The sequence below is a fragment of the Streptomyces aurantiogriseus genome, from assembly GCF_014649375.1.
GTDB lineage: Bacteria > Actinomycetota > Actinomycetes > Streptomycetales > Streptomycetaceae > Streptomyces > Streptomyces aurantiogriseus.
In genome coordinates this window covers 1-43,896 of record NZ_BMSX01000045.1, presented here as the reverse complement: position 1 = coordinate 43,896, position 43,896 = coordinate 1, and the positions used below count along the sequence as shown (strand labels likewise).

Here is a 43,896-nt window from a genome sequence, read left to right as displayed (position 1 = left end):
CGGGCTCGCCGTTTGCTTGATCACCCATCGCCACGTCCAACGCCTTTGTTAGGGCCTCTAAGAGGGGAAAGCAGCGGTTGACAGCGGCGCAAACCGGCCCGCACAACCACTCAAGGAGATGACGTATGCCCAGGTCGGAGGTATAGCCCCCGCCCAAGCGCCGTCGCTTCCCAAGCTGAGAGTGCGAGTTCGATTCTCGTCACCCGCTCTTTTTGGAGCCCCAGGTCAGTGGCCTGGGGCTGGTGCTTTGTGGGGGCGGTGCTGCCGCTCAGGCCAGTAGCGGCGCCAGCCGTTCCGCGTGCTCCCGGACCACGGCGATCAGGTCGTCGTTCGGCTGGGCCACGCGGGCGGGTGGGCCGGAGAGGGCGAGGCCGGCCACGAGGGCGCCGGTGGTGGGGTGTCGTACCGCCACGGCGAGGCAGCCGCGGTCGGTGCGGAGTTGGCCGCTCTGGCGGGCGAGGCCGGTCTCCGCGATCTGTTTGAGTTCGGCGGTCAGCTGCGCGCCGTCGGTGATCGTGTGCTGGGTGAAGCGGCGCAGGTCGGGAGCGACCGCGTGCCAGTCGGGCTGGGCGGCCAGGAGGAGTTTGCCGAGGGCGGAGGCGTGCGGGTAGCGGGCCAGGAGGGCTTCCTCGGACGGGGGGTGATCGGGGTCCGGGTCGGTCATCACCAGGCGGTCGGTGGTGAAGGAGGCCAGGTGGACGCCCCAGCGGGTCCGGGTGCGCAGGTGGTCGAGGACGGTGCGGGCGGCCAGCGGGAGGTGCGGGGGCGCGGGGACGCAGAGGCGGGCGGCGCGACGGCCGAGCGCGAAGCCGCCCAGGCCGGGCAGGCGGACCAGGTACTCCTCGGCGACCAGCAGGTTGAGCAGGCGGTACGTGGTCGCCGGGGGAAGCCCGAGTGCCGTCGAGATCTCCTTGGCGGTCACCCCGGGGCCCGCGGCGATCACCTCCTCCAGGGCGGCCAGCGCGTTGCGGATCGCCCTCGGCTGGCGGCCGGACAGCGCGGTCGGATCCATCGAGGGACTCATGCGGCATCCCGGGATGCCGCATCGGGGGCGCCCAGGAGGTCGGCGGTGCTCGTCTCGTCGTAGATCCCCACGGCCGCGAGCTGGCCTGGGCGGCGGGTCCGCAGCCAGGCGAACCACAGCGTGCCGGCCGCCAGGGCCGCACCGATCGCCCACAGGGCGCGCCCGGACTGGGCCGCGAGGAAGGCGCCGAGGACGGTCAGCAGGGCCGGCGCGCAGATCGCCGTGACCACGACGGGGCCGATGGTGAGTTCGCCGATGCGGTGCAGGAATACAGGGGCCGCGACGCAGACCAGCAGGTACGCCACCAGGTAGCCGAAGGTGGCCGTGTTGAGCAGGATCATCAGCGAGCGGCCCGTGTCCACGCCCGCCAGTCGCATCGCCACGGGGACGGCCGCGGTGAGGGGCAGGGCGGCCGCGATCGCCACGTGGGGAGTGCGGTGCCGCGGGTGGGCGGCGCCCAGCGGGCGGGGTGCGATGCGCTCGCGGCCCATCGAGAACAGCACCCGGACCAGGGCGGTGGCACTGGCGAGCGCGGCGGCGAAGAAGGACAGCGCGATCCCGGCCTCCAGGAGGACCGACAGCCAGGGAAGGCGCTGGGTGGTGGCCAGGGTGTCCACCGGCTCCCGCTGTCCGGCCAGTCCGCCTCGTACGTCGGCGAGGCCGATCTGCTGGGCGTAGGCGGCCAGCAGACAGAGAAGTCCAGCGACCGCGGCCGTCGAGCGTACGGCCCACGGGACCGTGCGGAAGGGGCGGCGGGCCTCGACTCCCACGGCCGCCGCCGCCTCGAACCCGACGAACGCGCCGAGTGCGGGCAGTACCCCTGCCGCCGTCCTGGCCAGGTCCGGCGGCGGGAGTCCGAGACGGTGCAGGTCGTGCGGTACGCCGTGCCGGACCAGCAGCGCCCCGAAGATGACCAGCATCAGCACGATCGACGTGGCCTCGATCAGCAGCATCAGGCGGGCCGCGGGCCGGATGCCGCGGATCATGAGGACGGCCGCCAGGGCGGCGAGTGCCAGTACGACGGTGACGAACACGCCGGTCGTCGACCCCGCCCCGGCCCGTGCGAGCAGCGCGCTCAGGTAGCCCGCCGCACCCGTGAAGCCCGCCATGGTCAGCACGCCGTACCCGATGAGCAGGCCGCAGCCGCTGACGAACGCGCCGACGGGCCCGAGTCCCTGGGCGGTGAGGCTGTAGAGCGAACCCGCGGCGGCCATCCGGTGGGTGAACTGGCCGATGCACATACCGATCAGCAGCGCGAGCCCGGTCGCCACGGCGAACGACCAGACGGTGGAGCCGCCGGCCGTGGCGGCTACGATCGCCGGGGTCGCCGCCATGGCCGCGGCGGGCGCGGCACCGGCCACCGACTGGGCGAGGACCTGGAGTGGGTCGAGCCCGCGCCGGTCGAGGCCGTGTACGGGAGAGCGGGTGGGCAGCCTGTTCGACTCGGACATGGCCGCGGCGGCCAGGCCCGCGTAGCCGGCGACGGGCGAGGCCGGTCGTTCCTGCATGGGCGGTTCACTCTCCTCGCGGAACCCCCGTGAGACGGGGGACGGGGGCGCGTTCCGCCGCAGCAAAGTAACCCGCCCGCGGTTTCCGCGGAATCGCAAGCGTGTTAACCGCCGATGTCCCGAAGTGAGAATTCCGGTCCGCGGGTTTCCGGGTTCCGAGATTCCGTACGGCCGTCGTTCCCTCGCCCCGCGACAGCGCTGACCAGTCTTTCCGTACCGGGAGAGCGGGCGTTGCCCCCAGGTGACGGCACGGCGAACGTCGGTCCTCGTCGGCATGCGCCTCGCCCAGATCCCGGGAGGATCCATGGACGCGCCACCTGAGAGAAACGCCCTCACCGGCTCGCTGGGAGTCGGATCGATCGTCTTCATGGTCGTCGCCGCGGCGGCCCCGCTCACCGTCGTCGCCGGCGCCGTCCCGGTGGGCATCGCCCTCGGCGACGGCGCCGGCTTCCCCGCCACCTTCGTCATCTGCTGCGCGGTCCTGCTGCTGTTCGCGGTCGGCTTCTGCGCCATGACCCGGCACGTGCCGAACGCGGGCGCCTTCTACACGTACGTCCAGCAGGGGCTGGGCCGGGTCACCGGCCTCGGGTCCGCCTTCCTGGCGCTGGCCACCTACACCGCCGTGCAGCTCGCGGTGTACGGATACATCGGCGCCACCCTGCAGGGGCTGGTCGTGCACTACGGCGGTCCGGAGCTGCCATGGCCGGTGTACGCCGTCGCCGCACTGGCCCTGGTGGGCGTGCTCGGCTACCGGAACATCGAGCTGTCCAGCAAGGTGCTCGGCGTGCTGCTGCTGTGCGAGGTCGGCATCGTGCTGGTCTTCGACCTGGTGGTGACCGTCCAGGGCGGCGACGCCGGGTTGTCCACGGCGTTCCTGAAGCCGTCCGAGGTCACCTCGGGCTCGCCCGGCATCGGGATCATGTTCGCAATCGCGAGCTTCCTGGGCTTCGAGGCCACCGCCGTCTTCCGCGACGAGGCCCGCGATCCGCAGCGGACGGTGCCGCGCGCCACGTATCTCGCGCTGCTGCTGATCGGCGGCTTCTACACGCTGTCCTCGTGGGCGCTGGTGTCGGCGTGGGGCGACGGCGAGGTGGTCGAGCAGGCGGGAGCCGACCCCGGCGGCATCCTGATCACGACGATGACCCGCTACCTCGGGACGGTCGGCGGAGACCTGACCCAGGTCCTGCTGGTGACCAGCCTGTTCGCCGCGCTGCTCGCCTTCCACAACGTGGTGGCCCGGTACGCCTTCTCGCTCGGCAACTCCGCCGCCCTGCCCGCCTCCTGGGGCCGCACCCACGCCAGGCACGGCTCCCCGCACCTGGCGTCCCTGGCCCAGAGCGCTTCCGCACTCGTGCTGCTGGGCGTCTTCGTGGCCGCGGGCCTGGACCCGGTGACCCAGGTCTTCGCCTGGATGGCCGGGACCGCGACGCTGGGTGTCCTGGTGCTGATGGCGCTCACCTGCCTCGCGGTCGTCGTCTTCTTCCGCCGTACGAAGGCCGACACCCGCCTCTGGCACACCCTTCTCGCCCCCGTCCTGGGCCTGGCCGGGCTGGGTGCCTGCCTGGTGCTGACCGTCTCGAACTTCCCCCTCCTCATCGGCGGCTCCACCAGCCTCGCCCTGACGATCGAAGGGGTCCTGGCCGCCTTCTTCGCCGTGGGCGTCGCCCTCGCCCTGGCACGGCGCGACGCGGCCCGTGCCACCGGCCGCCGCTCCCACCCGACCCACTCCCCCCTGGAGGAGACGGTATGACCGCTCATCCCCTCGACCTGGTCACGGAAGACGAACTCCGCGCGGTGAAAGCCGCGTTGACCACCGCCGGCCTGCTCACCGAGACCGCGCGTATCGCCTTCTGCGGCCTGGAGGAGCCCGACAAGGCCGCCGTCCTCGCCCACGTCCCGGGCGCCGAGGTCGACCGCCGCTTCCGTGTCCTCCTGCTCGACCTGCCGACCGGCGCCTCGCACGACGTGATCGTCTCCGCGTCCCGCTCCGAGATCGACCGGGCCGTCCTGCTCGATCCCGCCACCACCGGCCAACTCCCCATCACCGACACCGAGTTCGAACTGGTGGAGGAGATAGCCCTGGCCAGCGAGGAGTGGTGCGACGCGCTGAAGCGGCGCGGTCTGGACCCCGCCACCGTCCGCACCGTCCCCCTGTCGGCGGGCGCCTACGACGACTGCCCACCCGGGGACGGCCGCCGCATCGTGCGCGCTCTGGGCTTCCAGCAGCTCCACGACAAGGACCACCCCTGGGCCCACCCGGTCGACGGCGTGGTGGCCTACGTCGACCTCACCGCCCGTACGGTCGTCGAGGTCGTCGACCACCGCGACCTGCCCGTCCCGGCCGAGTCCGGCAACTTCGACGACCCCGAGGTCGCGGGCGAGCCGCGCAGCACGCTGAAGCCGATCGAGATCACCCAGCCGGAGGGCCCGAGCTTCGCACTCGACGGCAACCTCCTGACCTGGCAGAACTGGAGTCTGCGCATCGGCTTCAATGAGCGCGAGGGCCTGACGCTTCATCAACTGGCCTTCGACGACCGGCCGATCGTCTACCGGGCGTCGATCGCCGAGATGGTCGTCCCCTACGCCGACCCCTCCCCCGTGCGCTACTGGCAGAACTACTTCGACGCCGGCGAGTACATGTTCGCCCGGTACACCAACTCCCTGGAACTGGGCTGCGACTGCCTCGGCGAGATCACCTACGTGGACGCGGTGATCGCCGACGACTTCGGCGACCCGCGCACGATCCGCAACGCGATCTGCATCCACGAAGAGGACTACGGCGTCCTGTGGAAGCACAGCGACATGTTCGCGGGCTCGAACGAGACTCGCCGCCAGCGCCGCCTGGTCGTCTCCTTCTTCACCACCATCGGCAACTACGACTACGGCTTCTACTGGTACCTCTACCTCGACGGCACGATCCAGTGCGAGGCGAAGGCCACCGGCGTCGTGTTCACGTCGGCGTATCCGGAGGAGGGGCACCCGTACGCGACCCAGATCGCGCCGGGCCTCGGTGCGCCCTTCCACCAGCACCTGTTCTCCGCCCGGCTGGACATGACGGTCGACGGCACGCGCAACGCCGTGGAGGAGGTGGACGCGGTCCGGGTGCCGATGGGTCCCGGGAACCCGTACGGCAACGCGTTCGCCGAGCGGCGCACCCGTCTCGGGCACGAGTCGGATGCGCGGCGCCTCGCGGATCAGGGGCGGGCGCGCACCTGGCACGTGGTGAACCCGGAGAAGGTCAACCGCCTCGGTCGGCCGGTCGGTTACGCCCTGTATCCCGAGGGCCAGCCGGTACTCCTCGCCGACGACGCCTCCGCCATCCACGACCGCGCCGCCTTCGCCACCAAGCACCTGTGGGTGACGGCGTACGACCCGGACGAGCGCTACCCGGCGGGCGACTTCGTCAACCAGCACCCGGGCGGCGCGGGCCTGCCCGCCTGGACGGCGGCCGACCGGACGGTGGACGGCGAGGACATCGTGCTGTGGCACACCTTCGGCCTGACCCACTTCCCGCGCCCCGAGGACTGGCCCGTCATGCCCGTCGACTACGCGGGCTTCACCCTCAAACCGGTCGGCTTCTTCGACCGCAACCCCACCCTGGACGTGCCGCGCTCCGCGAGCCGCCACTGCCACGGGGGCTGATCCGCGGTGATGCTGCTCGCGGCGGTGCTCGGGCTGGTGAGCTGTGCCTGCGGTGTGGCGGAGCGGCCGGTTCGGGTGCGCCGCTGGGTGCCGCATCTGGTCATGGCCGCCGCGATGGCGGCCATGGCCCTGCCCGAGGTGACCCCGGGCCCGCTCGGATGGTGTCTGCTGCTGGCCGCCACCGTGATCTGGGTCGCCCGGGACGACGACCTGCTCGCGGCGGGGTTGCCGGTGGCGTACGACCTGCTGGGCATGGCCGGGCTGCTGTTCGTGCACTGGCGGGCGGCGCTCGGCGGACATGCCTCGATGCACGAGGAGACCCTGCCCGACCGGTCGTACACCTGGGCCGCCGTCGCCGTCGTCGCGCTGTGGGCCGTGGCCCGGTTCGGGGCGGTACCCCGGACCTCGCATCCGCACCCATGGGCCCGGATCGGCGGGCCGGCGATGGCCGCCGCGATGGCGCTGATGCTCCTGACCTGACCTGTTCCACCGGCGGACAAGGAGCGCCGCACATCATGAGCGCCGACGAACTCACCCAGCCTATAAGGCACTTCATCTCCAGCGGCCCCAAGAAGCTGCTGATCGACGGGGAGTGGGTGGAGGCGGCAGCGGGCGCCGTCTTCGCCACCCACGACCCGGCCACCGGTGAGAAGGTCACCGATGTGGCCCATGGCACGGCCGAGGACGTGAACCGGGCCGTCGCCGCCGCCCGCCGCGCCATCACCGAGGGCCCGTGGAGCAGGATGACCCCCTCCGAGCGGAGCGGGCTCGCCTGGCGGATCGGTGACCGGATCCTCGAACGGGCCGCGGACTTCGCCCAGTTGGAGGCGCTGGACAACGGCAAGTCCGCGGGCGTGGCACAGGCGGTGGACGTCACCTGGGCGGCGGACATCTTCCACTACTACGCGGGCTGGGCCACCAAGGTCGAAGGGCGGACCATCCCGGTGTCGGTGCCGTGGGTGCCGGGCGCCGAGTGGCACGCGTACACCCTGCGCGAGCCGGTCGGGGTCTGCGCCCAGATCATCCCGTGGAACTTCCCGCTGCTGATGGCGGCGTTCAAGGTGGCGCCCGCCCTGGCCACCGGCAGCACCGTGATCCTCAAACCGGCGGAGCAGACCCCCCTGACCGCCCTCCTGCTGGGCGAGATCATCCAGGAACTCGACGTCCCGCCGGGTGTGTTCAACATCGTCACCGGCTTCGGCGAGGCGGGCGCCGCCCTCGCCTCGCACGACGACGTGGACAAGGTGGCGTTCACCGGTTCCACGGAAGTCGGCAAGAAGATCGTCGACGCGGCGCGGGGCAACCTGAAGAAGGTCTCCCTGGAGCTGGGGCGGCAAGAGCCCGAACATCGTCTTCGCGGACGCCGACCTGGAAGCGGCGGTGGCCGGTTCGGCGGTACAAGCAGTCCGGTTGGGGGCGGGAACTCGGCGAGGGCGCCATCGATCTCTACACCCAGGTCAAGGCCGTGAACATCCAGTTGTGAGGGGGGTGCGCCCGTCGGCGGGGCTTGGCGGCACGGCCTCGCCGACGGGCGCGAGCGGGCCGTGGTGTCGGCCGTGTGAGCCGACGGCGTGCCCATAGCGTGCCCGTAAGACCGGTCAATCACGGTCACCAGCGGTGCGATGCTGCGCTCCCGAGCGCCACGCCAAAGCACATAGGCCCAGCTCAGAAGGCATCCGGATCTCCACGCGCCGTCGCTTCCCAAGCTGAAAGTGCGAGTTCGATTCTCGTCACCCGCTCCATGATGAAACCCCAGGCCAACAGCCTGGGGTTTGTTTGTTGTCCGATCCCATTCAGGGGCTCGTTCGGGACCGCCGTCGAAGCCGGATGGGAACAGTCGATCAGTACCTTGCCGTCCGGAACCGTCCGGGTCACCGAGTACGCCGGCTTCGCGGCCCCGCACCACCGCTGGACGTGCTGCCGCAGTTCGGCCGGCGGCGTGGCCGTCCCGGCGTGGTGCCTACGCTTCTTGGCGGGCCGGAACCACCGGCAGGACGATGCGGGAGGGCCGGGTGGGGTCGTGGAAGACCTGCTGGCGGGCCACTCGGGCCGTGGTCGCGTTCTCCTCGGGTTCGCCTGTGTTGAGGTTGCGGTCCCAGCGGGGGAAGTTGCTGGAGGTGACCTGGACCCGTATGCGGTGGCCCGCCTTGAAGACGATGCTGGTCGACCACAGGTCCACGACGTGTTCGGCCGCCTCGCCCGGTGTCGTCGCGCGCACCCGCACGATGCCGTCCGTCACATTGCGGGAGACACCGTGCTCGTCTACGTCGCACAGGCGTGCCACCCAGTCGGTCGAGGGTCCGTCCGTGGCGGCGAAGAGCACAGCCCGGACGCGGCCGGTCACCTCGACGTCCTCGGTGAGCGGTTCGCTGGTGAAGACCAGGACGTCCTCGCGTCCCTCCACGTCCCTCTGGTCGAGAGGCCCGGGACGGAACTCCTCGGACATCAGCAACGCGCCGCCGGTCGTGGGCACCGGGTCCATGGGGTCGTAGGTGAACTCCTCGGCCCGCTCGGCCGTGGACGGCGGCTCCTGCGTCAGGCGTCCGTCGGCGCGCAGGTGGAAGTCCGTGTCCACGGCCCGCGACAGGGGCCATTCCGTCTCCTCGCGCCACTGGTTGATCCCCATGACGAACAGCAGCACCGCGCCCGTGTCCGGCTCCAGCGCCTCGCCGTCGCCGAGCGTGCGCTGGAACCAGTCGAGCTGGAGGCCGTGCAGGGGTCCGCGCATGCCCATGAAGGCGGAGTTCGCGCCGAACCCGAAGTTGACGTCGCCGATGACGTGCTGCTGGTTGGCGTGACTCCACGGACCCATGACCAGCGTGGCGGGCCGGCCGGCGCGGCGCATGGCGGTGAAGTTGTCCAGCGTGCCCTGGGTGAAGATGTCGTACCAGCCGCCGACCTGGAAGGTGGGCAGGTCGACCTCGTCGTGCCGGCCCGCGACACGGCAGGAACGCGCCCAGTCGGGCTCGCGCCGGGAACGCTCGTAGCCCAGCTCGGGCAGGTCGTGCCGGACGAACGCGGGAAACCGCCCGGCGGGCAGTTCGCCGTAGCCGCCGTCGGCCAGGCCGTCGAGATCCTGCACGAGCCCGCCGAGGCTGCCGCCGAGCGTGGCCGGGTCGGTGCTGTGACGGCGCATCAGCGCGTCTGCGCCCATCATGAGGGACCAGGGCGCGGTGATGCCGAGTTCGATCGCGCCGCCGCGCGTCCACAGTCCGTCGTCCGGGTCGGACCACGTGACCATCGGCGCGATCGCCTTCAGCTCCGGCGGCTTGGACAGCGCCGCCGTCCACTGGGTGTTGCCGAAGTAACTGGCGCCGATCATGCCGACGGAGCCGTTCGCTCCGGGAAGGGCAGCGGCCCACCGTACGGTGTCGTACCCGTCGCTCTCCTCGTACGTGAACGGCTCCCAGTCCCCATCGGAGGCGAACCGGCCGCGGGTGTCCTGAAGGACCACCATGAAGCCACGCCGAGCCGCCGCCAGGGGATCGAGGAGGGAGATCGCCAGGGCCATCTGCTTGCCGTACGGCAGTCGGCTCAGCAGCACCGGCCACGGCCCCGTACCCCCGGGCCGGTAGACATCGGCGCGCAGCACGGTGCCGTCACGCATCTGAGCCGGAACATCGAACTCGATCTGAATCTCTGCCACGCGCTGCTCCTTTGCATGCCGCGACGCTGTCAGGCACATGATCGAACCCGGTCCCCGTCCCGCACTACCCCCTAACGGGGGTGGCTACGGCGCTCTCGGGGCGGTCACGCCACCGCGTTCAGCAGGTCGGCCAGCAGGTCGGGCCGTTCCAAGGCGATGAAGTGGCCTGCTCCCGGCACCTGCGTGAAATCGGCGGCCGGCAGCAGCTCCTTGTCGGCCTGCCGGTCCGAGGGCCGCGACCAGTCCTTCTCCCCGTAGACGAGGTGGACGGGTGCCTTGACCTCGGAGTAGCGCGAGCGGGCGGCGATGAGGCTGGGCAGGCTCTGGTACACGGCCCGGGCGACGGTCGAGTAGCCGGGGCGGCTGCCCACCTGGAGGAGTTCGTCGAGGTAGTCCTCCCGCAGCGCGGCCTTGTCGACCAGCCCGCCCTGCAGGATCCTGCGGACGACGGGCTTGGGCTCCACCCCGGCGACCACCGGGCCCACCCCCGGAGTGAGGACACCGCTGACCACCACACGGGCGAGAAGACTGGACCGGGCGATCCCGCCGCGGAAGTCGTACGTGTTCACCGCGACGACGCGCCGGACCCGCTCGGGCAGGTCGGCCGCGGTGGTCAGGGCGAGCACCGCCCCCATGGACTCCCCGACCAGGGTAACGTCGTGGAGGTCGAGTTCGGTCAGGAGCCGCTTGACGCCCGCGCGCATGGCCGGCTCGTCGTACGACGCCCCGGGCACGATCTCGGAGTAGCCCATCCCCGGCAGGTCGAGCGCATACACGGTGTACTGGTCCGCGATCAGGGGGATGAGGACGCGGAAGTGCTCGGCCTGCGTGCGCACGGTGTGCAGCAGGACCACGGGAGCGCCGGTACCCGCCTTGAGGTAACGCAGGGTCCCCTCGTCGCTGCGGTGTCCTGCGCGCGGGGCGATGGTGTGGCTGGTGGTTCCCGGAATGTGAATCGCGGGACGTGACTCGTGGCTGGGCATCTCGCCGACTCCTCGGGTGAACGGGGTTACTTCGCCAGCTGCTCGTACAGGCCGGCCAGGTCGCCGGCCAGGCCGGCCTTGACCTGCCGCGAGATGTCGTCGGCGAGCACCTCGTACGCGCCCGTCTCGACGCCGTCGAGGGCGAGTGCGGCGACGTCACGCGGGTCGGACTTGGGCGCCTCGACGTCCGCCGCCAGGTCCGTGTCGACGTAGCCGACGTGCAGTCCGGTGACCGTGATGCCGCGCGGCTGCAGCTCCAGGCGCAGGGAGTTGGTCTGCGACCACAGGGCGGCCTTGGACGCGCTGTAGGAGCCGCCGAGGGCCAGCCAGGAGAGCACGGAGTGCACGTTGAGGAGGTGGCCGCCGCCGTTGCGCTCGATAACCGGCGCGAAGGCCCGGGTGAGAAGGAGCGGGCCGTAGAAGTTGGTCTCGAACTCCCGGCGTACGTCGTCGACCGGGGAGTCGAGGAACGACGCGCCGACCACGGCACCGGCGTTGTTGATCAGCACGGTCACGTCTTGCGCCTGCGCGGCGGCGGCCGCCACGGAGGCCGGGTCGGTGACCTCCAGCGCCACCGGGACCGCGTCGGGGTGCGTCACGGTGCGCGGGTCGCGGGCCGTGGCGTAGACCTTGCCGGCACCGCGCGCGTACAGCTCTTCCACCAGGGCCTTGCCGATGCCTCGGCTGCCGCCGGTGACGAAGACGTTGGCGCCCTTGAGTGCGGTCATGACTGCCTCCACAGAATGAGAAACCGATCGGTTTCCATCACGGTAAACCGATCGGTTCCAAGATGCAAGCCCAACCGGATCCCCGGACTCACCGGGGCGTTCCGTACCCGTGGATCCCCGGGATGACGAGCCCACCACCTGTCTGACCGGCCTGGTCGATGTCGGCGTCGTCCAAGCCGAGTCGGAGCTTGAGACCGAGGTTTCCGACCGTGTCGTAGAGCCACTCCGGGACGGTGTCGGGCGTGAGATGGAGGCGGAGGACTGGCGGCAGGGGGATGCCTTCGACGCCGGAGAGGGTGCCCGTCAGGCTCTCGACGTACAGGGTGATGCGGCCGCCTCGCAGTGTGGACGTCGAGCCGGGCACTCCGTCGATGTGCTGGATCTGCGGGCCGTCGGGTACGGCCATCTTCAGGTCGCGGATCGTCACGGCGGCCGCGGAGAACTTGAGCACCCGCTTGGGCCCGGCGGCCGTGTCCACGGTCACCACGCCGCCGAAGACGAGGTCGCGCAGTTCGAGGCGGCTGCCCTTCATGTTCCAGGACTCGGCGGCGAATCGACCGGCGCTCGTGTCCTCGGGAGCCTTGAGATCGCTGATGTCACAGGTACGGGAGGCCCCTGTGGCGGGCGCCGGTCGGGACGACGGCTCAGTCGTCCGATGGCCGGGGGTGGGTGACGCGTGAGGTGCGGCCGGTGGCGCGTCGGATGGTTCCGCGGTCGTCGGCGTCGGCGTCGGAGCGCCCAGGCTCGGTGAGGGACTCGTGCCGGGTGCCGGACTCTGCTGCTCGGTGTCGCTCTGGAGGAGGGAACCGAGGATGTCCGCGAGGCCGGTAGTGGCGGCGGTCGGGCTCGGTGAGGCCGTCGGAGCCGGGACCAGGCCCGTTTCCTCGTCGGCCATGTGCTCCGACGGCTCGACGGGCTCGCCGCTCGTGGGGGCACTGGGCGTGCCGGGAGCAGCGGAGGGAGTGGGGGGGCGTGGCAGGAGGTGCCGTGGCTGGGACTGCCGAGTCGTCGGGGCGGGCACAGTCGACGCCGCCGGCGGGCGCCTCTTCGGGAGCGGAATGAGCCGCGGTGGCAGTCGCGTCGGCTGCGGGCGGACGCTGACTCGCCAGGACGAGGACGGTCGGCAGCGCAGTCAGTGCGAGAGCCTTCCCGAGCGGCAGGCGCAGGCGGGTCAGCGCGGACGTACGGGGAACGGCGTGACGACCTCTCGTCGGCCGCGCGTAGTGGGGTCCCACGGCCTCGCCGCGGAGGTCCGGCGACTGGTCGGTCATTCCCCGGCCCTCCCCGACGGCCCCTCGGTGTCATCGGGCGTGTTCACCGGGCCCCACGCCAGGGCCAGGAGTCCACCCGTGGCCGCGCACAGCGTGCCGACGAAGAATCCGCCGAAGTTCGAGATGGGGAGCGACAGCACACCGAGGAAGACGGCCACGCATCCGGCGAAGAACCTGATGATCGGCTGGAACCACAGAAGCCCACCGAGGACGATCAGCGTCAGGCCGATGACCAGGGACCCCGCCCCCGCGGTGGTGGACATCGCCACGGACAGAGCGCCCAGGGAGAGGTTGAAGTACGGGAAGTAGATGATCGGCGCGGCGGCCAGGAGTACCAACAGGCCAGCCCAGAAGGGGCGGGTGTGCCGCCAGGCCCTGAAAGCCCGGCGGGCGCGGGCGAAGCCGCTGCCACTGTGGGGGTGCGCGGGTGCGCTGACACTCGTCATGTGGGGGTTCCCAAATCGTCAGCGGGAAGGGGAGGTCGGTGTGCGGTCAGAGGTGGCGTCCCGCATCGTGGTGCAGCCGATCAAGTACGCGGAATGCGCGGGTCATCGCCACAACGACGCGGCTCGGGGCCGCCAGTGGCGCTGACGGCAGGTCAGTCCGCGGTGGAACGGGCGCCGTGTCCCCCGCGGGTCGGCCGACGCGCGGCTCACCAGAACGCGTCGAGCAAGGTCGCTCACACCATGAGGCGGGACACGACCCGGTCAGAAGCAATCGTGGCGGCCGGCCGCGATGTTCATGTGCAGGCCCGCGAGTTCGAACGTCCCGGCTGACGTGGCCCAGACCTTCTGGCGGGCGTCGATGATCTCCACCTTGTCCGCCTGCTGGGCGTAGCCGTCGGGATCGACGTGGTCCTTCGGGTTGACCTGACCCTTGGTCATGGAACCGGTGGCCACGCCGATGTCGACGTTGGTGAAGGTGCCCTTCTTCGCCTGGAGATCGGTCATGTCGATGTACAGGTCCTTGGCCTTGACCGGCGTACCCGATCCGCCGGCCTTGAGCGTCATCGTGTAGGTCCCGAGGACGGGTATGTCCACCGGGACGGACTGGCACATGTCAGTGACCGCTCGCGGTCTTCGGTACGCCCGGCATGCTGGTGGCCACGCTGGTCTTCATCGGGATGGCGGTACCCACGGCCGGCGCCACCACCCCCATCGAGGCGCTGCCCGGCTTCTACCGCTTCCTCGCGGAGTTCGAGCCGCTGCGGCAGATCACCGGCGGCATCCGCTCGATCCTCTACTACGACGCCCAGGGCGACGCGGGTCTGACCCGGGGCTGGGTCATGATGGCGGCCGCACTCGTGGCGGCCGCACTGTTCGGCTTCGGCGTACTGGGGTGGTACGACCGCGAGGGACTGCACCGCATCCCGGCGGAGACGAAGCCCGAGAAGACCGCCGTCCCGGCGTGACGGCAGGTCACCCAAGACGGGCCATTACTCGGAGTGGCCCCGGTGTGTGTCGCCCTGCCGTGGACGACAGGCGCGCACACCATCATGGCTCGGCGACGGCCCTTCCCCCAGGCCGTCGCCGAGCCTCTCTCCCGGGGGCTCCGGAAACCGATCGGTTTCTATTTCGTCCGCTTCGGGTTAACCTCGCGGTATGACCACCGAAGTGAAACTGAGCCCCAGGGAGCGGCTGCTGGAGGCGGCGGCCACGCTCACCTACCGAGACGGCGTCAGCATCGGCGTCGAGGCGCTGTGCAAGGCGGCGGGGGTGTCGAAGCGCTCCATGTACCAGCTGTTCGAGAGCAAGGACGAACTCCTGGCAGCAAGCCTGAAGGAGCGTTCCTCCGCCTACGTGGCGACCCTCCTGCCTGCGGCGGACGACAACCGTTCACCCCGCGAGCGGATCCTGCACGTCTTCGCGCAGGTGGAAGCACAGTCCGGCGCCCCCGAGTTCCACGGCTGCCGGTACCTGGCCGTGCAGGTCGAACTCAAGGACCAGAGCCACCCGGCGAGCCGGGTCGCCCATCAGGTCAAGGCGAACCTGACCGCCTTCTTCCGCACCGAGGCCGAACAGGGCGGGGCGGGCGATCCCGATCTGCTGGCCCGGCAGCTCAGCCTGGTCTTCGACGGCGCGAGCGCCCGCGCGGGGATTCAGGCCGACAACCTGACCGGGCTCGTCGCGCCCACCGTGACGACCCTGCTCGACGCGGCAGGCGTGCGCTGACGCATCGCCGCCCAGAGGACTCCCTCACCTCCCGGCACCCACGGGAAGCCCGATGGCCGTAAGTGTGTTGCCGAGCATGCCGCAGGCGAAGAAGCTTGCGGTCTCGTCGGCATCAGCGCCCAGCGACAGGTGCACGGTGTCCCAGATCCTCATCCAGCCGGCCCGGACTACCTCACCGATCAGGTCATCGCCCTGCGCCACGGCGGCATATCCCTGCATCTGCATCAGGAGCGTTTCGGGGCGCGTCGAGATCAGCCGCGCGTAAGCGGTCGTCATGGCCTGAAGAGCCCGCTCGCCGCCCTCCACCCCGTCGGCCGCCCTCTCGAAAGCCAGGCGGGTGTCCTCCATGGTCCGCACCAGAGCGGCGACGAAGATCGCCTTCTTGTCCGGGAAGAGCCGGAAGAGATACGGCTGCGCCGCCTCGCACCCGCCGGGGTCTTCGACAAGCAGATCCGCAAGATGAACCAGCTGGCCGACTGACGCGCAGGCGCCGCCTGCGCACCAGGCTGCTCCCGATGGGGACCAGAGTCAGCATCACCGCCGAGGCTTTTTGTGATCTTCAGGACTCGGGCGCGGAAGGGGCCAGCCATCCATGTGCACACGCAACGGCTCCGCGCAGTCGGCCCTGGCACGGACCGACCCCGTGCAGAAAGTGGCCACTTCAGCGCGGCACCCGCCCGTCCTGGAGCGCCGTGCCCATAGCGTGCCCTTCAGAGCGGACAACCACGGTCAACAGCGGGGCCATCAAGCCCCCACACCAGCGGCGGCCGAACGGATCTGTGCAGGTCAGACGGCGTAAGGCTCCCCAAGCACCGTCGCTTCCCAAGCTGAGAGCGCGAGTTCGATTCTCGTCACCCGCTCCAATATGAACCCCCAGGTCATTGACCCGGGGGTTGTTCTGGCGGGCGGGGAGCGCACCACATGCGCACCATAAGCGCGCTGCTAGGTGCCGGTGGGCTTCCGCTTGTGGTGCGCGCGACTGTCGCTGTGGTGCTTCGCACGCTCCGCGCGGACCATGCCGTCGAGCCCGGCCGCCACATCGCGCTGCCACTCCTCGTCGGAGTGCTGATAGATCAGCGGCTTTCTCGGAAGACCGGCCGGCCCGGATCATCGTTCGCGACGACGAGGACGCTCAGCACCGGAACGCCGTCCGGGGCGTCGAGAAGTGGAGCGAGGCGGACGTACTTCGGTGCCTCCACTTCATACGCCATGAACGCCGCCGCCTGGCAAGATTGGCCAAGTCAACGGGTCAACCAGACCAGTGACGAATCAGCCGGCGCAGTACCGGGGGCGCCCGTACACGGTGCCTCACCGTCACTCGTGACGGCGCCGTCAGACCGTCGCCTCCGGCGCCGCCGGTGCGCTGATCTGCCGCTTGAGGATCTTGCCGCTCGGCCCCATCGGCAACGTGTCCATGAGCCACACGGTCCGGGGGTACTTGTACGCCGCTATCCGGTCCTTGACGTACTGCCGCAGTTCCTCGGCCGTGGCCCGGGCACCCGGACGCAGGACCACCGCGGCCGCGATCTCCTCGCCGAGCTCCTGATGCGGTACACCCACCACCGCGGCGAGGGCGACGGCCGGGTGCTCGTGCAGGATCTCCTCGACCTCGCGCGGGTAGACGTTGTAGCCGCCGCGGATGATCATGTCCTTCTTCCGGTCGACTATGTAGAGGTAGCCGTCCTCGTCCCGCCGGGCCAGGTCTCCGGTGCGCAGCCAGCCGTCCGGGACGGCGATCGCCGTCTCCTCGGGGCGGTTCCAGTAGCCCTTCATCAGGTTGGGTCCGCGTACGGCCAGCTCGCCGATCGCTCCGGGGGCGATGTCCTGGCCCTTGTCGTCCAGCAGCCGGACCTCCACGTCCTGGATCGGGGTGCCGATCGAGCCGGCCTTGCGGGGCCGGTCGAGGTGGTTGAACGTCACCACGGGACTCGTCTCGGACATGCCGAAGCCCTCCAGCACCGCGCAGCCGAAGCGCTCCTCGAAGCCACGCAGCACCTCCACCGGCAGGGAGGCGCCGCCGGAGACGCACATCCGCAGCGTCGACACGTCCGCGTCCGTCGGGTGCTGCAACAGGGCCGCGTACATGGTCGGTACGCCACCGAAGACCGTCGCCCGGTCGCGGGCGATGGCATCCAGCACGGTCTGCGGATCGAAGCGCGGGATGAGCGTGAGCGAGGCGCCGCTGCAGACGGCCACGCTCATCGTGCAGATCTGGCCGAAGATGTGGAACAGCGGCAGACAGCCCACCACCACGTCGTCCGCCGTCATCCGCTGGACGTGGACCTCATTGGCCTCGGTGTTGTGCCGCAGTCCGCCGTGGGTGAGCGCGGCGCCCTTGGGCTTGCCGGTGGTGCCGGACGTGTACAGCAGGACAGCCACGTCGTCGTCCGCCGTCCGCGCCACCTCGCTCAGCGGCTCGTGCCCGGCCAGCAGCGCGGCGAAGGACGAAGGCTCCACTGCCATGCGCCGTACCCCGGCGGCAGCCGCTCCCTGCATGCCCTCTCCCGGCGCCTGGTGCCATTCGAAGAGCAGTACGGCGCCTGAGTCGCTGAGGTGGTACGCGGTCTCCCGCTCCTTCAGCAGCGGGTTCAGCGGCACCACGATCGCCCCGGCCCGGAGCGCGCCGTAGTAGAGCACGACGAACTCGGGGACGTTCGGCAGCATCAGGGCGACCCGGTCTCCGGGCCGTACGCCTTCGGCCCGCAGCAGCGCGGCCGCACGGGCGCTGCGTTCGTCCAGCTCCGTGTAGGAGGTGATGTGCGACCCCAGCCTCAGTGCGGGCCGTTCCGGCTGCCGGGCCGCCGTCCGCACCAGAAATTCCGCCAGATTCGCCATGACCGTCCTCCACGAACTCACCGTTGAAATCCGCTGTTCACGTGGGCGCCATCGTGCTTCGAACCACCGCCGACGCCAATGGACCGCGCGACACCATCACCCGCCCACAACTGTTCTCGCGAACAAGACAGGCACATTAAGCTGCGATGATGGACCTTTCAGACGCGATCGCGGCGATCCACGAGCAGCTTCCCGAGCTGGGAGAGCGGATCGCGGAACGCATTCGCGCGGACGTCCCCGCGTACGCGGATGAGTCACTCATCCCGTTCGACTCGCTGCGCCGGTCCTGCACCGCCAACGCTGACCTGGTCCTGAGGCATCTGCGCCGTTCCGGCGCCCCGGATCCCGGGCCCGCCCGGGAGACCGGCAGGATCCGCGCCGAGCAGGGCATGCCGCTGGCGGACATCCTGCACGCGTACCGGATCGGCTTCGAGTTCCTGTGGTCGGAAATCCTCACCCAGGCACGCACCCCCCACACCACGGTCCCCGACGCGCAGCTCGTGGACCGCTCAGCGGAGATCTGGCACCTGTTCGGCCTGTATGCCGAGGCGGTGGCGGCCGCACACCGGGAGACCACCGCCGAGCTGGCCGTGCAGCGCGGCGCCCGTCGCTCAGCACTGGTCGAGGCACTGTTCTCCGGTGTGATCACCGACCGCATCACACTGTGGGACGCGGCCCGCGAACTCGGCCTACCGGAACGCGGCCCCTACTCTGTCGTCGCGGCGGCGGCAAGCTCCCCCGGCGAGGAGCCTCTGTCGGGCGTGGAAACCTCGCTGCGCCAGGCACACCTGCCCTCCGCCTGGCGGCTGCTGCCGGATCAGCAGATCGGCCTCATCGCCGTCGCCACACCGGAGGCGGAGGCCACCGGCCTGCGCATCCTGCGCCGCGCCGGCGCCCGCGTGGGCGTCAGTCCCCGCTTTTCCTCGCTGCGGGACACACCCCAGGCCCTGCGCTTTGCCCGGCTGGCCCTGGCGGGACTACCGGACGGCAGCCCAGGCGTCGCCCGCTTCGACGACAATCCCCTCGCCATGCTCGTCGCCGCCGCCCCCGTGGAGGCCGCTCACCTGATGAACGTGGTCCTGAAGCCCGTACTCGACCTACCGGGCCTCGAACGCACGCGTCTCCTGGGCACTTTGGAGCACTGGTTCGACGCCGGCGGCTCCGCCGCGACCACGGCGGAACGCCTCTACGTCCACCCCAACACTGTCCGCTACCGCCTGCGCCGCGTCGAGGAACTGACCGGCCGTTCCCTCTCGGATCCCCATACAGTGGCAGACCTCCGCGCCGCGCTGCTGGCCACGCGAAGCCCCGCGACGGCGCGAAGCCCGGACACCGACCAGGCGACATCGACTGAATGACCTGTCCCAAACCCCGCAACAGCCCTGGTATTGCCAAGCTGTTCGAGCCGTGCGTACACGCCACGCTCACCGTCCGCTGTGACGTCGTAGTCGACGTTGAGCGTCGGCCGACCCTCAACGACGGAGTGCGCGACCTTCCGGGCACGTCAGCGTCCAATACGGTGCCCGGAACGCACGTCGAGAGGGGCCGCGGGCGGGAACGAAACAGCACCTCCCGGGCGGGCAGGCATCCGTCCAGCCGACCGTTGAGACCACACCGAGCGGCCCCGTGCCAGAGCCAACTGCCGGTCGGCCACCTGATCCGACCGCCATCGCCCCCGAGGAGCGAATGAAATCGGCTGGGAAACGGGGTGGAGCCCCGGTACCGACCCTGCTTGGACGTGCCTGCCGAGCCCGACGTCGGCGCCGAGCAGGGCCCGCAGACAGCTGATCGTGGCCGTCTTCCCGCCGCTCATGGCGCCAGTTATGGCATTCATCCCAGGTTCGAAACGGATGCGCCGACTGGTCCCGATCAGGTGCAGTTCTTCGATCCGGATTCTCACAGCTGAGTCCCCCATTCCGCCTCGACGATGTCGGGGAACGCTCCGCGCCGCTGCCGGAGTTGCTGGGGGGCCGGGCGGGAACACCTCGGCCGGTTACTCAACGACGCGGCGTAATTCCTTGGCCTGAGCTTGAATTATCAAGCTCGGTGAGGATTGTGACGGCGAATCAGTATCGAGTCAGACAAAGTCGTTCACCGTTTAACCAGGTACCGACAGTAACCTTTGGAAAACCGGAGCGCGTCGGCCTGCCTCTCGACCAGACTTGCCTCCCGCAACGGCCATCTCAACTGGCCTGAATCGGGGGGAATTGACATATGCAAGGCACGGTCGACGGTTTCAGCTACGGCGCGGTCACCCCGGTGGCCGCCTACATCATGGCCTGCCTGGGCGCGGCGTTAGGACTGCGCTGCGTCGTCAGGTCCGTCTTCAACGAGCAGTCCTGGAAGCCCGGTTGGCTAGCCCTCGGCGCGGCGTCGATCGGCTGCGGCATCTGGACGATGCACTTCATCGCGATGATCGGCTTCCGGGTGAAGGAGAGCCGGATCCACTACGACGTCGGCCTGACCGTCCTGAGCCTCGTCGTGGCCATCGCCGTGGTCGGCATCGGCGTCTTCGCGGTGGGCTACCGGGGCGTGAGCACCGCCACGCTGTGCGCCGCGGGCGGCGTCACGGGGCTCGGGGTGGCCGCCATGCACTACCTGGGCATGGCCGCCATCCAGCTCAACGGCTACATCCAGTACGACACGCCCATCGTGGCGCTGTCCGTGCTCATCGCCATCGTCGCCGCGACCGCCGCGCTGTGGGCGGCGGTGTCGATCCGGGGCTTCCTGACCAGCCTGGGGGCCAGTCTGGTCATGGGTGTCGCGGTGTCCGGCATGCACTACACGGGGATGGCCGCGGTCGGGGTCCATCTGCACGGCGGGAGCGGGGGGACGTTCAGCGGGGAGTCGCCCACGTCGATCCTCCTGCCGATGCTGATCGGGCCGGTCATCTTCATGGTGCTGGCCGGTGTGGTCGTGATGTTCGATCCGTTGCTCGTGCTGGGGGACGGGGACTGGAACCGGGGGAACGCGGTGGTTCGGGTGGGTCGGGAGCGGGAGGGAACGGGACCGCGGATGCCGGCCTGGCGGGGTGACCGGCCCGATGTCCCGCTGCCCCATACGGTCGATGACAGTCCGGGGTCCCTGTTCGAACCTCCGGTTCGGCGGGAGCTTCAGCAGCCGCGGGGGGCTGCCGCGCGGCGCGTGCGGGAGTGGTGAGTTTTTCTCGCCCCCGCCGCCTCTACCCGTCCCATCCCAGGGGCTGCCGCCCCTTCGACCCCGCTTGAGCGCCTTTCAGCTCGGGAGTGTGGTTCGTTGGCGGGTGCGGGTTCGATGTGGCTTGTCGCGCCGGTGGCCTCGCGGCGCAGCTCCGTGACGGGGTGCGGGTGAGGATCTCGGCGCCACGGGCCCGCACCGACTCCGCGACCGCGAGCGGCAGTCGTCCCACTCCGCCCTCGAGGCGGCCACGGCCAGGAAGTCGTACGACGCCTGCAGTGCGGCCTGGTCGGGTTCGTACTCCTGGCCGGTGGCGCGGCGCCAGCGGACCGTACGACCCGGGAGCCTGGTGAGCCGGGCGTGCGGCTGCGCTGCTTCCTGGACCTGCGCCAGGAACTCGACTCGGAGCACCAAGAGGAGCGAGCTTGACCCGGTGACCGGCTGACCAGCCGAGGAACGTCAGCGTCAGCGTGGTCGGGGGTCCCTCTCGCCCCGACCACGGGCGCGACCAGGACCGGTCCGGCCCTTGGCGGTCACCCGGGCAGCCGACGGCCCGGGTGGAAGGCATCGAGCGTGACGTGGACGCTGCCAGAGCCAATGCTGGCCACCCCGTGCCCGATCCTGCTCTGCAGCCGGGGTGGGCCAGCGAGCCCAAATTATGGATGGGGTTTCGTTCTGTCCGTTGTCCACTGCGGGCATGGCTCAGGGCCCTCCGGCGTGAAGGGCCCTGGACCAGTGGTGACGTCGGTTGGGGAGCCGTTAACGAGCGGCGAATCAGGTGCCAAGTAACTCGTGAACCGCCTCCGAGGTCGCCGCCGCAAAATTTCAGCTGGACGGCGAGGCCCAGCCCGGTGGCGCCGCTTTTGTTCCGTAACCAGCCCGCCTCGTCGCAGGGCAGGGTGAAGTGGTCCACCACCCCGTCCAGATCCCGCCCCACCAACAGCCCCTTTCGTCACCCCCGTTCCCAGCGTTCGGGCTGGACGGTATGGGCGCCGGTGTACAGCGGGGACGGATATCGGCGAAGGACTCCCCTACGGAAGGCGGACCTGGTGGATGGGCCGCCGCCGGAAAACTGTCATAGGCGTCAGCTGTGGCCGAAGGCCGCCGCCGTGGCCACGCACGAGAGCGATGTGCTCGACGAGGTCACCGAACGCAGGCTGCTGACCAGGAACCTGCGGACCCTCAACGCCCTGACGGACCCGACGGTCCTCGAGCCGGTGATCGCCGGTGTGACCGCGGGCTCAAAGGGGCGGGCACAGTGTCGCCGGTCGGGCGCCTGTCCATGTGTGAGTGGGGCTGCCGCATGGACAGGCGTGACCGTGGGCCTCAAGCCGCTTCGAGGAAGGGGTAGTCGGTGTAGCCTTCCGCGCCCGGCCCGTAGAACAGTTCCGGCCGCGGCTCGTTCTCCGGGTGGCCACCCTGCCAGCGCTCGACCAGGTCGGGGTTGGCGATGAGGGCCCGGCCCACGACCACGGCGTCGGCGTGGTCGGCCTCGATCTGCTGGAGCGCCTGCTCGCGGGTGGTCTGCCCCCCGAAGGGGCCGTTGTTGACGATCAGCTTGCCGTCGAAGCGCCGCCGCAGCTCCTGTACAAGGTCGCCGCCCGGCTCGGTGTGCAGTACGGAGAGGTAGGCCAGGCCCAGCGGGCGCAGTTGGTCCACCAGGGTGCCGTAGGTGGCCAGGACGTCGTCCCGGTCGGTCTCGAAGACGTCCCCGAGGTCGACCTCCGGCGAGATCCGCAGCCCGACCCGCTCGGCACCGACGGCCTGGGCGACCGCCGTGACGACCTCGATGACGAAGCGGGCGCGGTTCTGCGGCGAGCCGCCGTATCCATCGGTGCGCTGGTTGGCCGCCGGGGAGAGGAACTCCTGGAGCAGGTAGCCGTTGGCGCCGTGGATTTCCACGCCGTCCGCTCCCGCCTCGATGGCCCGGCGGGCCGCGGTGACGAAGTCCTCCAGGGCTGCCCGGATCTCTGCGGTGGTCATCGCTTCCGGTACGGGGTAGGGCTGCTCGCCCTTCTCGGTGAACGTCTTGCCGTCGATGGCGATCGCGCTGGGGGCGAGGATGCGGCGGCCGCCGTTGATGTCGGGGTGGGTGCCGCGGCCGGCGTGCATGATCTGCAGGACGATGCGGCCGCCCTCGGCGTGCACCGCCTCGAACACCCGCTGCCAGCCGGCCGCCTGCTCGTCGGTGGCGATGCCCGGCTCGCCGACATACCCCTGCGACGCGTGGTCGGGGTAGGTGCCCTCGGTGATGATCAGCCCGACGCTTGCCCGCTGCCGGTAGTACTCGACCATCAGGTCCCCGGGGATGCCGGAGGAGCCGGCCCGGACCCGGGTCATCGGTGCCATGACGATGCGGTTGGCGAGCTCGATCTTCCCGAGGGCGACGGGGGAGAAAAGCGACGGAACGGGCGAAACTTCTGAAATATTGACAGTCATGGGTTTCTTTCTGCAATACGGAGGGAAACGGGATGAAGGTCTGCGACGCAGGGGGTCCACGCTGTCCCGGCGGAGGCGCGGATGCGGTCCTCGGGCAGGCGCGGGCCCGCTGACGGTGACGCGGTTCCATGACCGCGATCGGGGTGTGGGTGGTGCTGGCGGCGAACGCGGTGAGAGCCGCATGCCGTCGGCGTCGGCGTCGACGCCGGTCAAGCGCAACTGCCCGCCGAAGTACGGGCGTTCGCTCCTTGCGCACGATCAGCAGTCAGCCAGGTGACGAAGTCGTGGGTGCCGCCGCCGGAGTCGGTACAGATCGGTGTCTGCAGGCCGCGCCGCGACCGACTCCCTCGACGCGCCCCCGCGAAGAGGACCGATACACGGCTTCACCTGGAACGCGCTTTTGGCGGTGGCGGGAACAGCGATCTCAGCGCTCCTCATTCTCACCGGCCTGAGGCACTTCCGCCGGCCGATCGCCCATCGGACAGCCTGCTCCACGAAAGCGCGAGGCTAGTTGAGCGGCACGTCCGCGACGGCCTTGAGGTGGCTGAACGTCTCGAGGGAGTACCGGCCGTGGTACCGGCCCATGCCGCTTTCGCCGACGCCACCGAAAGGCAGTCCCGGCATGAGCAGTTGCATCACCGGCTGGCCCCAGGCGACGCCGCCGGAGGACGTCTCCTTCACGAGGCGCGACTTGGTGGCCTCGGAAGCGGTGAAGGCGTAGAGCGCGAGGGGCTTTTCGCGTTCGTTGATGAAGGCGATGGCGGCATCGAGGTCTTCGACTTCGACGACGGCGAGGATCGGACCGAAGATCTCCTCCTGCATGACCGGCGATGCGGGGTCGACATCGGTGAGCACGGTCGGTGCGATGAACAGGTCGTCACGGTCGTGCTGGCCTCCCACCGCCGCCCGGCCGGAGTCCAGCAGACGGGTGAGCCGGTCGAAGTGCCGCTCGTTGATGATCCGGCCGAAGTCGGCTGCGGTCTGCGGGGTGGTGCCGAACTGGGCTTCGACCGCCGCGCGCAGGGCGGGGACCAGTGCGGCGGCGGTGGCAGGATCGGCCAGAACGTAGTCGGGGGCTATGCACTGCTGCCCCGCGTTGCCGAACTTGGCGCCGACCAGCCGCTTCGCGGTCTCGTCCACGTCGGCGTCAGGCGCCACGAAGACCGGCGACTTGCCCCCGAGTTCGAGCGTGACCGGGGTGAGGTTCTTGGCTGCCGCGGCCATGACGATCCGGCCGACCGCGCCATTGCCCGTGTAGAAGATGTGGTCGAAACGCTGTGCCAGCAGGGCCGTGGTCTCCTCGGCGCCCCCCTCGACCACGGTGAGCACATCGGCATCGAAATACTGTCGCAGGAGACGTGAAGCGACCGCTGAGGTGTGCACCGAGAGCTCGCTCGGCTTGGCCACCACGGTGTTCCCGGCGGCCAGTGCGCCGATGATGGGGTCGATGAGAAGGTGCAGCGGGAAATTCCAGGGAGCGATCACCAGGACGACCCCGAGCGGGTCGTACGTGGTGTAGGCCGTTGTCGTGGGACCGAAGTGGGCGGGAACCTCCACCGGGCGAGGCTGAAGCCAATTCTCGAGATTCGCCAGTGCCTCGTCGATGTCGGCGACGGTGAAGTCGATCTCCTGCGTCTTCGCCTCGGCGGCGTTCTTCCTCAGATCCGCCCAGAGCGCTTCGATCAGCTCCTGCTCGTTCTCGACCAGCAGTGCCCGCAGCCGCTGCAACTGGTTGACGCGCCAGTCCAGCCCGCGGGTGACGCCGGTGTTGAACGTCGCACGAAGGCGGCCGACCACCTCCGCGGCCGTTTCGGTCCGGTCCGTCCTCGGCTCGGTCGCCTGTGTTGTGGTCATGAGGTGTGCTCCGTTCTTGATGCAGGCCGCGCCGTCAAAGGCGTTCGTGGCATGCCGTAGTACCGGTGATGGGCAACCCGGTGGATGACGGATGAAGAATCAATCCGTGCCTTCACTGTAGCCCATGTACGCGCCGACGCGAACATGAGGCAGGGGTTATTCTTTCCTCATGGCCAGCCGCACCTCGTCCCCCCTCGTCCACCCCGACACGGACGACCTCGACCTCTTCAAGATCATGAGCGCGCTGACCGACGAGACCCGGCTCACCATCGTCGTCACCCTCTCCGTCTCCCCCGGCCTGGCCTGCAGCGGCTTCACGCAGGACGTCACCGCGTCCGTACTCACCCGCCACTTCCGCGTCCTGCGCGAGGCCGGTCTCATCCGGCAGCACGACGTCGGCACCCGCCGCATCAACACGCTGCGCAAGGAAGATCTGGACCAGCGCTTCCCCGGACTGCTCGACCTCGTCCTCAAGGAAAGCGTCGGCCGCGTGGAGCCCTACGTGAACACCGAGTGCACCTGACGCTCCGGGGCACCCCTTCGCGGCCGCGACGAACCCGACCCACCGCAGCCAGGCCTCCAGCTTACGGTCGGCATCGATCACGTCGAACAACACCCCGTGCCCCGAGCGGCAGTAACCGGTGCCCTGCGGTCCTTGTTCCGGGCGCTGAAGCGCGAGCGTGTCATCTTCCGTGATCCAGCCCGGGGGGTCTCCGTCACTTACATCGAAAGCGCGCCCCGCAGGATTCCTTCCGACCGGCTCGTCGGCCTGCTCGACAGAGCGCCGACCGGGATGGCGAAAGCCGTGGTCGCCCTGATCGCGATCCACGCGCTCGGCCCGACCGAGATCGCTTGCCAGCAGATGGCCGACCTCAACCGATCAAAGGGCCGTATGACCGTCCGCCGCCATTTGGCAGTCACACCGTTCACCTCGACGAGCTCATCATGAAGCTCCTGACGAACTGGCTCCGCGAACGCGCGGCGCGATGGCCCCACAGCACCAACCCTCACCTGTTCGTCACCCAGCAGACAGCCCTCGACCCCAGCCGGCCACCCCTCGCGAAATACACGCTGCGGCCCCTCTTCCTCAGCCTCGGCATCCAACCACGGCAACTCCGTATCGACAGGGTCCTCGACGAAGCACACGAAACCGCCGACCCGTTCACCTCATGCGCGTCTTCGGCATCCGAGCACCGTCGGGTCTGAGATGAGGCCGCGTCTGTATGGGTGTCACCACCGTCCCGCTGGGTTCCTCCTTGACCCCATGACGAGAACGCCGTACGTCTGGAACCGGGTACGGCATGCGTGTTCAGAAATGTGGCGTCAACCGATCGCCGCCGCTCTCCAGTGCTGTTTTGTCCGCCCGCGGTGGGTTTGCGCCAGTGACGGAGCACGTCAGGGCGGCGACGCGGGCGGCGAACATGCACGCGTTGGTGACGTCTTCCAGGGTCAGTACGTCGAGTCGGCCGCCGAGGTGTCCGAAGGCGGCGAGGCGGTGCAGTAGTCCGGCAGTGAAGGAGTCCCCAGCGCCGATCGTGTCAACGACGTCCACGGCCGGGGCAGGGACGGTGACGCGGGTGCCGTCGAGGGAGGCGAGGGCGCCGCGCCCGCCGAGGGTGATGACGACGAGGCGGACACCGGCGGCGTGCCAGGTGTCGCATGCCTCTTCGGGGCTGGCGCCGGGAAGGAGCAGGGCGAGGTCGTCCTCGCTGAGGCGGAGGATGTCGGCGAGGGCGCACCAACGGGGAAGCCGTTCGCGGTAGGCGGAGGTCGGGACGAGCAGAGGACGGACGTTGGGGTCGATCGATACGGTGACGTGTTCGCGCGCATGGGCGAGGTGGTCCTCGATGCGACTGCCGCCGGGTTGGCGTATCAGTGCCAGGGAGCCGGTGTGCAGGCAGGCCGCGTCGTCCAACCCGGTGGCGGCAAGTTCCTCGTCGGTCCACTGCCAGTCGGCGGCGCTGTCGGCGTAGAAGGTGTAGGTGGCCTGGCCGGTCTCATCGAGGTCGGCGACGGCGAGTGTGCTGGGCTCTGGGGCGGTCACGCTGCCGGTCAGGTCGACGCCGGAGTCGCTGAGGCGGGCCCGGAAGAGGGTGCCGAAGACGTCGCTGGAGAACCGGCCGAGGAAGCGGGTGGGGGTGCCGAGCCGGGCAAGGGCGACGGCGGTGTTGGCGGGGCCGCCTCCGGGCAGGGCGCGCAGCGCGAGTTCGCCGGAGCCGGACTGACCGGGGTCGGTGAAGGCGTCGGCGACGCACTCGCCGAGGACGGTGACACTGTTGGGGGCCTGGGGTCGGGCCATGGCGACTGCTTGCCTCTCGCGGAAGGGCGCGGGCTGCCAGCACCTGGAGGGTGGCCTGATGCAGCCCATACATGGGTATTGACATGCCACTCAAGACGGACGTAACTTCCCTGCCACACGGAAGTAACGCGCGTTATTAAAGCGCGAAACCGGAGGCGGTGTCTCGCCTCCGGTCGGCCGAAAGGGACTGGAAGTGGCCACGAACAAGTCGCAGCGCGTGACCATGAGCGATGTGGCGCGCCACGCGGGCGTCTCGCGGACCACCGTCTCCTTCGTCCTCAACGACAAGCCCGGCGCCGCCATCCCCGAGGAGACCCGTCGGCGGATCCTGGAGGCGATCGACGAGCTCGGCTACCGGCCCAACGCCGGAGCGCGGGCGCTGGCCGCGAACCGCAGCGGGTGGTTCGGGCTGATCACCGAGATCGTGACCGGCCCCTTCGCGGGGGAGGTGATCACGGGCGCGCAGAGCCGCGCCTGGGGTGACCGGAGGTTCCTGCTGATCGCCGCGAGCGAGGGCGACCCCGCCCAGGAGGCCGCCGCGCTCGACCAGATGCTGGAGCACCGCGTGGAAGGGCTCCTGTACGCCACGACCTGGCACCGCGCCGTCACGCTCCCCAAGGCCGCCCGGGAGGTGCCGACGGTGCTCGTCAACTGCTACGACGCGGAAGGGGAGCTGCCGTGCATCCTGCCCGACGAGGAGTCGGGCGGATACAAGGCGACCCGCCGGCTCCTGGACGCCGGTCACACCCGCATCGGGCTCATCAACCTCGACCCGGCGATCCCGGCCGCCATCGGCAGGCGCGAGGGGTACGAACGTGCCCTGCGCGAGGCCGGAATCACCCCCGACCCGTCCCTGGTCATCCCCGGCTGGGCCACCGCCGACGGCGCCTACACCGCCGCCTGCGAACTGCTGGACCGCCCGGCCGCCGACCGTCCGACCGCGCTGTTCTGCGGAAACGACCGGATGGCGATGGGCGCTTACGACGCGATCAAGGAACGTGGACTGCGCATCCCGCACGACGTGGCCGTGGTGGGGTTCGACAACCAGGAACTCATCGCCGCCTATCTGCGGCCGAAGCTGACGACGCTCGCCCTGCCCTTCGAGGCCATGGGCACCAAGGGCATCGACATGCTTGCCGCTCTCGCAGCGGGGCAGCCGCTCGACACCCATCAGGTGACGATCGACTGCCCGCTGCTCGAACGCTCGTCGGTCTGACCGCTAATCAGTCCGCCGAGGAATCCCATCCCCGTCTTCGCCCTGTGTGTTGAAGAGAGGAAAAGAGTCTCCATTATGGCACCCTCCCGCATACCTTCACGGCGGCCCCGAGCCGTCCTGAGAGCGGTCACCGCGACCGCCGCCGCGGCCCTGGTCCTGTCCGCCTGTACGGGTGGCTCGGGCGCCTCCGGCGCCGGTGACACCTCCGGCAACCAGCTGCTCACCATCCCGCGCGAGGACCTGGCGACGTTCACGCGCAACTTCAACCCGCTCTCCCCGCAGGCCGCCCCCATGACTCTGCAGGCGGTCTACGAGCCGCTGGTCGTGCACAGCATGGCGGACGCCAAGGACACACCGTGGCTGGCCACCAAGTGGGAACAGGCCAAGGACGGCAAGTCCCTCACCTTCACCCTGCGCGACGGCGTCAAGTGGTCGGACGGCCAGCCGCTCACCGCCGACGACGTCGTCTACACCTTCGAGCTCCAGAAGAAGGTGCTGGGCGGCTTCGACTACCTGGACAAGGTCACCGCGGTCGACGCCCACACGGTGAAGTTCTCCTTCAGCAAGCCCTTCTCGCCCGCCTTCTACGAGATCGGCGGCCACTACATCCTGCCGAAGCACATCTGGTCCAAGGTGAAGGACCCGGCGAAGTTCGCCAACCCGAACCCGGTCGCCACCGGTCCGTACACCAAGATCGAGAAGTTCCAGGCCCAGTCGTACGAGTTGCGCAAGAACCCCGAATACTGGCAGCCCGCCAAGCAGCAGATCGCCGGCATCCAGATGCTCGCCTTCTCCGGCAACGACAGCGCCAACGTCGCCTTCACCAACGGTGAGGTGGACTGGACGCAGTCGTTCATCCCGGACATCGAGAAGTCCTTCGTCGCGAAGGACAAGGAGCACAACCACTACTGGTTCCCGCCCGCCGGTGCCATGATCAACTGGCAGCTGAACACCACGAAGGCCCCCTTCGACGACCCGGCGGTGCGCAAGGCGCTCAGTATGGCGATCGACCGCGACCAGATCACCAAGGTTGCGATGAACGGCTACGCCGAACCCGCCGACTGCACGGGCCTGGCCCGCACGTACGACAAGTGGCGCGACAAGGACCTCGCCGCGTCCTGCACCTGGACGACGTACGACACCGACGCGGCGGCCAAGGCTCTCGACGCGGCCGGCTACAAGGAGAGCGGCGGCAAGCGGAAGCTGAAGAACGGCAAGGACTTCACGTTCGACATCTCCGTCGGCTCCGCCTCCTCCGACTGGATCTCGGTCGCCAACATCATCAAGCAGAACCTCGCGAAGGTCGGCATCACCGCCACCGTGAAGACGCCCGACTGGGGGGCGGTGGTCAGCTCGTACGAGCAGGGCACCTTCGAGACCGGCATCGTGTGGAGCAACAACGGCGCCACCCCGTACGAGTACTTCCGCGGCGTGATGTCGACCGTCATGGTCAAGCCCGCCGGCGAGAAGGCCACGGAGAACTACCACCGCTTCGGCGACAAGAAGGCCGACAAGCTCATCGACGCCTTCGCCGCCGCCCCGGATGAGCAGTCGCAGCGCGAGCAGATGAACGGCCTGCAGGAGCTGTACAACAAGGACGCGCCCATCGTCCCGCTGTTCACCGGCCCCGAGTGGGGCGCGTACACGGACGCCCGCTTCACCGGCTGGCCCTCCGAGGAGAACCCGTACGCCACCCTCGGCAACCGCAACGGCAGCACGATCCTCGTGCTTACGTCGCTGAAGCCCGTCAAGGGCTGACGCCGTCCGCGGACCGGCGGCCGCCTTCCTCCCCGGACGGCCGCCCCCGCGCACCGAGCCACACGTTCACCCCCCACTGACAGGGAGCACGACCCGTGCGTCTGATCCTGCGCAACCTGGGGTTCTATCTGCTCGCCTTCTGGGCCTCCACCACCCTGAACTTCGTTCTCCCGCGCTTCATGCCGGGCGACCCGGTCTCCCGGATGTTCGCGCAGGCCCAGGGCACGATGCAGCCCGACCAGATAGCCCAGCTGCGAAAACTCTTCGGCCTCGACGACCGCCCCCTCTGGGAGCAGTACGTCTCCTACGTCAAGAGCGTCTTCACCGGCGACCTCGGCATCTCCATCACCCGCTTCCCCACCCCGGTCTCCGAGGTGATCGGCTCGCAGATCGGCTGGACCCTGCTGCTCGGCGGCGTCGCGCTCGTCATCGCGGCCGTCGCCGGCAACCTGCTCGGCATCGTCGCCGCCTGGCGGCGCGGCGGCGTCCTCGACTCCGCCTTCCCGCCCCTGCTGATCTTCGTCGGCTCGTTCCCCTACTTCTGGCTGGCGATGGGCGCGCTGTACCTGTTCGGGGTGAGCCTGAACTGGTTCCCGCTGCGGCACGCCTACGACGTCGGACTGACCCCTGGCTTCAACGGCGAGTTCCTCTCCAACGTCGCCACCCACCTGGTGCTGCCGGCGCTGACCATCGTGCTGGTCTCCATCGGCGGCTGGATGCTCGGCATGCGCAACACCATGATCGCCACGGCGGCCGAGGACTACATCACGATGGCCGAGGCCAAGGGGCTCAGCCCCTCGCGGATCATGTTCCGCTACGCCGCGCGCAACGCGCTGCTGCCCTCCGTCACCAACTTCGGCATGGCGCTCGGCTTTGTCGTCGGCGGCGCGCTGCTCACCGAGGTCGTGTTCGCCTACCCCGGCATCGGCTACCAGTTGCTGATGGCCGTCCAGGGCCTGGACTACCCGCTGATGCAGGGCATCTTCCTGACGATCACGGCGGCGGTGCTGCTCGCGAACTTCCTCGTCGACCTCGTCTACGTCCGCCTCGACCCGCGCGTCCGCGTCCGCTGAGGAGGTTGCCGACATGACCGCCATCGAGATCGCCACGGCCACCACGCCGACAGCGCCCGCACGCCCGGCCCGCCGGCGCGGACTGCTGCGCCAGCTCATCGACAGCAAGAAGGCATTGACGGGCCTGGTGCTGCTCGGCCTCTTCGCGCTGCTGGCCCTGCTTGCGCCCGTCCTGGCGCCGGGCGACCCGTCGCTCATCAACTCCACGGGCAGTCAGGCCCCTGCGGCCGCGCACTGGCTCGGTACGACCGCCAAGGGACAGGACGTGCTCGCCCTCACCCTGTGGGGTGCGCGCAGCTCCCTCTTCGTCGGGTTCACCGTGGGGCTCGTGGCAACCGCGGTCGCCATCGTCGTCGGCCTGGCGTCCGCGTACTTCGGCCGCATCGTGGACGACGCGCTGACCCTGGTCACCAACATCTTCCTGCTGCTGCCCGGCCTCCCGCTGCTCATCATCCTGGCCGCGTTCCTACCGCCCGGGACCTCCACCGTGATCCTGGTCCTCGTCGTCACCGGCTGGGCGGGCTCGGCCCGGGTCCTGCGCGCGCAGGCCAAGTCGATCCGCGGCAAGGACTTCGTGGCCGCCGCCGTCGTCACCGGCGAGCGCCCGCTGCGGATCATGTTCCGCGAGATCCTGCCCAACATGGCGTCCGTGGTGATGACCACGCTGCTCGGCTGCGTGATCTTCGGCATCGGCGCCCAGGCCGGCCTGGAGTTCCTCGGCCTCGGCGACAGCAGCGTCGTCAGCTGGGGCACCAACCTGTACTGGGCCAGCAACGACGGCGCGCTGATGACCGGCACGTGGTGGGCCTTCGTTCCCTCCGGACTGTGCATCGCGCTCGTCGCCTTCGCCATCGCGCTGGTCAACTACGCGGTCGATGAGATCACCAACCCCAGGCTGCGCAGCCGCCGTGCCCGCCGTGAGAGGAGGGGCTGAGCCATGGAACCCGTACTTGAGGTGAACGGCCTGCGCGTCGAATACCGCGGCGACGGACGCACCGTCGTGGGCGCCGACGACGTCTCCTTCTCCATCGGCGCCGGAGAGGTCTTCGGCCTCGCCGGAGAATCCGGCTGCGGCAAGTCGACCATCGCCAACGCGGTGATGCGACTGCTGAAGCCCCCGGCGGAAATCACCGCGGGCAGCATCCGCTTCCAGGGCCGCGACGTCCTCGCCCTGGACGCACGGGAGCTGCGCGCCTTCCGCTGGCGGGAGATCGCCATGGTCTTCCAGTCGGCGATGAACTCGCTCAACCCCGTCCTGACCGTCGGCGAGCAGATCGTCGACATCTTCACCACCCACGAGCGGATGAAGAAGCGGGCCGCGCGGGAGCGGGCCGGCGAGCTGCTGGAGCTGGTCGGCATCGACCCGGGAAGGCTGAAGGCGTACCCGCACCAGCTCTCCGGCGGTATGCGCCAGCGCGTGGTCATCGCCATGGCCGTCGCTCTCCGTCCCCGGCTGCTGATCATGGACGAGCCGACCACCGCGCTCGACGTGGTCGTGCAGCAGGAGATCATGGCGCAGATCCGCGACCTCCAGCGGGAGCTGGGCTTCTCCATCCTCTTCATCACCCACGACATGTCCCTGATGGTCGAGCTGTCGGACCGCATGGGCGTGATGTACGGCGGACGGATCGTCGAACTCGCCGACGCCAAGGACCTGTTCGCCCATCCGCTCCACCCCTACACCGAGGCGCTGATGAACGCCTTCCCGCCGCTGACCGGCCCGCGCCAGGAACTCACCGGCCTCTTCGACGCCCCGCGCACCGCCGACAGCTGCGGCTTCCACGTCCGCTGTCCCGAGGACCGCTCGGACTGCTCCACGAACATCCCCGACCTGCGCGAGGTCGCGCCCGGCCGCTGGGTTGCCCGCAGTGGAGCCCACAGCCCGGAAGGAGCCTCCCGATGACCGAACCCCTGCTGTCCGTACGCGGTCTGACCAAGGACTTCCAGGTCGGTACCGTCTTCTCCCGGCGCCGTGTCCGAGCCGTCAACGACGTCTCCTTCGATCTCCCGGCCGGCCGGATCACCGCCCTGGTCGGCGAGTCCGGCAGCGGCAAGTCCACCATCGCCCGCTGCCTCGCCCGCCTCGAGCAGCCCTCCGCCGGACAGGTGCTGCTCGACGGCGAGGACGTCCTGCGCACCGAGCGACGCCGGGCGTCACGGGCGTACCGCCGCAAGGTCCAGATGGTGTTCCAAGACCCCTTCGGCTCACTCAACCCCGTCCACCGCATCGAGCACTTCCTCACCCGGGCCCTCGTCCTGCACGGCCACTCCGCCACACCAGAGGCGCTGCGCGAGCTGATGACGACGGTCGGCCTGACCGAGGACATGCTCCAGTCCTACCCGCACGAACTCTCCGGCGGCCAGCGTCAGCGCGTCTCCATCGCTCGCGCGTTGGCGGTGGAACCCCGCCTCATCCTGGCCGACGAACCGACCTCGATGCTGGATGTCTCCGTGCGCGTCGGCGTGCTCAACCTGATGCGGCGCCTGCGCGACGAGCGGAACATCGCCATGCTCTACATCACCCACGACCTGGGCTCCGCGCGCTACCTCGCGGACACCACGATGGTCATGTTCGCCGGCGAACTGGTCGAGGGCGGCGACGCGTTGGCGGTGATGGACGCTCCCGCCCACCCCTACACGCGCCTGCTGCTGTCCGCCGTACCCGACCCCGAACGGGCCGGCAGCTACGACCCCGTCGAGCGCGCCAAACTGCGCGAGGCGATCCTCAACCCCACGTCCTGCCCCTACGGCGACGACGGCACGTGCAGCCGCACCGAGCCCGTCCGCCACATCGTCGGCGAAGACGACGGCCAGCCCCACTGGGTGCGCTGCCATCTGCGCGCACCCGCCTCCGACATCGCCCGCCGCGTCCTGAAGGCCACCGACCGGCCGGACGGCGAGGCCACAGACGACACCGACGCCACTGAGAAAGCGGAGACCACTGCCGCATGACCCACGACCTCACCCTCCCCTCCGGCAGCCACACCGCCGAAGGGCTGGCCGAACGCGCCCTGCGCGACCCCCACCGCCCCCGCTTCCACTTCACCTCGCCCGGCGGCTGGCTCAACGACCCCAATGGCCTTAGCCACTGGAACGGCGTCTACCACCTCTTCTACCAGTACAACCCGCTCGCCGCCGCCCACCACCGCATCCACTGGGGCCACGCCACCAGCACCGACCTCGTGCACTGGGCCGATGAGCCGGTCGCCCTCGTCCCCGGCACCACCGGCCCCGACCGCGACGGCTGCTGGTCCGGAGTCCTCGTCGACGACGGAGGAGTGCCCACGCTCGTCTACTCGGGCAGGCACGGCGAGCACGAACTCCCCTGCGTGGCCAGGGGATCGGCGGATCTGAGGTACTGGACCAAGGACCCCGCCAACCCCGTCATCACCGCCCCGCCCGAGGGCGTCGACATCACGGCCTTCCGCGACCACTGCGTCTGGCGGGAGGGCTCCGGCGAGACCACGGTGTGGCGCCAGCTGGTGGGCTCGGGAATCCGGGGCGCCGGCGGAACGGCCTTCCTGTACGAATCCGACGACCTGCGCAGCTGGCGCTACGTGGGCCCGCTGCTGACGGGTGACGCCTCGCAGAACCAGGGCGAGCTCGACTGGACGGGCACGATGTGGGAGTGCGTCGACCTCTTCCGGCTCGGCGAGGACGAGGAGGCCGGCAGCACCGACGTCCTGGTCTTCTCCGCCTGGGACGAGGGCACCACCCACCACCCCCTGTACTGGACCGGCCGCTACCAGGGCGACGCCTTCACCCCGACCGCCCTCCACCGTCTCGACTACGGCGGCCGCTACTTCTACGCCCCCCAGTCCACCCGTGACGAGCACGGCCGCCGCATCATGTTCGGCTGGCTCCAGGAGGGCCGGACGGACGAGGCGAACGCGCTGGCCGGCTGGTGCGGTGTGATGTCCCTGCCGAGGGTCGTCACGCTCGCTGCGGACGGCGGCCTGCATCAGGCCCCGGTGCCGGAGCTGACCGAGCTGCGGCGGGAGGGCGTAGAGGTGGCTCCGGGTCGGCTGGCCGACTCGTACACGCGGCTGCCCGCGGTACGCGGGGACCAACTGGACATCGAGACGACCCTGCGTCTCGCTCCCGGAGCGACCGCCCGGCTCGTTCTCCGCGAGACACCGGACGGCGCGGAACGCACGGTCGTGGAGGTGAGCAGGGCGCACGACGGAACGGGCGGCACCCTCCGACTGCACCGCGAGACCAGCAGCCTCGACCCAACGGTCGACACCGAACCCCGGTACGGCGAACTACCGTTGGACCCCGAAGGCCGGGTCGACCTGCGCGTCCTCGTCGACCACTCCGCACTGGAGATCTTCGCAGGCGGGCGGCCCCTCACCGCCCGCATCTACCCCACCCGCCCGGACGAGGCCGTCGGCGTCGGTATCGGTGCCGACGGTGACGTGGCCCTGGAGCGGTTCGACGCCTGGCAGATGGCGTCGGCCTTCACCGACGGACCCCGGCCGCTGTGGCCGTGACGGTCTTACACACGACCACGGCCCGCGGGGTGGACGTCCCCCCGGGCCGTGGCCCACCCTTCCCTGTTCTCCCTCAGGAGCCGCCATGAGCGTGTCCCGCCGTACCCTCCTGCTCGCCGGAGGAACCGCCGCCGCCCTGCTGCCTCTCGGAGGCATCCTCCCCGCAGCACAGGCAGCCGCCCCGAGCGCCGCCGGAGCGACCCCCGCCGCCACCCCGATTCCCGACCCCATCCCCGTCACCGGCAGCTGGACCCGCACCCCCGACGGCGGCCAGAAGGCGACCGCCGGAAGTCGCGGGCCCGCCCTCGCCCTGTCCGAGCAGCAACTCGCGGCCAAGGGCACGTACGCGGCCCGCGTCACGCCCCAATCCTCGTCCGCCGTAGGCGCGTTGGTGTTCCGGGCCGCCCTCGACGGCTCGACCGGATACGCGGTCGCCCTCGACGCGGGCCGTACCCGCATACGGCTCTACGACCTGGCCGGCGGCGACACACTCGCCACCGCTCCACTGCCGGGCGGGCAAGCAGGAAAACCCTATGACCTCGAAGTGGCCGTCGACGGACCCGAGCTGACGGTGCATGTCGACGGCAAGCGGCTCCTCCACACCGAGGACCACCGCCACGACACCGGCTCGGTGGGCCTGCTCGCCCAGGGCGGCAAGGTCACCTTCGGCCCGCCCTCCCTCTCCTCGGTCACCACCAACCTCACCGGCTGGACCACGAGCGGCGGCACCTGGACGGCGAGTCCGCTGGGCTGGCGCGCGGCCCCGACCCAGGGAGCCACCGCCCGCGCCATCACCACGACCAAGACGTACGACACCGCGCTCCAGGCCGACCTGCTCCTGCACGACGCCTCCGCCATCGCCTCACTGCTGGTGCGCACCGACGCCACGGCCACGCACGGCTACGGCGTCCAAGTCGACGCGGGCCAGGGCATGCTGAGGCTCTACCGCATCGACGGCAACGTCACCCTCGGCACCTACGCGACCACCATCAAGGCCGACACGGTCTACCGCCTGCGCGTCGAAGCCGAACACGACGAACTGCGCGTGCACTGGCAGACCAACTTCCTCTCTCCCGACGGCTACAGCCCCGTCATCACCGCCCAGGACTCCACCCACGCCAAGGGCCGACTTGCCGTCACGGCATCGGCCGGCGAGGTGTCCTTCGAGAACATCGCCGCGGCCGACCTCACCACCGGCCTCCAGGGCTGGACGGCCCGCTCCGGCACCTGGACCCCCAACCTGCGCGGCATCCGCGGCGAGAACGGCCTGCGCACGGCCCCCTGCACCGACGGCGACCTGGTGGCGAGGGCCGACGTCACACCCGGAGACCGCTCCTCCTCGGCCGGCCTCGTCCTGCGCGCGTCCGCGAACGGCTCCGGCGGCTACGAAGCCCGCCTGGAAGCCGGCCGCAACGCCGTCGTCCTGCTGGACCGCTCCTCCGGCGCCCGCCTCGCCTCCGCCTCCGGCCCGGTCCGGCGCATCGCGTCCGGCGGCACGTACCGCGTCGAGGCCCGCGCGACGGGCAGAACCATCGAGGTGTACGTGGACGGCGTACGGGCGCTCAAGACCCGCGTGTCCCGCACCAAGGGCGCCGCCTTCGGCACTGCGGCCGCGCACGGGACGTCGTACTTCCAGAACGTCGAGGTCCACGGCACCGCCGACTACTTCACCGAGCCGTACCGCCCCACATACCACTACTCCCAGCTCACCGGCTCCACCAGCGACCCCTGCGGCCTGCTGCATTACGACGGCGAGTACCACCTCTTCCACCAGGACGAGGGCCGCTGGGCGCACGCGGTCAGCACAGACCTCGTCCACTGGCAGCCCCTGCCGATCGCCCTGCCCTGGAACGCCTACGGCCACTGCTGGACCGGCTGCGCGGTCGTGGACGCCGACGACACCTCCGGTCTCTTCGACGGCGGCTCGGGCCTGATCGCCTATTACACGAGCTACCACCCGGACAAGCCGGGCGGGAACGCCAGCGTGCGCATCGCGTACAGCAAGGACAAGGGCCGCTCCTGGCAGCTGCACGGCGGCTCGTCCCCGGCTGTGCAGAACCCGGGAGGCCCCGACGCGGGCTGGACCTTCCGCGACCCGAAGGTCATCCGCGACGAGGTCCACGACCAGTGGCTGATGGTCGTCTCCGGCGGCGACCACATCCGCTTCTTCACCTCCACCGACCTCCTCACCTGGACCCACGTCAGCTCCTTCGGCTACGGCGACTGGGTCACCCCGGGCGTCTGGGAATGCCCCGACTTCTTCCCGCTCCCGGTCGACGGCGACAAGGACAAGGTGAAGTGGGTCCTCACCCTGAGCACCGGCGCCGTACGCGCCACGAACGGCTCGGCCGCCCAGTACTTCACGGGTGACTGGAACGGCACCGGTTTCACTCCCGACCAGAAGGCCGGCACGGTCCTGCGCGCCGACTCCGGCCGCGACTACTACGCCGCCATGTCCTTCTACGGCCTGCCCGACGACCGCCGCGTCTGGCTCGGCTGGATGAGCAACTGGGACTACCCCTTCAGCGCCCCGACCGGAGCCTGGAAGGGCCAGCTGAGCACCCCCCGGGAACTGACCCTCACGGACACCGCCGACGGCGTACGCCTGGCACAGCGCCCGGTCCCGGAGCTGGCCACGCTGCGCACGTCCACCACGACCCGCAAGGACCTCGCCGTCGGCCCCGACTCCGCGAACCCGCTCGCGGGCGTCACCGGCATCGCCTACGAGATCGAGGCCGAGATCACCCTCGGCACCGCCACGGAGATCGGCTTCCGCCTCCGGACCGACGACGACCAGCACACGACAGTCGGATACGACGCCGAGGCGCAGGAACTGTTCGTGGACCGCTCGGCATCGGGCCTGAGCGACTTCACGCAGTACTTCGCGGGCCGCACGACCGCGCCGATGAAGACGACCGACGGCCACGTGACCCTGCGCGTGTACGTCGACTCGTCCTCGGTCGAGGCATTCGGCGCGGACGGACAGGCCGCCGTGACCAGCCTGATCTTCCCCGGCCCGGACGCCGACGGCATGGCCTTCTACGCCAAGGGCGGCACCGCACACATCGAGTCGCTCAAGGTGCACAGGCTCGACAGCACCTTCCGCCTGGTGAATCGGGTGAAGCCGCTGGTGGCCGCCCCGGCCGGCGGCGAATTCCGCTCGGACCTCGGCAAGTTGACGATCACCCCCGCCGGCCTCTGGTCGACGGACAGCGCGGGGCGCGCCGGAAGGTTCGACAAGGACTCCAACGCGATCTCGTCCCGCACGGCCGCGGACCTGGACCTCACCACCCTGGTCCGGCTCGGCGGCCCCGCGCCGGACACGGGCGGCGCCCTCTCCCTCCTCTGGCGCGCCTCCTCCGACGGCACCGACGCCTACTGCCTCAACATCGACCCCGACCTACGCGTGATCCGCCTGGTCGCCAAGACCAACGGCTACTTCGACGATGCCAAAGCCCTCGCCCGCGTCCCGGCCCTGGTCCGCCGCGGCACGACCTACCCCGTCCGCATCCTCACCGAGGGCGACCGCATCCAGGTGTTCCTCAACGGCACCCGGATCATCGACGTGACGGACACGACGTACGCGAGCGGCCACATCGGCCTCAACGTGTTCGGAGGGAGAGCGGCATACCAGGACACGTACGCCAAGGAGCTGTGACCCCCGGTCAGGCCGACCGGCAACTGTAACCGCGGAGGCTCCGCCATCGAGTATTCGAGGGCGGAGCCTCCGTGAGCTGGAGCAGCAATCTTCGCGATCCAAGCACAACCACGATCGAGCCGAACCCACCGTCCATGTACGCGACTGATGTCCGGATACCCTCGGGTTCCCGGTCACAGCCCTCCGGGAATCCAGGAACCCGTCGCTTTCGCGCCGGGCCGACTTCGACTGGATGGTGCGGCTCGGATGGGTCCGCTCGCCGCAGTCGATCGAGGTCCGCTTCGGCACGAGCCGGGCCGGGGCCGTTGATGTCGCGCTCTACACCGCGGCGTCCGTCGAAGCGGTGGTCGCCGCGCACCCCGAGGTCGACTGGGAGCAGCTGCGCGCGGTCGGGAAAGGCCGGCAGTCCCCGCTCGCCGCTCTGCAGCCCGCCCCGGCCTGACCGGTTCCGACCAACCGATGACGCCTCTTCCCTTCGGCTGTCGCGTGGGGAAGACACCTCATGTGGCTAACGGGTCAAGTTGACCTTGTCCTGCGTGGGGTCAGCCAGTCGCGAATGCGGACAGCAGCGTGTCTGCCCGGACCTCCAGTTCGGGCGTCAGAAGTCCGTTAACGATCACAGAGACCTCATCGCCACCGACCGAGCGGGCAAGCCGAACCTCGACCTCTTGCTTCTCGCCGACCAAGGGATACGAGTACCAGCCGTTGGCCTGCTCGTCGTCGGTCGCCTCGACCGCCAGTGCCACCGTCTCCCAGTCGGTGGCATCGAAGCCGTAATCCACGTAGCGCGACAGCAACTCCAGGAAGGACCGCAAGTTGCGCTCCCAGATCCATCCACCGACTTCTGTCATGACTCCCCCTCCGCGCTCAGGAGGACAGCCTGTCAGAGCCGAGTCTTCAGTGATCAGCCAGCTGCGGCAGGAGGCGGGAACGCGATGGATGCGTCGAAGAGCACACGGTTCTGGAGGCCACCATCCCGTACTTGCGACGCAGATCAGCCACGCTGGTGGAGTCCGGCTCGCGCAGACAGCTTGCCGGTGAGTTCGTGGGACAGCGGCCTGGCATACCGGGCGGTGGCGCGGGCGTTCGTGGACGGGGATCCGCTTGATCAGGCGGGAGGCCCCCTCGACGTCCGTGCGGTGGTGGCGGGCATCCGTACGGAGGCCAAGGACGGGTTCCTGCTCGAGGAGGTGCCCTGGGACCGCTTCCCGGAGGGCGTCAGCGTTCGGGAGGACATGGAGCGGCTGCTCTCGGGCGACGCCGCTGCAACTTCATGTGGAGCAACGACAAGGACACCATCTACTTCTACAAGCCGCCTGGTGCCCGGGCCGACGTCCACTCCTACACCAAACGCGCCCACGACCCGGACGGCAACGGCTACATCAACTACCACGGCTGACACCGTGTCGGTGCCTGCTCGCCCGCCGGATCCCGGCGGAGAGTGATCCGACGGCGCCGACTCTCAGTCGGCGCCGGGTTCAGCCCGAGGCCCCGGCGTCCCGCGTCGGCTGCGGCATGTCGCGCCCTCGGGCGGTGCCGAGGTGGTCATGATCAAGGCATGGCGAGGATCGGAGGGCGCGGGTATCGGCGATGGCGGCTGTGGCTGGTGTGGGTCGTTGGGCCGCTGGTGGCAGTAAGCGTGCTCTATGCGGTGGTGCAGCTCGTTCGCGGCGGCCTTGACGCGCTCAGTCCTGGGGATCTGTTGGGGCTCTCCCTCGGGGTGGCGTCCGTCTGGCTCACTGTGGTGGCCCAGCGGCGGCCGCCCGCGGGTGACCTGGCACAGCTGGCACAGGGTTGGGCGGCCACTCTCGCTGAACTGGTGAAGGAAGACGTGCAGCGGCAGTGGCGGCAGCTGATCGGGGACGACCCGCAAAGGATCAATCTGACCTTCACCCTCCGCCCCGAGTCAGGGCGCACGGCGGCGGTCCCAGCGGCAGCGGGGCGCTTGTTCGAAGGAACCGCGGCTCTTCCCGATGTGGCTGCTTACTACCGTCAGCTACGGCCGCGTCGGCTGGTGATCACTGGCGGGCCGGGAGCGGGCAAGACCGTCGTCGCCCTGGAGCTGATGCTGGACCTCCTGGAGAGCCGGGAGCAGGCAGATCCAGTCCCGGTGCGTCTTTCGCTCGCCGAGTGGGATCCAGCGGTTCCGTTGCCGCAGCTGCTGGCCCTCCACCTAGTGGACGTCTACGACCTGCCGGCTCGGGTGGCAGAGGAACTGGTCCGACAGGGCCGCGTGTTGCCGGTGCTGGATGGGTTGGACGAGATGGACCCCAGCACGGTGGAGGGCGTTCCATGCCCCGATGCCCCGCGCGCCTTAGCTGGCCTGGAGGCGCTCAACGCATACCAAAGCGGACGAGAGGCAGGCCCAGTGATCTTGACCTCCCGCTCCCGCCACTACGATGCCGTGCGCGATCGGGTTCGGCTGCTCGACGCCGCACGCATCGACATCGACCCCGTCACCCCGCAAGTGGCTCGCGCCTACCTGAGGCAGCGCGCCCGGAACCCGGAACGCTGGCGGCCGGTGCTCGAGGCGCTCGAGGATGACGCCACCGGACCGCTGGCCACAGCCTTGTCCACCCCGTGGCAGCTGAGCCTTTCCGCCACCGCCTACGCCCGAAACGGCGACCCCGTTGAGCTGCTGCGTCACGCTACCGTCGGCGACCTCGACGAACATCTGCTGGCCCGCTTCGTCTCTGTGGTCACCACCCTCCACGCGCTGCCGCGCCGACCCTACGCTGCGGGCGACGTCCACCGCTGGCTCGCCCGCCTCGCCGCATACCTGGACACCGACTCCCCCGCCTCAGCACAACCGGCGGGGGCCAGCGCTGGTCCCCGCACCGACCTGGTCTTGCACGAGCTGTGGCCACTTGCCGGCCCCCGCCGAGTCCGGGCTACCGACGCCGTGCTGACCGCGTCCGGGTTCTTGCTGCCGATCGTCCTATGGGCCGGCCTCGCATGGTCCAGCAGCGCCCTGCCGCTAATCCTCACGTGCATCGGGCTGGCCGCTGCGGGCGGTTGCTACGCGGCACGGGCTTCCGTGGGCCCTCCCGCACGCACGCATTGGGGGCGCATGCGCACCAAGGCCGGATGCCGCGACCTCGCGATCGGGCTCGCGTTCGGGATCGCCTTCGGAATCGCCTTCGGGATCACGATGGGACCCGTCCTGTGGCTCGGATTCGCCCTCGCGACCGGGGTCGAGGTCGGACGCCTGGCAGCGCAGTCAGCCGGACTCGGGTACAGGCTCGTGTTCGGGGTGTGGGTCGGGGTCGTCATCGGCCTCGCGGCCGGGCTCATGCGCGCTATTGGGCGCGAGCCGTCAACGAGCGCACTGCCCCGTGAGGTCATTCGCGGCGATCTTTCACGAGGCCTCGCAGTCGGGATCACGTGCGGGCTCGTGTTCAGCCCCATGTTCGGTCTTATGGCCGGGCTCGCCATCGGGCTCGCTGTCGCACTCACCGCCCGGTCCACCCGTGTGATGAGGCGCGAACGGCCCATGGGTTTCGCGGCCGGTGTCACCATTCGTAGTGATCTTTATCGCTTGCTCGTACTCGGGTTTGCATTCGGGTTTGTGGTCGCGCTCGCGTACGGGTTCGCGGCCGGGCTTTACATCGGATTCACCGGCGCGAGCGGAACCTGGGCCGAGCTCGTGATCGTGGTCGTGTGTGGGTTCATGATCGGGCTCATGACCGGGTTTGCGTTCGGCGCCCCAGCCGCCCGCCGCTACTTGGTCTTCCTGCTGTGCTCCAGGGGAAAGCTGCCGTGGAGGCTCGGAGTCTTCTTGGATTGGGCCTGCGCGGCCGGTCTGCTGCGCCTCGCCGGATCCGCATATCAGTTCCGACACCGAGAACTGCAGCAATGGATGGCACGAAATCCCGCTCCCTCTTTGTAGCAGCTGGCCAGTCGTACAAGCCTCGTGGTAGTTGCTGGGGCCGGTAGCCATGGTCATAGCCCATTTACTCACGGTGTTTGCGTGGCTCACTCGGGGGTTCGGTGTTGGATGCCTTGCCGCCCATCTCACTCGGTCATTCCTCCACGGCTGTGTCGCCGTAGCGCCGGGCGATCTCGTGGAACGCCTCCTTGGGTTGCACGCACCGTCGCCGGTCACCGCCACGACCCCGAAGCCGGCCTTGTCGAGGTCGAGA

The 43,896-nt window shown here is 69.8% G+C and carries 33 protein-coding genes and 5 pseudogenes; 23 read left to right on the top strand and 15 right to left on the bottom strand.

Annotated elements, in window-relative coordinates; translation table 11 throughout:
* Positions 1–268 precede the first annotated feature (268 nt).
* The gene (locus IE263_RS46750; RefSeq protein ID WP_189944256.1) at positions 269–1,024 is read right to left on the bottom strand and encodes an IclR family transcriptional regulator; all 756 of its coding nucleotides are present in this window, start codon (positions 1,022–1,024) and stop codon (positions 269–271) included.
* Positions 1,021–2,532: an APC family permease gene (locus tag IE263_RS46745; RefSeq protein ID WP_229911556.1), complete on the bottom strand. Its 1,512-nt coding sequence runs from the start codon at positions 2,530–2,532 to the stop codon at positions 1,021–1,023. The genes IE263_RS46750 and IE263_RS46745 overlap by 4 nt, the downstream gene beginning before the upstream one ends.
* 304 nt (positions 2,533–2,836) lie before the next feature.
* On the opposite strand from IE263_RS46745, the gene IE263_RS46740 reads away from it, so the two are divergent.
* Genes IE263_RS46740 through IE263_RS46725 form a run of 4 tightly spaced genes read left to right on the top strand, consistent with a single transcriptional unit; the run spans position 2,837 to position 7,643 of the window.
* Complete coding sequence (locus IE263_RS46740; protein ID WP_189944255.1) at positions 2,837–4,282, top strand: APC family permease; 1,446 nt, start codon at positions 2,837–2,839, stop codon at positions 4,280–4,282.
* Positions 4,279–6,174: a primary-amine oxidase gene (locus IE263_RS46735; protein ID WP_189944254.1), complete on the top strand. Its 1,896-nt coding sequence runs from the start codon at positions 4,279–4,281 to the stop codon at positions 6,172–6,174. Before IE263_RS46740 ends, IE263_RS46735 begins: the two co-directional genes overlap by 4 nt.
* A gap of 6 nt (positions 6,175–6,180) precedes the next feature.
* The gene (locus tag IE263_RS46730) at positions 6,181–6,654 is read left to right on the top strand and encodes a hypothetical protein (RefSeq protein ID WP_189944253.1); all 474 of its coding nucleotides are present in this window, start codon (positions 6,181–6,183) and stop codon (positions 6,652–6,654) included.
* Between the two features lie 35 nt (positions 6,655–6,689).
* Positions 6,690–7,643, top strand: coding sequence for an aldehyde dehydrogenase family protein (locus IE263_RS46725; RefSeq protein ID WP_229911555.1), 954 nt, complete (start codon positions 6,690–6,692; stop codon positions 7,641–7,643).
* A 491-nt stretch (positions 7,644–8,134) separates the two neighbouring features.
* Here IE263_RS46725 and IE263_RS46720 read toward each other — a convergent pair whose 3' ends face one another.
* The 6 genes from IE263_RS46720 to IE263_RS46695 all read right to left on the bottom strand — a co-directional run bounded on the left by IE263_RS46720 (position 8,135) and on the right by IE263_RS46695 (position 13,860).
* Positions 8,135–9,820, bottom strand: coding sequence for a CocE/NonD family hydrolase (locus tag IE263_RS46720; RefSeq protein WP_189944252.1), 1,686 nt, complete (start codon positions 9,818–9,820; stop codon positions 8,135–8,137).
* Between the two features lie 104 nt (positions 9,821–9,924).
* On the bottom strand, positions 9,925–10,803 hold the full coding sequence (locus tag IE263_RS46715; RefSeq protein ID WP_189944251.1) for an alpha/beta fold hydrolase: 879 nt from the start codon (positions 10,801–10,803) through the stop codon (positions 9,925–9,927).
* A gap of 26 nt (positions 10,804–10,829) precedes the next feature.
* The gene (locus IE263_RS46710) at positions 10,830–11,531 is read right to left on the bottom strand and encodes an SDR family oxidoreductase (protein WP_189944250.1); all 702 of its coding nucleotides are present in this window, start codon (positions 11,529–11,531) and stop codon (positions 10,830–10,832) included.
* Positions 11,532–11,619: 88 nt separating this feature from the next.
* Positions 11,620–12,063, bottom strand: a complete 444-nt coding sequence (locus IE263_RS46705) for a hypothetical protein (protein WP_189944249.1) — start codon at positions 12,061–12,063, stop codon at positions 11,620–11,622.
* A 735-nt stretch (positions 12,064–12,798) separates the two neighbouring features.
* On the bottom strand, positions 12,799–13,248 hold the full coding sequence (locus IE263_RS46700) for a DUF6114 domain-containing protein (protein ID WP_189944248.1): 450 nt from the start codon (positions 13,246–13,248) through the stop codon (positions 12,799–12,801).
* Positions 13,249–13,509: 261 nt separating this feature from the next.
* A complete protein-coding gene (locus IE263_RS46695; RefSeq protein WP_189944247.1) occupies positions 13,510–13,860 on the bottom strand; it encodes a DUF6230 family protein in 351 nt (116 codons plus the stop codon).
* An 11-nt stretch (positions 13,861–13,871) separates the two neighbouring features.
* Between IE263_RS46695 and IE263_RS46690 the strand changes: the two are divergent.
* Together IE263_RS46690 and IE263_RS46685 are read left to right on the top strand one after the other, a co-directional pair.
* Positions 13,872–14,213, top strand: a pseudogene (locus IE263_RS46690) (DUF3533 domain-containing protein); the annotation flags it as partial.
* A 190-nt stretch (positions 14,214–14,403) separates the two neighbouring features.
* Complete coding sequence (locus IE263_RS46685; protein ID WP_189944246.1) at positions 14,404–14,973, top strand: TetR/AcrR family transcriptional regulator; 570 nt, start codon at positions 14,404–14,406, stop codon at positions 14,971–14,973.
* Positions 14,974–14,997: 24 nt separating this feature from the next.
* Here the strand turns inward: IE263_RS46685 and IE263_RS46680 are convergent.
* The 3 genes and pseudogenes from IE263_RS46680 to IE263_RS46670 all read right to left on the bottom strand — a co-directional run.
* A pseudogene (locus tag IE263_RS46680) lies at positions 14,998–15,390 on the bottom strand (TetR family transcriptional regulator); the annotation flags it as partial.
* 525 nt (positions 15,391–15,915) lie between these two features.
* A pseudogene (locus IE263_RS50415) lies at positions 15,916–16,087 on the bottom strand (integrase); the annotation flags it as partial.
* A gap of 218 nt (positions 16,088–16,305) precedes the next feature.
* Positions 16,306–17,808 carry a long-chain-fatty-acid--CoA ligase gene (locus IE263_RS46670; protein ID WP_189944244.1) on the bottom strand — a complete coding sequence of 501 codons (1,503 nt, stop codon included), beginning with the start codon at positions 17,806–17,808 and terminating at the stop codon, positions 16,306–16,308.
* A gap of 149 nt (positions 17,809–17,957) precedes the next feature.
* Here IE263_RS46670 and IE263_RS46665 point away from each other — a divergent pair, with 149 nt between their 5' ends.
* The 3 genes from IE263_RS46665 to IE263_RS49675 all read left to right on the top strand — a co-directional run bounded on the left by IE263_RS46665 (position 17,958) and on the right by IE263_RS49675 (position 21,393).
* Entirely contained in the window at positions 17,958–19,166 is a 1,209-nt protein-coding gene (locus IE263_RS46665; protein WP_189944257.1) for a PucR family transcriptional regulator, read from the top strand.
* A gap of 856 nt (positions 19,167–20,022) precedes the next feature.
* Complete coding sequence (locus tag IE263_RS46660) at positions 20,023–20,967, top strand: MHYT domain-containing protein (RefSeq protein WP_189944243.1); 945 nt, start codon at positions 20,023–20,025, stop codon at positions 20,965–20,967.
* A 270-nt stretch (positions 20,968–21,237) separates the two neighbouring features.
* Complete coding sequence (locus IE263_RS49675; RefSeq protein ID WP_308430830.1) at positions 21,238–21,393, top strand: DUF6207 family protein; 156 nt, start codon at positions 21,238–21,240, stop codon at positions 21,391–21,393.
* Between the two features lie 897 nt (positions 21,394–22,290).
* Here the strand turns inward: IE263_RS49675 and IE263_RS46655 are convergent.
* Both IE263_RS46655 and IE263_RS46650 read right to left on the bottom strand, forming a co-directional pair.
* The gene (locus IE263_RS46655; RefSeq protein WP_189944242.1) at positions 22,291–23,403 is read right to left on the bottom strand and encodes an alkene reductase; all 1,113 of its coding nucleotides are present in this window, start codon (positions 23,401–23,403) and stop codon (positions 22,291–22,293) included.
* A 507-nt stretch (positions 23,404–23,910) separates the two neighbouring features.
* On the bottom strand, positions 23,911–25,257 hold the full coding sequence (locus IE263_RS46650; protein WP_189944241.1) for an aldehyde dehydrogenase family protein: 1,347 nt from the start codon (positions 25,255–25,257) through the stop codon (positions 23,911–23,913).
* 169 nt (positions 25,258–25,426) lie between these two features.
* On the opposite strand from IE263_RS46650, the gene IE263_RS46645 reads away from it, so the two are divergent.
* The 3 genes from IE263_RS46645 to IE263_RS46635 all read left to right on the top strand — a co-directional run bounded on the left by IE263_RS46645 (position 25,427) and on the right by IE263_RS46635 (position 26,463).
* Complete coding sequence (locus tag IE263_RS46645) at positions 25,427–25,780, top strand: ArsR/SmtB family transcription factor (RefSeq protein ID WP_189944240.1); 354 nt, start codon at positions 25,427–25,429, stop codon at positions 25,778–25,780.
* Positions 25,781–25,912: 132 nt separating this feature from the next.
* On the top strand, positions 25,913–26,206 hold the full coding sequence (locus IE263_RS46640) for a hypothetical protein (RefSeq protein WP_189944239.1): 294 nt from the start codon (positions 25,913–25,915) through the stop codon (positions 26,204–26,206).
* A complete protein-coding gene (locus IE263_RS46635) occupies positions 26,203–26,463 on the top strand; it encodes a hypothetical protein (protein ID WP_189944238.1) in 261 nt (86 codons plus the stop codon). Before IE263_RS46640 ends, IE263_RS46635 begins: the two co-directional genes overlap by 4 nt.
* Positions 26,464–26,566: 103 nt before the next feature.
* On the opposite strand, the gene IE263_RS46630 is transcribed toward IE263_RS46635, so the two are convergent.
* Entirely contained in the window at positions 26,567–27,556 is a 990-nt protein-coding gene (locus tag IE263_RS46630) for a carbohydrate kinase family protein (RefSeq protein ID WP_189944237.1), read from the bottom strand.
* A gap of 193 nt (positions 27,557–27,749) precedes the next feature.
* On the opposite strand from IE263_RS46630, the gene IE263_RS46625 reads away from it, so the two are divergent.
* The 9 genes and pseudogenes from IE263_RS46625 to IE263_RS46585 all read left to right on the top strand — a co-directional run.
* Positions 27,750–28,772: a LacI family DNA-binding transcriptional regulator gene (locus IE263_RS46625; protein WP_189944236.1), complete on the top strand. Its 1,023-nt coding sequence runs from the start codon at positions 27,750–27,752 to the stop codon at positions 28,770–28,772.
* Between the two features lie 75 nt (positions 28,773–28,847).
* A complete protein-coding gene (locus IE263_RS46620; protein WP_189944235.1) occupies positions 28,848–30,530 on the top strand; it encodes an ABC transporter substrate-binding protein in 1,683 nt (560 codons plus the stop codon).
* 95 nt (positions 30,531–30,625) lie between these two features.
* Positions 30,626–31,603, top strand: a complete 978-nt coding sequence (locus IE263_RS46615) for an ABC transporter permease (protein WP_189944234.1) — start codon at positions 30,626–30,628, stop codon at positions 31,601–31,603.
* 13 nt (positions 31,604–31,616) lie between these two features.
* Positions 31,617–32,537, top strand: coding sequence for an ABC transporter permease (locus IE263_RS46610; protein ID WP_189944233.1), 921 nt, complete (start codon positions 31,617–31,619; stop codon positions 32,535–32,537).
* Between the two features lie 3 nt (positions 32,538–32,540).
* Positions 32,541–33,506 (top strand): ABC transporter ATP-binding protein, encoded by a 966-nt coding sequence (locus IE263_RS46605; protein ID WP_189944232.1) that lies wholly within the window; start codon positions 32,541–32,543, stop codon positions 33,504–33,506.
* Entirely contained in the window at positions 33,503–34,555 is a 1,053-nt protein-coding gene (locus IE263_RS46600; protein ID WP_189944231.1) for an ATP-binding cassette domain-containing protein, read from the top strand. The genes IE263_RS46605 and IE263_RS46600 overlap by 4 nt, the downstream gene beginning before the upstream one ends.
* Positions 34,552–36,096: a glycoside hydrolase family 32 protein gene (locus IE263_RS46595; RefSeq protein WP_189944230.1), complete on the top strand. Its 1,545-nt coding sequence runs from the start codon at positions 34,552–34,554 to the stop codon at positions 36,094–36,096. The genes IE263_RS46600 and IE263_RS46595 overlap by 4 nt, the downstream gene beginning before the upstream one ends.
* A gap of 85 nt (positions 36,097–36,181) precedes the next feature.
* Complete coding sequence (locus tag IE263_RS46590) at positions 36,182–39,754, top strand: glycoside hydrolase family 32 protein (protein ID WP_189944229.1); 3,573 nt, start codon at positions 36,182–36,184, stop codon at positions 39,752–39,754.
* Positions 39,755–39,965: 211 nt separating this feature from the next.
* A pseudogene (locus IE263_RS46585) lies at positions 39,966–40,196 on the top strand (hypothetical protein); the annotation flags it as partial.
* Between the two features lie 100 nt (positions 40,197–40,296).
* Here the strand turns inward: IE263_RS46585 and IE263_RS46580 are convergent.
* A complete protein-coding gene (locus IE263_RS46580) occupies positions 40,297–40,605 on the bottom strand; it encodes a hypothetical protein (RefSeq protein WP_189944227.1) in 309 nt (102 codons plus the stop codon).
* A gap of 404 nt (positions 40,606–41,009) precedes the next feature.
* On the opposite strand from IE263_RS46580, the pseudogene IE263_RS46575 reads away from it, so the two are divergent.
* Together IE263_RS46575 and IE263_RS46570 are read left to right on the top strand one after the other, a co-directional pair.
* A pseudogene (locus IE263_RS46575) lies at positions 41,010–41,153 on the top strand (lamin tail domain-containing protein); the annotation flags it as partial.
* Between the two features lie 159 nt (positions 41,154–41,312).
* Positions 41,313–43,643 carry an NACHT domain-containing protein gene (locus tag IE263_RS46570; RefSeq protein WP_189944226.1) on the top strand — a complete coding sequence of 777 codons (2,331 nt, stop codon included), beginning with the start codon at positions 41,313–41,315 and terminating at the stop codon, positions 43,641–43,643.
* The last annotated feature ends 253 nt before the right edge of the window (positions 43,644–43,896 follow it).

What these genes read in the sequence shown, in the direction of transcription:
- IE263_RS46670 (WP_189944244.1), bottom strand. Translation starts at nt 17,808, where the DNA reads ATGGCGAATCTGGCGGAATTTCTGGTGCGGACGGCGGCCCGGCAGCCG.
- IE263_RS46750 (WP_189944256.1), bottom strand. Translation starts at nt 1,024, where the DNA reads ATGAGTCCCTCGATGGATCCGACCGCGCTGTCCGGCCGCCAGCCGAGG.
- IE263_RS46740 (WP_189944255.1), top strand. Translation starts at nt 2,837, where the DNA reads ATGGACGCGCCACCTGAGAGAAACGCCCTCACCGGCTCGCTGGGAGTC.
- IE263_RS46700 (WP_189944248.1), bottom strand. Translation starts at nt 13,248, where the DNA reads ATGACGAGTGTCAGCGCACCCGCGCACCCCCACAGTGGCAGCGGCTTC.
- IE263_RS46695 (WP_189944247.1), bottom strand. Translation starts at nt 13,860, where the DNA reads ATGTGCCAGTCCGTCCCGGTGGACATACCCGTCCTCGGGACCTACACG.
- IE263_RS46745 (WP_229911556.1), bottom strand. Translation starts at nt 2,532, where the DNA reads ATGCAGGAACGACCGGCCTCGCCCGTCGCCGGCTACGCGGGCCTGGCC.
- IE263_RS46610 (WP_189944233.1), top strand. Translation starts at nt 31,617, where the DNA reads ATGACCGCCATCGAGATCGCCACGGCCACCACGCCGACAGCGCCCGCA.
- IE263_RS46600 (WP_189944231.1), top strand. Translation starts at nt 33,503, where the DNA reads ATGACCGAACCCCTGCTGTCCGTACGCGGTCTGACCAAGGACTTCCAG.
- IE263_RS46645 (WP_189944240.1), top strand. Translation starts at nt 25,427, where the DNA reads ATGGCCAGCCGCACCTCGTCCCCCCTCGTCCACCCCGACACGGACGAC.
- IE263_RS46635 (WP_189944238.1), top strand. Translation starts at nt 26,203, where the DNA reads ATGAAGCTCCTGACGAACTGGCTCCGCGAACGCGCGGCGCGATGGCCC.
- IE263_RS46570 (WP_189944226.1), top strand. Translation starts at nt 41,313, where the DNA reads ATGGCGAGGATCGGAGGGCGCGGGTATCGGCGATGGCGGCTGTGGCTG.
- IE263_RS46715 (WP_189944251.1), bottom strand. Translation starts at nt 10,803, where the DNA reads ATGCCCAGCCACGAGTCACGTCCCGCGATTCACATTCCGGGAACCACC.
- IE263_RS46710 (WP_189944250.1), bottom strand. Translation starts at nt 11,531, where the DNA reads ATGACCGCACTCAAGGGCGCCAACGTCTTCGTCACCGGCGGCAGCCGA.
- IE263_RS46660 (WP_189944243.1), top strand. Translation starts at nt 20,023, where the DNA reads ATGCAAGGCACGGTCGACGGTTTCAGCTACGGCGCGGTCACCCCGGTG.
- IE263_RS46590 (WP_189944229.1), top strand. Translation starts at nt 36,182, where the DNA reads ATGAGCGTGTCCCGCCGTACCCTCCTGCTCGCCGGAGGAACCGCCGCC.
- IE263_RS46735 (WP_189944254.1), top strand. Translation starts at nt 4,279, where the DNA reads ATGACCGCTCATCCCCTCGACCTGGTCACGGAAGACGAACTCCGCGCG.
- IE263_RS46725 (WP_229911555.1), top strand. Translation starts at nt 6,690, where the DNA reads ATGAGCGCCGACGAACTCACCCAGCCTATAAGGCACTTCATCTCCAGC.
- IE263_RS46605 (WP_189944232.1), top strand. Translation starts at nt 32,541, where the DNA reads ATGGAACCCGTACTTGAGGTGAACGGCCTGCGCGTCGAATACCGCGGC.
- IE263_RS46705 (WP_189944249.1), bottom strand. Translation starts at nt 12,063, where the DNA reads ATGAAGGGCAGCCGCCTCGAACTGCGCGACCTCGTCTTCGGCGGCGTG.
- IE263_RS46595 (WP_189944230.1), top strand. Translation starts at nt 34,552, where the DNA reads ATGACCCACGACCTCACCCTCCCCTCCGGCAGCCACACCGCCGAAGGG.
- IE263_RS46650 (WP_189944241.1), bottom strand. Translation starts at nt 25,257, where the DNA reads ATGACCACAACACAGGCGACCGAGCCGAGGACGGACCGGACCGAAACG.
- IE263_RS46620 (WP_189944235.1), top strand. Translation starts at nt 28,848, where the DNA reads ATGGCACCCTCCCGCATACCTTCACGGCGGCCCCGAGCCGTCCTGAGA.
- IE263_RS46630 (WP_189944237.1), bottom strand. Translation starts at nt 27,556, where the DNA reads ATGGCCCGACCCCAGGCCCCCAACAGTGTCACCGTCCTCGGCGAGTGC.
- IE263_RS46580 (WP_189944227.1), bottom strand. Translation starts at nt 40,605, where the DNA reads ATGACAGAAGTCGGTGGATGGATCTGGGAGCGCAACTTGCGGTCCTTC.
- IE263_RS46685 (WP_189944246.1), top strand. Translation starts at nt 14,404, where the DNA reads ATGACCACCGAAGTGAAACTGAGCCCCAGGGAGCGGCTGCTGGAGGCG.
- IE263_RS46665 (WP_189944257.1), top strand. Translation starts at nt 17,958, where the DNA reads ATGGACCTTTCAGACGCGATCGCGGCGATCCACGAGCAGCTTCCCGAG.
- IE263_RS46655 (WP_189944242.1), bottom strand. Translation starts at nt 23,403, where the DNA reads ATGACTGTCAATATTTCAGAAGTTTCGCCCGTTCCGTCGCTTTTCTCC.